General features: G+C 39.4%; 44 protein-coding genes and 9 tRNA genes. 6 read left to right on the forward strand and 47 right to left on the reverse strand.

The features are described 5' to 3' along the window. Positions 1-236 precede the first annotated feature (236 nt). On the forward strand, positions 237-557 hold the full coding sequence (locus tag V7097_RS20210) for a winged helix-turn-helix transcriptional regulator (RefSeq protein WP_335705455.1): 321 nt from the start codon (positions 237-239) through the stop codon (positions 555-557). 115 nt (positions 558-672) lie between these two features. Here the strand turns inward: V7097_RS20210 and V7097_RS20215 are convergent, their stop codons facing one another. The 16 genes from V7097_RS20215 to V7097_RS20290 all read right to left on the reverse strand — a co-directional run bounded on the left by V7097_RS20215 (position 673) and on the right by V7097_RS20290 (position 18,052). After that, the gene (locus V7097_RS20215) at positions 673-2,010 is read right to left on the reverse strand and encodes a glucose-6-phosphate isomerase (protein ID WP_335705456.1); all 1,338 of its coding nucleotides are present in this window, start codon (positions 2,008-2,010) and stop codon (positions 673-675) included. Positions 2,011-2,104: 94 nt separating this feature from the next. Then, positions 2,105-2,767 carry a fructose-6-phosphate aldolase gene (gene fsa / locus V7097_RS20220; protein ID WP_335705457.1) on the reverse strand — a complete coding sequence of 221 codons (663 nt, stop codon included), beginning with the start codon at positions 2,765-2,767 and terminating at the stop codon, positions 2,105-2,107. Between the two features lie 22 nt (positions 2,768-2,789). After that, positions 2,790-3,683: a phosphogluconate dehydrogenase (NAD(+)-dependent, decarboxylating) gene (gene gnd / locus V7097_RS20225; protein WP_335705458.1), complete on the reverse strand. Its 894-nt coding sequence runs from the start codon at positions 3,681-3,683 to the stop codon at positions 2,790-2,792. A gap of 29 nt (positions 3,684-3,712) precedes the next feature. Beyond that, positions 3,713-5,707 (reverse strand): transketolase, encoded by a 1,995-nt coding sequence (gene tkt / locus V7097_RS20230; RefSeq protein WP_335705459.1) that lies wholly within the window; start codon positions 5,705-5,707, stop codon positions 3,713-3,715. Between the two features lie 20 nt (positions 5,708-5,727). Beyond that, positions 5,728-7,242 carry a glucose-6-phosphate dehydrogenase gene (zwf, locus tag V7097_RS20235; protein ID WP_335705460.1) on the reverse strand — a complete coding sequence of 505 codons (1,515 nt, stop codon included), beginning with the start codon at positions 7,240-7,242 and terminating at the stop codon, positions 5,728-5,730. 259 nt (positions 7,243-7,501) lie between these two features. Continuing rightward, the gene (gene rpiA / locus V7097_RS20240) at positions 7,502-8,176 is read right to left on the reverse strand and encodes a ribose-5-phosphate isomerase RpiA (RefSeq protein WP_335705461.1); all 675 of its coding nucleotides are present in this window, start codon (positions 8,174-8,176) and stop codon (positions 7,502-7,504) included. A gap of 46 nt (positions 8,177-8,222) precedes the next feature. Continuing rightward, positions 8,223-8,357, reverse strand: a complete 135-nt coding sequence (locus V7097_RS20245) for a BA3454 family stress response protein (RefSeq protein ID WP_335705462.1) — start codon at positions 8,355-8,357, stop codon at positions 8,223-8,225. 217 nt (positions 8,358-8,574) lie between these two features. Next, the gene (locus V7097_RS20250; RefSeq protein ID WP_335705463.1) at positions 8,575-9,489 is read right to left on the reverse strand and encodes a chemotaxis protein; all 915 of its coding nucleotides are present in this window, start codon (positions 9,487-9,489) and stop codon (positions 8,575-8,577) included. A gap of 51 nt (positions 9,490-9,540) precedes the next feature. Further along, complete coding sequence (locus V7097_RS20255; protein WP_335705464.1) at positions 9,541-11,037, reverse strand: methyl-accepting chemotaxis protein; 1,497 nt, start codon at positions 11,035-11,037, stop codon at positions 9,541-9,543. A 448-nt stretch (positions 11,038-11,485) separates the two neighbouring features. Continuing rightward, on the reverse strand, positions 11,486-12,463 hold the full coding sequence (locus V7097_RS20260; RefSeq protein ID WP_335705465.1) for a ring-cleaving dioxygenase: 978 nt from the start codon (positions 12,461-12,463) through the stop codon (positions 11,486-11,488). A 39-nt stretch (positions 12,464-12,502) separates the two neighbouring features. Next, complete coding sequence (locus tag V7097_RS20265; RefSeq protein ID WP_335705466.1) at positions 12,503-13,069, reverse strand: NADPH-dependent FMN reductase; 567 nt, start codon at positions 13,067-13,069, stop codon at positions 12,503-12,505. Positions 13,070-13,086: 17 nt separating this feature from the next. Then, positions 13,087-14,142, reverse strand: coding sequence for an LLM class flavin-dependent oxidoreductase (locus V7097_RS20270; protein ID WP_335705467.1), 1,056 nt, complete (start codon positions 14,140-14,142; stop codon positions 13,087-13,089). Between the two features lie 2 nt (positions 14,143-14,144). Beyond that, positions 14,145-15,089 (reverse strand): ring-cleaving dioxygenase, encoded by a 945-nt coding sequence (locus tag V7097_RS20275; RefSeq protein ID WP_335705468.1) that lies wholly within the window; start codon positions 15,087-15,089, stop codon positions 14,145-14,147. A gap of 52 nt (positions 15,090-15,141) precedes the next feature. Further along, the gene (locus V7097_RS20280; RefSeq protein WP_335705469.1) at positions 15,142-15,585 is read right to left on the reverse strand and encodes a MarR family winged helix-turn-helix transcriptional regulator; all 444 of its coding nucleotides are present in this window, start codon (positions 15,583-15,585) and stop codon (positions 15,142-15,144) included. A gap of 253 nt (positions 15,586-15,838) precedes the next feature. Next, the gene (locus tag V7097_RS20285) at positions 15,839-16,600 is read right to left on the reverse strand and encodes a 3-hydroxybutyrate dehydrogenase (protein WP_335705470.1); all 762 of its coding nucleotides are present in this window, start codon (positions 16,598-16,600) and stop codon (positions 15,839-15,841) included. 132 nt (positions 16,601-16,732) lie between these two features. Then, positions 16,733-18,052: a GntP family permease gene (locus V7097_RS20290; protein WP_335705471.1), complete on the reverse strand. Its 1,320-nt coding sequence runs from the start codon at positions 18,050-18,052 to the stop codon at positions 16,733-16,735. Positions 18,053-18,387: 335 nt separating this feature from the next. On the opposite strand from V7097_RS20290, the gene V7097_RS20295 reads away from it, so the two are divergent. Continuing rightward, positions 18,388-19,299, forward strand: a complete 912-nt coding sequence (locus V7097_RS20295) for a LysR family transcriptional regulator (RefSeq protein WP_335705472.1) — start codon at positions 18,388-18,390, stop codon at positions 19,297-19,299. Between the two features lie 124 nt (positions 19,300-19,423). On the opposite strand, the gene V7097_RS20300 is transcribed toward V7097_RS20295, so the two are convergent. The 4 genes from V7097_RS20300 to V7097_RS20315 all read right to left on the reverse strand — a co-directional run bounded on the left by V7097_RS20300 (position 19,424) and on the right by V7097_RS20315 (position 23,130). Beyond that, positions 19,424-20,878 carry a GMC family oxidoreductase gene (locus V7097_RS20300; RefSeq protein WP_335705473.1) on the reverse strand — a complete coding sequence of 485 codons (1,455 nt, stop codon included), beginning with the start codon at positions 20,876-20,878 and terminating at the stop codon, positions 19,424-19,426. Positions 20,879-21,279: 401 nt separating this feature from the next. After that, the gene (locus V7097_RS20305) at positions 21,280-21,939 is read right to left on the reverse strand and encodes a hypothetical protein (RefSeq protein ID WP_335705474.1); all 660 of its coding nucleotides are present in this window, start codon (positions 21,937-21,939) and stop codon (positions 21,280-21,282) included. Between the two features lie 142 nt (positions 21,940-22,081). Then, the gene (locus tag V7097_RS20310) at positions 22,082-22,405 is read right to left on the reverse strand and encodes an AzlD domain-containing protein (protein ID WP_335705475.1); all 324 of its coding nucleotides are present in this window, start codon (positions 22,403-22,405) and stop codon (positions 22,082-22,084) included. Then, positions 22,402-23,130, reverse strand: a complete 729-nt coding sequence (locus V7097_RS20315) for an AzlC family ABC transporter permease (protein WP_335705476.1) — start codon at positions 23,128-23,130, stop codon at positions 22,402-22,404. Before V7097_RS20315 ends, V7097_RS20310 begins: the two co-directional genes overlap by 4 nt. 98 nt (positions 23,131-23,228) lie before the next feature. Here V7097_RS20315 and V7097_RS20320 point away from each other — a divergent pair, with 98 nt between their 5' ends. Then, positions 23,229-23,780 carry a helix-turn-helix domain-containing protein gene (locus V7097_RS20320; RefSeq protein ID WP_335705477.1) on the forward strand — a complete coding sequence of 184 codons (552 nt, stop codon included), beginning with the start codon at positions 23,229-23,231 and terminating at the stop codon, positions 23,778-23,780. A gap of 211 nt (positions 23,781-23,991) precedes the next feature. On the opposite strand, the gene arsC is transcribed toward V7097_RS20320, so the two are convergent. The 5 genes from arsC to V7097_RS20345 all read right to left on the reverse strand — a co-directional run bounded on the left by arsC (position 23,992) and on the right by V7097_RS20345 (position 27,411). After that, a complete protein-coding gene (gene arsC, locus V7097_RS20325; protein ID WP_335705478.1) occupies positions 23,992-24,414 on the reverse strand; it encodes an arsenate reductase (thioredoxin) in 423 nt (140 codons plus the stop codon). A 13-nt stretch (positions 24,415-24,427) separates the two neighbouring features. After that, positions 24,428-25,726 carry an arsenic transporter gene (locus V7097_RS20330; protein ID WP_335705479.1) on the reverse strand — a complete coding sequence of 433 codons (1,299 nt, stop codon included), beginning with the start codon at positions 25,724-25,726 and terminating at the stop codon, positions 24,428-24,430. Between the two features lie 143 nt (positions 25,727-25,869). Beyond that, positions 25,870-26,196 carry an ArsR/SmtB family transcription factor gene (locus tag V7097_RS20335; RefSeq protein ID WP_335705480.1) on the reverse strand — a complete coding sequence of 109 codons (327 nt, stop codon included), beginning with the start codon at positions 26,194-26,196 and terminating at the stop codon, positions 25,870-25,872. A 188-nt stretch (positions 26,197-26,384) separates the two neighbouring features. Continuing rightward, positions 26,385-26,543, reverse strand: a complete 159-nt coding sequence (locus V7097_RS20340) for a Fur-regulated basic protein FbpA (RefSeq protein WP_335705497.1) — start codon at positions 26,541-26,543, stop codon at positions 26,385-26,387. A gap of 370 nt (positions 26,544-26,913) precedes the next feature. Beyond that, positions 26,914-27,411 carry a GNAT family N-acetyltransferase gene (locus V7097_RS20345; protein WP_335705481.1) on the reverse strand — a complete coding sequence of 166 codons (498 nt, stop codon included), beginning with the start codon at positions 27,409-27,411 and terminating at the stop codon, positions 26,914-26,916. Between the two features lie 368 nt (positions 27,412-27,779). Between V7097_RS20345 and V7097_RS20350 the strand changes: the two genes are divergently transcribed. From V7097_RS20350 to V7097_RS20355, 3 genes are all read left to right on the forward strand, one after another. Next, on the forward strand, positions 27,780-27,962 hold the full coding sequence (locus V7097_RS20350; RefSeq protein WP_335705482.1) for a hypothetical protein: 183 nt from the start codon (positions 27,780-27,782) through the stop codon (positions 27,960-27,962). Further along, positions 27,940-28,128 carry a YqzL family protein gene (locus V7097_RS26055; protein WP_438824262.1) on the forward strand — a complete coding sequence of 63 codons (189 nt, stop codon included), beginning with the start codon at positions 27,940-27,942 and terminating at the stop codon, positions 28,126-28,128. Before V7097_RS20350 ends, V7097_RS26055 begins: the two co-directional genes overlap by 23 nt. Before the next feature lie 225 nt (positions 28,129-28,353). Continuing rightward, positions 28,354-29,271 (forward strand): NADP-dependent oxidoreductase, encoded by a 918-nt coding sequence (locus V7097_RS20355; protein WP_335705483.1) that lies wholly within the window; start codon positions 28,354-28,356, stop codon positions 29,269-29,271. A 205-nt stretch (positions 29,272-29,476) separates the two neighbouring features. Here the strand turns inward: V7097_RS20355 and V7097_RS20360 are convergent, their stop codons facing one another. The 22 genes from V7097_RS20360 to V7097_RS20465 form a co-directional block, all read right to left on the reverse strand. After that, positions 29,477-31,906, reverse strand: a complete 2,430-nt coding sequence (locus V7097_RS20360) for a beta-glucosidase (protein ID WP_335705484.1) — start codon at positions 31,904-31,906, stop codon at positions 29,477-29,479. Between the two features lie 535 nt (positions 31,907-32,441). Beyond that, complete coding sequence (locus V7097_RS20365) at positions 32,442-33,947, reverse strand: right-handed parallel beta-helix repeat-containing protein (protein ID WP_335705485.1); 1,506 nt, start codon at positions 33,945-33,947, stop codon at positions 32,442-32,444. Positions 33,948-34,156: 209 nt separating this feature from the next. Further along, positions 34,157-36,676: a beta-glucosidase gene (locus V7097_RS20370; protein WP_335705486.1), complete on the reverse strand. Its 2,520-nt coding sequence runs from the start codon at positions 36,674-36,676 to the stop codon at positions 34,157-34,159. 929 nt (positions 36,677-37,605) lie between these two features. Beyond that, positions 37,606-38,406, reverse strand: coding sequence for an alpha/beta fold hydrolase (locus V7097_RS20375; RefSeq protein ID WP_335705487.1), 801 nt, complete (start codon positions 38,404-38,406; stop codon positions 37,606-37,608). Positions 38,407-38,499: 93 nt separating this feature from the next. Then, on the reverse strand, positions 38,500-39,855 hold the full coding sequence (locus tag V7097_RS20380; protein WP_335705488.1) for an MFS transporter: 1,356 nt from the start codon (positions 39,853-39,855) through the stop codon (positions 38,500-38,502). Between the two features lie 67 nt (positions 39,856-39,922). Beyond that, the gene (locus tag V7097_RS20385; protein ID WP_335705489.1) at positions 39,923-40,513 is read right to left on the reverse strand and encodes a TetR/AcrR family transcriptional regulator; all 591 of its coding nucleotides are present in this window, start codon (positions 40,511-40,513) and stop codon (positions 39,923-39,925) included. Between the two features lie 415 nt (positions 40,514-40,928). Further along, the gene (gene glmS / locus V7097_RS20390) at positions 40,929-42,731 is read right to left on the reverse strand and encodes a glutamine--fructose-6-phosphate transaminase (isomerizing) (protein WP_335705490.1); all 1,803 of its coding nucleotides are present in this window, start codon (positions 42,729-42,731) and stop codon (positions 40,929-40,931) included. Between the two features lie 459 nt (positions 42,732-43,190). Then, a complete protein-coding gene (gene glmM, locus V7097_RS20395; protein WP_335705491.1) occupies positions 43,191-44,537 on the reverse strand; it encodes a phosphoglucosamine mutase in 1,347 nt (448 codons plus the stop codon). A 33-nt stretch (positions 44,538-44,570) separates the two neighbouring features. Further along, entirely contained in the window at positions 44,571-45,809 is a 1,239-nt protein-coding gene (locus V7097_RS20400; protein ID WP_335705492.1) for a CdaR family protein, read from the reverse strand. Further along, positions 45,802-46,623 (reverse strand): diadenylate cyclase CdaA, encoded by an 822-nt coding sequence (gene cdaA / locus V7097_RS20405; RefSeq protein WP_335705493.1) that lies wholly within the window; start codon positions 46,621-46,623, stop codon positions 45,802-45,804. Before cdaA ends, V7097_RS20400 begins: the two co-directional genes overlap by 8 nt. Positions 46,624-46,764: 141 nt before the next feature. Then, positions 46,765-47,388: an anti-sigma factor gene (locus tag V7097_RS20410; protein ID WP_335705494.1), complete on the reverse strand. Its 624-nt coding sequence runs from the start codon at positions 47,386-47,388 to the stop codon at positions 46,765-46,767. 13 nt (positions 47,389-47,401) lie between these two features. Continuing rightward, entirely contained in the window at positions 47,402-47,965 is a 564-nt protein-coding gene (gene sigW / locus V7097_RS20415; protein WP_335705495.1) for an RNA polymerase sigma factor SigW, read from the reverse strand. Positions 47,966-48,139: 174 nt separating this feature from the next. Continuing rightward, positions 48,140-49,042, reverse strand: a complete 903-nt coding sequence (gene rocF, locus V7097_RS20420) for an arginase (protein WP_335705496.1) — start codon at positions 49,040-49,042, stop codon at positions 48,140-48,142. Positions 49,043-49,217: 175 nt separating this feature from the next. Further along, positions 49,218-49,293 (reverse strand) — tRNA-Ala (locus V7097_RS20425). Positions 49,294-49,397: 104 nt separating this feature from the next. Beyond that, positions 49,398-49,470 (reverse strand) — tRNA-Lys (locus V7097_RS20430). A 20-nt stretch (positions 49,471-49,490) separates the two neighbouring features. Continuing rightward, positions 49,491-49,565, reverse strand: a tRNA-Gln gene (locus V7097_RS20435). Between the two features lie 321 nt (positions 49,566-49,886). Then, positions 49,887-49,971, reverse strand: a tRNA-Tyr gene (locus tag V7097_RS20440). Positions 49,972-49,988: 17 nt separating this feature from the next. After that, positions 49,989-50,064: transfer RNA gene (locus V7097_RS20445), tRNA-Thr, on the reverse strand. 24 nt (positions 50,065-50,088) lie between these two features. Next, positions 50,089-50,164 (reverse strand) — tRNA-Val (locus V7097_RS20450). Between the two features lie 2 nt (positions 50,165-50,166). Next, positions 50,167-50,241 (reverse strand) — tRNA-Glu (locus tag V7097_RS20455). A gap of 18 nt (positions 50,242-50,259) precedes the next feature. Further along, positions 50,260-50,332 (reverse strand) — tRNA-Thr (locus V7097_RS20460). 2 nt (positions 50,333-50,334) lie between these two features. Beyond that, a tRNA-Asn gene (locus tag V7097_RS20465) sits at positions 50,335-50,409 on the reverse strand. Between the last annotated feature and the right edge of the window lie 23 nt (positions 50,410-50,432).

The raw sequence follows: 50,432 nt of genomic DNA on the forward strand, positions 1-50,432 counted from the left end.
ACATTAAAGGTTACTTTTAGTCAACAAGTAACTATTAATATTTTTGTTTATTAAATAACTAGCAAATTATTATTTTTCTAAAAAAATGTTCATATAACCCTTTAATATTGTCACAATTCCTTCATAATATACCCCTTTTTATACTGGTCTGTTTAGGATATACTTTAATTGTACATTATATTACCTTGTTACTTTTTGTATATATAGATGATTACAACTATAGGAGGTGTTTAATTATGGTGGAAAAAGACATCCAGGAAAGAATATGTTCAAAGGTTGAAGAATCCTATCATATGATCGGTAAAAAGTGGATGGGGTTAATCGTTCATACCTTAATGGAGGAACCAAAACGATTTAGTGAAATTCATGCCTCGATTCCTGATTTAAGTAAAAGAATGCTTAACGAAAGGATAAAAGAACTCGAAGATTGTGGATTAGTCCTTCGAAACGTAATTACCGATCGTCCCGTTCGAACAGAGTATTCACTAACAAAAAAGGGTCATGAATTGGGAAAGGCACTTAGAACCGTTGAGGATTGGGCTAATAAATGGTTATAATGATTTCTAAACTCTACTGCTTGGCTCATGCACTTTGTCATGATCAAGCAGTATTTTGTTTGAAATTAAAAGAGGATACTATCTACTAATAGTATCCTCTTCATATATAGTCATCCTACTTAGAAATACGCTCTAGCAATTCAGCTCTTTCTTCTTCATAGCCAGGTTTTCCTAGTAACGCGAACATATTCTTTTTATATGCTTCTACTCCAGGCTGATCAAATGGATTTACACCCATCAATAAGCCACTAACCCCACATGCCTTTTCGAAAAAGTAAACCATCTCTCCAAACGTAAATTCGTCTAGTCTTTCAAGTTCTACAGATAAGTTTGGAACTCCTCCGTCTACATGTGCTAACACAGTTCCCTGTGCTGCATTCTTATTCACATAGTCCATTGTCTTGCCAGCTAAATAATTTAAGCCATCTAGATTAGACGCTTCCTCACCTAGCGTAATATCAAGCTTAGGTTCTTTTACAGTTACAACTGTTTCAATTAGGTCCCGGCGACCTTCTTGAACATATTGTCCCATTGAATGTAGGTCAGTTGAGAAGTCAACAGAAGCTGGATAAAGTCCTTTTTGGTCTTTTCCTTCGCTCTCCCCAAATAATTGTTTCCACCATTCAGAAACATAATGTAGAGATGGTTCAAAGTTAACCAATAGTTCAATAGATTTCCCTTTTCTATAAAGTGCATTTCGAACTGCTGCATACTGATAGCTCTGGTTTTCTGCCAAGTTGGGATTACTATATTTATCCGCTGCAGCTGCAGCACCAGCCATCATTTTATCAATATCTAGCCCTGCCGTAGCAATTGGCAATAACCCTACCGCTGTTAATACGGAGTATCGTCCACCAACATCATCAGGGATGACAAAGGTTTCATATCCTTCTTCATCTGCAAGAGTTTTTAAAGCACCCTTTGCACGGTCTGTTGTAGCGTAAATACGTTTTTTGGCCTCTTCTTTTCCATATTTTTTCTCCATATAATCTCGGAAGATACGAAAAGCAATTGCAGGCTCTGTTGTTGTACCAGATTTTGAGATAACGTTAACTGAAATATCTTTGTCCTTAAGCACATCAAATAAATGCGTAACATATGTAGCACTGATATTTTGTCCAACATAATAAATCTCTGTTTTGTCATTCATTTGGTTATGGAATGTATGTGACAGGGCATCGATTGCAGCTCTTGCACCAAGGTATGAACCACCAATACCGATTACAACTAAAGCATCTGAATTGCTACGAATTCTTTCAGCGGCTGCTTTGATTCTAGCAAATTCTTCTTTGTCGTAGTTATGCGGCAAGTCAACCCAACCAAGATAGTCAGAACCTGGTCCTCTTTTCTCATGAAGCATATCGTGTGCTACCTTAACAAATTCACTTAAATATTCAACCTCATGCCCCTGCATGAATGATAGCGCATTAGAATAATCAAAAGTAATAGACATATTAAATTTCTCCTATTCTTCCTAAATTATTTGTATAGAAGGACTATCATAATTGAAGTCCTTCTATTCTAGGTGTAATGTTGTTACTTCCTTTTTACAGTGCAGATTTCCAATCAGCAGCAAATTTTTCAAGCCCTTGATCTGTTAAAGGATGTTTTGTTAGTTGTTCAATTACATTGAACGGAATTGTTGCAATATGTGCCCCTGCTAGTGCAACACGAGTTACATGATCCGGGTGGCGAACAGATGCAGCAATGATTTGAGAATCTATATTTTGAACACGGAATAATTCAGCAATTTTTGCGACAAGCTGAACCCCATCCTCACTAATATCATCTAATCGACCTAAGAATGGTGAAACATAAGTAGCTCCTGCACGAGCAGCTAATAGTGCCTGGTTAACAGTAAAAATAAGGGTCACATTCGTTTTAACTCCCTTTTTCGTTAGATAGCGACAAGCTTCTAATCCATCCAGGGTCATTGGAAGTTTAACCGTAATATTCTTATTACCACCATTAATTTTGATAAGTTCGTTTGCTTCCGCAATCATTTGTTCAGCTGTTACAGCATTAGGTGTTACTTCTGCAGAAACAGATTCAACTTCAGGAACGGCATTTAAAATTTCTTCAATACGGTCTTCAAATTTAACGCCTTCTTTTGCAACTAACGAAGGGTTAGTTGTAACGCCTGACAAAACCCCGATCTTATACGCTTTTTTAATATCATCTAGGTTAGCAGTATCTATAAAGAATTTCATTTTTCATTTCCTCCAATTTTAATTATTTTTTTACGACAGCATGTCCACCAAATTCATTTCGTAGTGCAGCTACAACTTTACCGTTAAAGGTATCATTTTCTAATGAGCGATAGCGCATCAATAGCGACATCGCAATAACCGGAGTAGCTGTTTGTAGATCTAAAGCCGTTTCAACGGTCCATTTTCCTTCTCCTGAGGAGTGCATGATACCTTGAATTTCATCCAATTTGGCATCCTTTGAAAATGCGTTTTCTGTTAATTCCATGAGCCATGAACGAATAACTGAACCATTATTCCACACTCTTGCTACTTTTTCATAATCATAATCAAACTCGCTCTTTTCAAGTACTTCAAAGCCTTCTCCTATCGCAGCCATCATTGCGTATTCGATACCATTATGAACCATCTTTAAGAAGTGCCCGCTTCCTGCTTCCCCTGCATATAAGAAACCATTTTCCACGGCTGTATCTTTGAAAATTGGTGCAACTTGTTCCCACGCCTCAGGATCGCCACCAATCATGTAGCAAGCACCATTTCGTGCCCCTTCCATTCCGCCTGAAGTACCAGCATCCATGAATCGTACCCCAATATTCTTTAAATCATTATAGCGTTGGATAGATTCCTTATAGTGAGAATTTCCAGCCTCAATCACAATATCATCTTTATCTAAGAATGGTGCAACTTCATCAATTACAGAATCCACAACAGAATGGGGGACCATAATCCAGATAATTCTTGGCTTCTCTAAAGACTCAACTAGTTCTTTATAGCTTGATACCCCTGATGCTCCGTATGTCTTCATTTCATCAACAGCACTTGGGTTCACATCGTATGCAACTACTTCGTGATTGTTATCGATAAGATTTTGTCCTAAGTTTAAACCCATTTTTCCTAAACCTATTAATCCAACCTTCATGTTGTATTCCTCCAATAATGTTGTATTTTTTAAGAGTGTAATAGACTTTTAGTTATTTGAACTACTTTTTCAGTTGTAAATCCAAACTGTTCCATAACTGCAGGACCTGATCCCGAAGCACCAAATGATTCAATCGATACTATTTTTCCTTCCGTACCAACAAATCGATCCCACCCCATCGAGATCCCAGATTCAATTGCAATCCGTTTTGAAATCGATGATGGTAAAATAGCTTCTTTATAATCAGATGATTGTTTATTAAACAGTTCCCAGCTTGGCATTGCTACTACTCGAACAGATCTGTTTTCTTTTTCAAGTTCTTCTTTTGCACTTACGGCTAATGACACTTCAGAGCCTGTCGCAATTAGAATGACCTCTGGTGCTGAATTAGTTTCAGCTAGAATATAAGCCCCTTTTGAAACATTTTCGATATTTGCTTTTGTTTCGTTATATACCGGTAAGTTTTGACGACTTAAAATTAATGCAACTGGGCCTTCTGTTTGTTGTAGTGCGTATGCCCAAGCACTTGCTGTTTCATTTGCATCAGTTGGTCTTATTACCGTTAGCCCAGGTATTGAACGAAGTGCTGCTAAATGTTCAACTGGCTCATGTGTAGGGCCATCTTCACCCACAGCAATTGAGTCATGTGTAAATACATAGGTGACCGGAAGTTTCGATAGTGCTGCCAGACGGATAGACGGACGAAGATAATCATTAAATACAAAGAATGTACTTACGAAAGGTTTCACACCACCGTGATATGCCATACCGTTTGCAGCCGCACCCATCGCATGCTCTCTTACACCAAAGTACACATTTCGAGCACCATAGGATTCTACCGCAAAAATTTGTTCTCCCTTTATGTCTGTCATCGTAGACCCAGATAAGTCTGCGCTTCCTCCAAAAATGGCAGGAACTGATTTTACATAATGGTTAATCGCTTCGCCGCTTGCGACACGGGTTGAAACGTCCTTCCCTGTGTCAAAAGTTAAAATGTCGTTTGTGTCAATTAGAACTTTTCCTTGTATCGCATTGGTTAGTTGATTTGCTAATTCTGGGTAGTCTCGTTGATAAGATAGGAATAAACTATTCCATTGTTCTTCAACATCCATTCCCTTACTCTTTAATTCCTTGAAGTGAGCCTTCACGTCCTCTGGAACAAAGAAATCTTCTTCATAATCCCAGCCATAAGCTTGCTTCGTTGCCTTTCCTTCCTCAAGTCCTAGTGGAGCGCCATGTGCTTTATTTGTACCCGCTACTTTCGGACTTCCATACCCAATAATCGTTCTGACCTCAATAAGGCTTGGTTGATCTGGATTCTGTTTTGCTAGGTCGATTGCTTTTGAAATCGCTTCTAGATCATTTCCATCTTCCACTCTTACATAGTGCCAATTAGCAGATTCTGTTCTTTTCTCAATATCTTCTGAAAAAGAAACGTTCAAGTCACCATCAAGAGAAATATCATTTGAATCATACAGGACGATTAATTTACCTAGTTTCATATGTCCAGCCATTGACATCGCCTCATAGGATATGCCCTCCATGAGGTCACCGTCTCCTACTAAAGCATATGTGTAATGATCAATAACAGGGTAGTCCTTCTTGTTAAATCTCGCTGCTAGATGGGCTTCTGCCATTGCCATTCCAACAGCATTGGCAATCCCTTGTCCTAATGGCCCTGTTGTCGCCTCTACACCGGAGGTATGGCCAAATTCAGGATGTCCAGGCGTTTTACTGTTTAATTTTCTGAAGTTTTTTAAGTCCTCTATAGTGACGTTATATCCCGCTAGATGAAGCAAGCTGTATAATAAGCTAGATCCGTGTCCAGCTGATAAAACAAATCGGTCGCGATTAAACCATTTTGGATTTCCAGGATTATGGTTCATATGTTTTGACCATAATGCGTATGTCATTGGTGCTGCGCCCATTGGCAATCCTGGATGACCGGAATTTGCTGCATTAATGGCATCAATCGATAAAGTTCGTATTGTTGTAACGGCTAAGTTCTCAATATTTTGTGTCATGATTTTCCCCCTGGATGTTCTTATTTCGTTCCAACTAATTCTTTCGTTTCTTGATTTTGGGTTCTCTTATCTAACCACCATGTAAATCCATTCTCTTCTAACAATAAATCAGAGCCTATCGGACCATTTGAACCTGACTGATATTCATGTAACGGAACAAGGTCTTCTACAAATGCATCAAGAATTGGTTGAACCCACTCCCATGACAGCTCAACTTCCTTCCAATGTGCAAAGAATGTTGAATCACCAATGAAAGCATCATGAATGATTCTTTCGTAAGCTTCCGGCACTCCAATTCCTGTAGCTTCACACGAAAAATTAATTCTAACAGGCTCAATATTCCCATTGTTTATTGGGTTTTTACTATTCAATTGGAGAGAGACATTTTCATTTGGGCTAATTTCTACTATTAATAGATTGGGCTCTATTTCTTGATTCGTATTTTCATAATGTGCATTCAATGTATTTTTAAATTCAATGACGATACGAGTTGATTTTTCCTTCATTCTCTTTCCAGTTCGCAGATAGAAAGGTACGCCTTTCCAGAATGGATTATCGATCCATATACGAGCTGCGATAAATGTGTCTGTATTAGAAGAAGGATTTACTCCTGGTTCGTCTTTATAGGCTAGCACTTGGTTACCATTACTCTCTCCTGATCCATATTGCCCACGAATGATATTCAAATGAACATCTTCTTTAGTCAGTGGACGAACAGCCTCCATTACCTTACGCTTCTCATTACGGATTTCCGATGCATTCATCTTTTTAGGTAAAGACATCGCCGTCATCATCAACAGTTGGAGCATATGATTTTGAACCATATCACGTATGGCTCCAGCATGATCGTAATAGCCTGCTCTTGTCTCTACACCAACTGTTTCACTCGCTGTAATTTGAACATTTGCAATGTGATCCTTGTTCCAAATGGATTGTAAGATTGGATTTGCAAACTCAAGAGCTTCAAGGTTCTGTACCATTGATTTCCCTAAGTAATGATCAATCCGATAGATTTCTTCTTCCTCAAATGCACCACTTAGTTTTTCATTTAATTCACGAGCTGACTCAAGATCATGCCCGAATGGTTTTTCAATCATCAATCGTTTCCAACCAGTAGTAGTTCCAAGCCCGCTATCTTTGATATTTAAAGCAATAACATCGAAAAATTCAGGAGCGACGGAAAGATAAAATACTCGATTTTCCTTTATTTTCAGTTCTGCTTCTCGTTGCTTAACCATCTCGAGTAATGGTTTATACCCCTCTTTATTGGTAACATCAAGGGCCATATACCGAAATGAATCTAGAAAATCCTCCATTTCAGTAACATCATGTTCAAGACGGCGTGAGAAAGAAAAGATAGATTCTTTCACTCTTTCTTGAAAGTCTTTTTGAGAAAGTTCAGCTCGTCCAAGACCAATTATTGATATAGGTTGTGGTAATTTTTTATCAATAAACAGGTTGTACAGAGCAGGGAAAATCTTTCTTTTTGCTAAATCACCTGTTGAGCCAAATAATACAAAAGTCATTGATTCCAATTTAAGTCCTCCTAATCAAATGCGCCTTGGCGTATTTGCGCCCGATTTTTTTGAGCTTGCTCGAAAAGCTACATTTGAAAAATCGAGGCATCCGCCGGAGGCTTTAACTTTATTCAGTCGAGGTTTGAACACCCACTGAATTCTTTACTCAATTTGCAGTTAACCCCCACATAAAAGGTTAAGCGACTACTGCTGAATAAAGTTAAATGTAAGTGAAGGTAATAAGATTCATTCTATTGTTGTAAATCATTTACACATGTTATCTATGTCTAACTACAATAGAGTTATCCTTGTTACGATCCAAGGTAATGTATTTATCAGCCATTCCGAGAAATAACCCATTCTCAATAACGCCAGGGATTAGGTTAAGCTCTCTTTCTATTTCTATAAGATTCGTCATATCCGGTAATCGACAGTCAAGAATATAGTTACCATTATCCGTTTGAAATGGGCTTCCCTGAACTTGTCTTAAATCGGGTACGAGCCCGAGTTCTTGTATCTTTTTCTTTGTCAGTTCAATGCCAAAAGGTAACACTTCAACTGGCAATGGGAAAGATCCTAATTTTGCAACGTTTTTAGCTGAGTCAGCAACTACGATAAAAGTTTTAGCTGCATTTGCGATGATTTTTTCCCGTAATAGAGCACCACCGCCCCCTTTTATGAGATTTAATTCAGGATCTACCTCATCAGCGCCATCAATCGCCACATCGATTTGTTGAACCTCGTTAAACGAGATAAGTGGTATCCCTACTTCCTTAGCTAGGTTTTCAGTTTGTTTCGAGGTAGGAATTCCCTTAATAGAAAGTCCATTTTGAACAAGTTCTCCAAGTTTAGAAATGGTATAAAACACTGTCGATCCAGTCCCTAGGCCCACTATCATTCCATCTTTTATATAATCTAAAGCTTTTTCTCCAACCTCTTTTTTCTCATTCAAAGGATTCTTTCTCCTTTCATAGTTAAACTGGAGATTCCACTTTTTTTTAGCTTTGCCATTGTTTCTTAATTTGCTCCTCCGCAATACGGAATATTTGACTTTGAGGTGTGCCTTTTTCAACAATAACGTTTGTTAAATATTTTTTGCCTTTATATTCAAGATTCAAGGTTACCTCAACCATATGATTCACTCCTATCAGAAAAATATTTATCTAGTATATCTTTTTATAATTAGTCACTATTAGTAACCAAAGTCACTTTATGTAACCAATAATAACCCTCAAATTATTTATAGTCAAGGAAAATATCTCGAATTCAAGATATCCCCTCCAAAAAAAACTCTCACCGTTTAAACAGTGAGAGTTTTACCAGTTTCATTGGACATTGGATTTTCAATATTTATAATATATATTTATCAATTTCTTTCACAAGGTTTACTAAATTTGGTTTACTTACCTGAGAGGTTGCACCAACATTTTCTCCTTTATGAAACAGATCATCTGTAATCAGAGAGGAGAAAATGATGACTGGGATTTCTTTTAATCGAGTATCGGTTTTCACACGATACGTTAAATGGTGCCCATCCATTTGTGGCATTTCAATATCTGTTAAAAGGAGCTGTACACTTTCTTTCGGATCAACGGATTCATCCGCTGAAAGGGCTTCTAGATAATCCCAAGCTTCTTTCCCGTTTTGAAAAAATGTTACGTTCTCGTATCCCGCTTCACTTAACGTGTCCTTCAGTAAAGCACGTAAAACTGCAGAATCTTCTGCGGCTATTATATTTTTCGCAGACCTTTCACGTGGTCCTAAGGTTTTAATGCTATCAACACTTCCACCTAATTTAGGATTAATTTCGACAACAATTTTTTCAATGTCTAATAATATAGATATTGTATTATTATCGAGTTTAATAATTCCAGTAGCAAAGGGCTGATTTCCTGTTGTAATTTCATTTGGCTTTTCAATTTGCTCCCAAGAAATACGGTCAATACGACTAACATCGTGGACACGGAACGCAATCTTAATCTGATTTAACTCAGCAATAATGAATTTATCATTTTGAGGTTGTTCTGATGGAGCAACGTTTATAATGCTAGCCAAATTAACGACAGGGATTGTCTCCCCGCGCAAACTAATAATTCCTTCTACCCATTGGTGGGAATTTGGAATTTTCGTTATAGGCATAGGTGTAATAATTTCCCGCGTCTTTAAGACATTTATGGCGAAACATCCATCCCCTAGTTCGAACAAAATAATTTCAAGTTCATTTGTTCCACTTTTTAATAAAATACCTTTGTTGTCCCCAACCATTATGAATTCCTCCGTGATTGTACTTCTAGTACATTTATGACTCCAATTCCCTTAATCTAATTGTTTGATAAGTGACAACAATCTACCTGACATACCATGGATATTCTCTGTTGTATGGTTAATTTCTTCAGTAACAGCAGCCTGTGATTGAATTTTTCCACTCATATTAGTAATACTGTTGACAATGCTTTCTACCGAAGAATTTATATCGTCTATTATTTTCTCAATTTGCTCCACCGCCTCTGAAGTACTAGAAGAGAGTTTTTGTACTTCTGCAGCAACCACACTGAAGCCTTTTCCATGTTCACCTGCACGAGCTGCTTCAATGGAAGCATTTAATCCAAGTAAGCGAGTTTGGCTTGAGATTTTTTTAATTAACTCCGTAATAGATTTTGTTAATGCAATGCATTCCTTCGCTTGGTCTGCAGCATCTGATGTCACTTCATGCTCATGAGCGATTTCTGTGGCTTGGTTCGTAATATCATTAATATTTCCTGCTAATTCCTTTAGAGAATGTGTAAATTCATTCATCTCGTTTCCGATTTTCTCATCAAATGCTTTTCGTTCAATCTCATGATTAATATCCCGTAATACACCTGAAACAAGAACTGGATTTCCGTTATCATTCCGTACAGTTTTGACTAACATGTTAAACCATCTATCTTCTCCATTTTTTGTCTTCATCTGGAATTTCATATCAAATTCCGCTTGATTCATATTATAAAGATAAGAATTAAAGCTACTTCTTACGTGTTCCCTATTTTCTTTCGATACCAGTAGCAACCATGTTTCCAATTCAGGATTAAATTCATTCTCTTCATATCCAAGTAATTGTCTAAATTGAGGGGAATACCATACTTCTTGGGTATTATTTTGAAAATCCATTCCCCATGCCCCTTCTATTGTTGTTACACTGTATCCAAGTGATTTTTCAATTAGTTCTAGGCGGGTTAATAAATTTTGGATTTTTAATGTATTTAATTTGTTTTCATGAATATTTACGATTGTACCGACATTTCGATAGGGAATTCCTTGTTTGTTTCGTAACGTTTCTGATTTTGCATGGTACCACTCAATTGAACCGTCTTTCTTAATACTCTTAAACTCAATATCATAAGGTCTTCTTGTCTCGCTAGAATAATGTTCTTCAAAAGCCGTTGTAACACTTTCCACTTCATCTGGTGCGATCGTGTTTAACCAGCTTTCAAATACATTTGGGAAATCATTTTCATCCTGATACCCCAGTGAAGTTCTGAAGTTTTGATCATAAACATTTCCTGCTGGAATACCATCATTTATTTCCAAATCCCAAGTTCCAATTCCATTTAGTTCTGTGACGATTTGATGTTTCACAGATAGATTTTCATATTTTGTTTGTAAAACATCTAGATACTCATTCATCGAATCTACCAAACTTTGAAGCTCTTTATCTTCTGTTTGTAATGAAATCTGATAGGAAGAAAAGCTATCTTCCTGAAGAGCTGCCTTCATTCTCTCTATTTCATTTATTACGTTTTGGATATTACTCTTTCTTTTTTGCTTGAACATTTCACTCAAGCCTCCTAATGGTAGAATTCACCTCGTAAAAAAGTGGAAATTATAGGTGCAAAAGATGCCTATTACCAAAAATGTCACCCTTTGATAATTATCTCGAATACTTTTATCTTTAATTTGAGATAATAATAATGCAAAAAAAAACAATGGTCAATAAAAACCGAACATAAAAAATTACAAAATTTCCCCTTTTTAAATGATGAATCTTAAAAAAGGTCTGATGAATAAATCACACCAGACCTTCAGTATATTTAAATTCTTTATTACTGTACGATATAGCTTATATAAAGGTATTTCACCTTCTATTTATTTAAGTATCCAATTATTCTCTTCCAGTACAACAAGTGTCGTGGCAAAGGAAGCAACGTCATTCTTCATGTCGAAATTGCTTAGGTTATGTTTCCGATTATCCTTCGTAATTATCTGTTTACTATTTTTCTTTTTATTCTTTAATAAATTCCTTTGTACTTCTTACTGTATCAATTGGACGAACTAATTTTTCTATTTCTGCACGTTTAGGCTCTAAGAATGGAGGTAAAGATAATTTTTCCCCAAGTGTTTCATAAGGTTCATCTCCCATGAAACCAGGACCATCCGTAGCAAATTCAAATAAAATTTGTGGTGCAACTCTTGCGTATAAAGACTCAAAAAAGTGACGATTTACATAACCAGATGTAGAGAATCCAAAACTACTCAATCGCTCTATCCATTCATCTAAAACTGAGCGATCCTCTACTCGGAATGCAGCATGGTGTACTGTGCCATAACCTTGTCGGGCCTGAGGTAGAATCGTATTATATTCTACAATGACTGAGGCACCATTGCCACCTTCCCCTACTTCAAATAAATGCAATGAGCCTTCTTTTGCAGTCTCTTTAAATAATAGGACTTTTTCCAGCATTTCTTTAAAATAATCAAAGTTTGCAATACGAACAAAGACAGGTCCTAAACCAGTAATTGCATATTCCAGTGGAATTGGACCTTTTTGCCAAGGTGTACCTGATTCCACCCCTTTATTTAATTCATCTGAAATCAATTGATAGTGTTGATCATCAAAATCAACGAAAGAAAGAGTTTTCTTGCCAAATTGCTCTTTAATTCCTGTGTGCTTGACTTCAAGACGATCAAAACGTTTTACCCAATACTCTAATGCTGCATCACTTGGTACACGGAAAGAGGTCTTTGAAATCTCATTTGTACCATGTACTCCTTTCGGAACGCCAGGGAAGTCAAAGAACGTCATGTCTGTGCCTGCACTGCCTTTATCATCAGCAAAGAATAAATGATAGGTTTGAATATCATCTTGATTAACTGTCTTTTTAACTAAACGCATACCTAAAACATAAGTGAAAAATTCATAGTTCTTTTCTGCACTACTTGTAATTGCTGTTACATGGTGTATTCCTTTTAGATTGTTCATTATATATTCCTCCAATATTCATAGTCGATTCTATTAGTATTAAAAACCGTATTCTTCTTCTTTTGCTTTTCTAATCACATCAACGGCGTTAAATGTTTGGACGGTGTCATCCACTAACCGATCTAAGCGGAAAAGAATATCATCGTTAATGATTTCTTTACGCAAGAAATCTTTTTCTTCGATAAATACATACGTCGGAACAATGTGAGCCTTCATATATGCTAAAATCGGTTTTAATTGTTGCTCGACCATTAAAAAGTGCTTAGCTGTGCCAGCTGTGACGACAACACTTACGACCTTATCACGGAAAGCATTAACTGGCAGTAGGTCGAAGATGTTTTTTAATGTTGCAGGTATCGATGCTTGGAAGGTTGGTGTCCCAATAATAATGGCATCTGCTGACATAATCATCTCTGTCACATATTTTGTATCTCCTTCATATTCAAAGTAATTACGTCCATCACTAAATTCCAATTTATAGTCGGCTAAATCAAGAAGTGTGACTTCATGTTCCGGGAATTTTTGCTCAAGTATTTCCACAGTTTTAAGCATCGCAGTTTTTGTTTTCGAACCGACAATTGAGCCTGCTAGCGCTACGATTTTCATAGGTTACTCTCTCCTTATTATTTGGCTGTATATTTTTTGATCGCAGGAATGATGTCGTTCCCAATGATTTCAATGTTTTTCATGATTTTTTCGTAATGTACGCCACCAAAGTCGATTTCTGCCATAAAGCGTTGCATTCCGTAAAGCTCATATTGGTAAAGCATTTTCTCGATAATCTGCTGTTTGCTACCGACCATTAATGCATCACGGGTATCTGGTGCTTGAGCAAATTGTTGCTTTGGATAGCCGCTACCACGAATCGCTTGGAAGCCTCCATTAATATGCGGGTACATTCCTTGTAACGCTTCTTGTGTTGTATCTGCTACGTAAAATAAGCTAGATGTTGCAATTGGTAAAGCTTTGGGATCAAAGCCACTGCGTTGTGCCGCTTCACGATATGCATCAACTGAAGGCTTAAAGTTGATGGCTGGTCCACCTAATGTTGTCAGCACCATCGGAATTCCCATGTAACCCGCTTTAATAGCACTTGCAGGTGGACCACCTACAGCACGCCAAATTGGCAGAGAACCATCTTTTGGCTGCGGCAGAATTTCTGCATTTTGTAGTGGCGGACGGTATTCACCTTGCCATGTAATCCGCTGTTCTTCATTGATTTTTTTCAGCAGTTCTAATTTTTCTTCAAAAATTTCCTCATAATCCTGTAATTCAACGCCAAGTAGGTGATAGGCACCTACACGTGACCCGCGACCAGCAACGATTTCTGCACGACCATTTGAAATTAAATCAATTGTGGCGAAATCCTCATACACACGCACAGGGTCGGAAACACTTAGGACAGTAGCTGAGCTTGCAATTTTAATCTTTTTTGTCGCTTGAGCAATGGCACCCAAAACAACGGTATGTGCTTGTGTGGTGAAATACGTTTGGTGACTTTCACCAACGCCAAATACGTCAATACCTGCTTGTTCTGCTAATTGACTAGCTTCGATAAGCTCATTGATTCGTTGCTGGGCAGAAATTCGCTCACCTGTTAGTGGGTTAGGAATGTGATCCCCCAAAGAATATAGTCCAAATTCCATGCCCTTTGTTGGATCGATGCGGTATTTTTCCATTGTTAATTCTCCTCAATTGGTTTTAGATTTTCTTCAATTTCAGTACGACGATCCTCTAAAAATGGTGGAAGATCTAATGCTTCACCTAGTGTTTCAATATCACCGTCAATTGTGAAACCAGGTCCGTCTGTTGCAATTTCAAATAAAATACCGTTTGATTCGCGGAAGTATAAGCTCTTAAAGTAGAAGCGGTCTACAATGCCAGACGAACGGAATCCACGTGCCCGAACCTGTTCATCCCAGTGGGTAAGCTCTGCCTCATCTTTCACACGAATCGCTAAATGGTGAATACTTCCTCGTCCAGGTCTTTCAGTAGGACCGTCCAAAAACTTCACGACGATTTCTCCAAATACCTCGCCTTGAACGGATTGGAAAATTGCTTCATCTTCTGTACGTGAAACCTCTCTATAGCCAAACATCTCTGTTAGTGTTCTTGCTAATTTATCAAGTCTACGAACTGTGATTTCCACTGAGCCCATGCCTTGAATTTGATGTTCTACGGGCACGTTTGACTTTTCCCAAGTTTCCCAGTGCTCTACCTTTTCACCGTTTGAGACTAGTAAAACCATACGTAAACCTTCTGCATCTTCAAAGTGTAAGGCAGGCTTGTTGGCGTATGATGTGATTTCACTGTGTTGTACACCATATTCTTCAAAACGCGCTTTCCAATAAGTTAAGCTACTTTCAGTTGGTACAAGTAATCCAATACGGGTAATGGCATTTGTACCTCGGTGTGTCCTTCCCGCTGAAGGGATTTCAAAAAATGATAGCTCTGTACCGGGACTTCCAGTTTTATCTCCATAAAATAAGTGATACATCGATGGATCATCCTGGTTCACTGTCATTTTCACGCGTCTTAGTCCGAGTACTTCACGATAAAAATGATTATTTTGTTTTGCATCCTTTGTGATCATTGAAATATGATGATGCCCTGGAATTGTATACATAGGTTAATCTCTCCTTTTATCATTTTACTAGTCAAGTGATAAGGTAAAAAAATTATTTATTTGGCATTTTCTTTTTTTCGCTATTCTTTTGCACACGCGACATGAGCGTATATAGGATTTTTTGTTCTTCTTTAGATAAACATTCATCAAAGAAAGAGGATTGAAACGCCAGCTGTGCTTCAAATGCGTGATTTAGTTTTTCACGGCCCTTCTTAGTTAACGAAATTGTTTTCGTTTTCCAGTCTTGCTTTCGTACAATGAGTCCTTCTTTTTCAAGGCGAGTTAGCATGCGCGAAATACCGCCTTGTGTCACTGTAACTTTCTCGGCAAGCTCACTTTGAGTTAATGGCTCGTATGTTGAAATTTGCATTAATACGTCAAATTGTGCAGTTGTTAGATCAAATTGCTTTAAAAAATCATTTGAAAGCAAGTTACTTTGATGTGTGAATCGAGTAAGTCGCAACCAGATTAATGAACCACGAGTATTCTTTTGCATAACGTTTTATCACTCCCTTTCGTCATTATCACTTTACCACTCAATTGATAACAATGCAATAAAATTATCTTGGATTCGAGATATTATTTTTATACGAATGACAAAACGATAAAAAGCTTTAGGCTGCCCAAGAAAATTTTAATGTGAATATAAAAAAAGGGCTGATGAAAAAATCTCACCAGACCTTAATACCTTGTTACTTACGATATAGCTTATATAAGGTATATCACCTTCTATTAATTTGAGTATCCGATTATTCTCCGCCGGTAACACCTAGTGCTTCGCCAGTAATCGCGGCTGCACCATCTGAAGCTAAGAATAAAGCTGTAGCCGCAATTTCTGAAGGTTCGAGTAAACGTCCTAACCATTGGTTACCAATGATATGTGTTTTCAACGCTTCTTCTACTGAAGTTCCATCTTTTTCTGCAAGTTTTGGTAATTGTTTTTCGATTAATTCTGTACGAGTTGGTCCAGGCAAGATTGAATTAGCTGTAATACCATATTCTGCATTTTCCATTGCTACTACATTTGTAAAACCGATTTGTCCGTATTTTGCAGCAACATATGCAGATTTATACTTATCTGGTCTTCTGCCATGTCCTGAAGAAATCGTAATAATGCGACCATATTTTTGTTCTTTCATAGCAGGAAGAACGTGTTTTGTTGCTAGGAATGTCCCTTTTAGGATAACATCTACTACTAGATCCCATTTTTCTTCTGGGAATTCTTCAACAGGAGAAATAAACTGAAGTCCTGCATTATTTACTAGTACGTCTACTGTTCCACGATCTGCGATAACCTGTTCAACTGCTGTTTTCACACTTTCTTCATTTGCAACGTTTGCTTTGTAGCCTTTTGCATTTCCTAATTTTTCAGCTGCACTTTTTGCTGCTTCTTCATTTAAATCAAAGATAGCAACAAAATCACTGTTTTTTACGAATGTCTCTGCAATGGCATAGCCAATTCCTTGTGCTGCACCTGTTACGATTACTGTACGTTCTTTTTGAGTTGTCATTTTTAATTCCCCCTAAATATTTAAATGTTTTATTAAAAGAAATAATGTAGTAAAAAAGAATAAGTAACTATTTTAGTTTGTATGAGCGCTTCTCTATTGATGCACCTCCCTTAAATGGAAGTTTTACAGATATTAATAAATAATAATAGCTGCGATTATTACTGCGATTAAAGCAAGTAAATTAGCACCCGTTACTGCGACAAATTGATACTTAAAGCCGTTTTGATGAGTAAGTCCTGTTAACGCCAAGAATGTTAATACTGCACCATTATGCGGCATTAGTGTAATTACTGATGATGCAACTGCCGATACCCTATGGATGACATCAGGACTAAGTCCCATCGCAAGGTAACTTTGGCCAAAAGCTTCCATAACGATTCCTAATGCCCCTGAAGCCGACCCTGTAATTCCGCCAAAAAGTGCCGAAGCAACAGATAAACTGATAAGCGGATTACCAGGAATATTTAAAATAAAGTCAGAAATATACTTAAATCCAGGTGCAATGGTGATAACCACACCAAAAGCTACAGCTGATGAAGTGAAAAATACCGGCATAATAGATCCGCTTGCACCTTCATTAATCACTGCTTTTTGGCTAGGAATATATTTTTTAAATAAAATAGCTGAGACAATAACAGCAGCGGCTAATCCGATTACAATAATATTAGGTACTTTTAAAGCACTACCAACGATAATTACAACAATCAAAAGTACAATAGGAATGATACTTAATAAAAAGGAAGGGATTTCCTTTTTTAATTCTTCATTCGAATCTTTCACATTAAAATCAGCAAATGTTTCTCCGTTTGCTAAACTTTTATTTAACGTGAATCTCATATACCATAGACCAAAAGCAATTGCTACAACCGCGCCAATAATCCCTAAAATCGGTGCCGCCGTAAGGGTTGTACCAAGATATGCCGTTGGGACAACATTTTGAATAGATGGTGTAGCAGGTAACATTGTCATCGTAAACGTACCTAAACCGACCTGAATTGGAATCGTTACTAAGTTCCATGCAATATTTAATTGTTTAAATAATGGTTTTGCAAGCGGAATAAGTACAAATATAACTACAAATAAACTAACCCCTCCATACGTTAATATGGCTGTAATCATCAATAGTGCCACTAGTACTGGAAACGGTTTTTCGGTTCCTGTTTTTTCCAAAATCTTTTGCGCAATCGATTGAGCAGCCCCACTCTTATCGATATACTGCGCTAAAATCGCTCCTAATAGAAATACAGCAAAGAAATTAATGATAAATCCTGTAAGACCTGTCATGTAGGAATTCTCTTTACCTATTAAGGAAGAAAAAAGCTCCATTTGATTTGTTACAATTACTATAATGGAAGCAATTGGAGCAACAACTAGAATATTAAAGCCTTTCATTGCTCCATAAATGATTAATATAATTGCGATTACTATACCTATAACTTGAATGATCTCCATAATTATCTTCCCCTTATTTTTCTTACAAGTTAGTGTTTCCTCAACCCTTAACCTGCATTTATCTCTAATTCATATATCTTTAATTCGAGATATATAGTTTAAAAAATAAACTCTGATTAAATTTATCCCTCCAAGAATTCTTTTCTTAAACTAGTCCACTACAGTATGTCACAAATTATTCACATTTAGAAATACTATTTAGGTTATGGTTTTTATACTAGTTTGGTTATAAATTGATAAGAATTGCCTTCATATTTATAATGAAATAACATATCACAATTCATACTATAAAATACGAGTGTGACAATTAGGTTATTTAAGGAGGCAAGAGAAAGATGAAAGATCTTTCTGGAAAGTATTTAAAGTTAATTGCCGAACACGGGAATTTCTCACATGCCGCCAAGGCTTTATATATATCACAGCCATACCTTAGCAAATATATTAAGAATTTGGAGGATGAACTAGGAATTGAGTTAGTAAACCGGAGAGTAAATCCATTGTCGTTAACATATGCAGGGGAACGCTATTTATCTTATATGAATGAAATAGAACAGACGTATATCAAATTGCATCATGAAATTGAGTCTATCTCTAATATGGAAAAAGGTCAGCTAAAGCTAGGCATAAACCCAATATTAGGTTCACATACCCTCTATAATATCTTGCCTGAATTCATTATGAATTACCCTGGGATTGAAATTGAGCTGGTTGAGGAATCTGCAAATGATATGGAATCTCTGCTTTTAGAGGGGAAAATTGATATATGCTTAAATATGCTTCCAATATTTAATCAAGAAATTGTCTATGAAATTCTTTATGAAGAAAAACTATATCTTGTTATTCCCCCTATCCATAAGCATTATAATCCTGATAAGGAACCGGTGGCACACATTCCATTTAATCCTCATCTTCTAGACGGGGAAAAATTCATTTTACTTAAAAAAGGGCTTGGATTAAGACGACTCACAGATGAAATATTCAAAGATTACTCCATTAATCCTAATATAGTAATCGAAACGCAGAATATCGAAAGTGCATTCCGTCTAGCAAATAGAGGCGTTGGTTTAACAATTATTCCAGAGAGTGTGGTCACCCGGGATAATATGATTACGGATTCTAATTTCTACACTTTAGGGAACCCGGTTTATAAAAATCATGTAGTGGTCAGTTATAAAAAAGGGGAATCCTTATCTGCTCCCGCTCTCACATTCCTGAATATTGCAAAAGAAAAGTATATGCAATTTTAATGTATTGGGCCCCTTGGTTTGCAGTACAGAAACCTAAAGGGGCCTTCGTGTTTACTTGATTAGCAAAAAAAATTAAAGGGATTGAGTTTAATTACTCCACCCATTTAAGTCATTTACTCGATTACTATCCTGAATGACGCACAATATGATCCGCTACCCGAATGGCTAAAGCCGTGTTAGAAAGTACTGGTCCTGCTGCGGTTAAGCTTGGAAGTGCGCTATTATCTGCAACATATAGACCTTGAACTCCGTGTATTTGGCCATTCCGATTTGTCGCAGAAGTATTAGGATTACTCCCCATTCTACATGTGCATGCTTCATGCATATCCGCCCCTGGCGGACGTAGGACTAAGCTAGACTCGTCAAGAGTGACTCCCATCGCTTTCGCTGCATCTCTTATTCCTTGTTCTACTTTTCTAGCTGTTTGACGGTCTTTTTCACTTAAAGAGTATTGAACCTGTTGTAATGGAACTCCGTACTCATCCACTTTAGAATCAAGGTATACACGATTTTCGGGTCTGGATTCCACTCTTCCAAAAGATGCATAAACAACCATCAACTGATTTTTCAACTCCTTATCTTCAAATTGCTGGTAAGACCAATATTGGTCTGGACCAAGAATCTGAATTTGATATGGATCATCTTCTGTTTCAAATTTTAAAATCGATAAATTTCCAAGTCGATCAGAAAACTGTCCTCGACTGACTGTTCCAATTCCAATCATTGATACGTGCCCTGTTAAATAACGTCCAATCGCTGGTCCCTGAACACCAGAATTCAATAATATACGTGGAGTTTCTAACGTACTTGCTGATAATACAACATTTTTTGCCCGGATCGTATAATTTGATTTCGTCTTCGTATCGATTACCTGAACACTAGCTGTTCTTTTTCCATTCGGAGTAGTATTCACTTTATGAACAAAAGCATCTACAGCTAGATCATATGGCCGGTCTAACTGACCCATTGCCAATGAATTAATCGAACTATACCACGGATTTGAATGGACCTCCCCTTGTCTCGAGGGTGACAAATCAATGGCAAGTGGCATATTTTGGGCTTCCAAAATACCCGCAGCATGAAGCCTCCTTAACATCCGATCCTGCATTGATGAACCTTTTGCCCAATCTGTTGTGACATGTAATAGTTCTTCAGCCATTCGATAGTAAACATCTAGTTCTCTACGATTAATCGGCCATTGTTTCAGTTCTTCTTCAATCGGTCTCGGTGTTGCCGCATTCCAAAACAACGATCTTCCCCCAAGAGCATAGATCATCGTGGCTCCAGAAAATTGAGGTAAGCGTTGACCGATAGGAGTGGAATTATTAGGAAGAAGTACATCGCGTGATGTGTTTACATTTTGTGTAGCTATATTTTGTGCATGGGAATGGAATAATTTATCTCCCTTTTCAAGAATAGCAATTTTTTTTGCCCCTTGCTGTTTCCACAACTGACAAAGTCTTTGTAAAACAGCACCTCCTCCTGGACCACTTCCAACAATAACCACATCGTATTCTGTTTTTGCTAATTCAGAAATTGGTTTCGTATTAATCCAATTATTCTTGTATCTTATAACCATAGAGACGCCTGCCTTCCCTATAAATTGATTATCATTTTAGGGTATGCTCGACAGCGTGTCTATTATGTTAGGGTATGTAACTGAAACTTAGTGGTATATAACTAAGGAAAACACCCTTATTGGACAGAGGATTTTAGAAATTGTACTAAAAGAATATGGGGAAAAATTGAATTGGTTCAGTTAAATACAATGCAGAGGTATGAAGTGGCAAAAAGTTGTCCAAGACAACAATTCCCCTGCGAATCCGTCTGAAATTGGATCTTCTTCTATGTGAAGGTTACAACCACAGCTATTGCACCAAATCGGATTTGCTCCAACATCCCCTTCAATTTTCAGATCGTCTGTTTCTCCATTTTCACAGCAGCGATTCAACCATTTTCACCTTTACCAATTTAAAAACTTTATAGTTTCCTCGTTTTTTCTCCTGATTTAATGATGATATTGATGTATGATGACCATCCCTGTTCAATGTGGCTTTCCATCTTTGAAACATCTATATTCGATTCTATTTTCACCATTTTTCTCTCATTCCCTTTTAACTCTACCTTATAAGGGGCATTATTGTTCATGAGTGAAACCATTTGTATATCCTCTTCGAAACCGTCTATTTCATAAAATTCAATCGTGTATTGGACATCATCTCTACTGTAATTTTCAAAAGGTAATTCACATTCACCATGTAATATTGTTTCATCAATCATCTCAAATTGACAATTACTCATTTCCCGCTCATAAGAAACAGCATAAACACCTTTAGCAAATGTTTTTTGAAAAGCACTGGCCATCATTGGCGGTGCAAACAAAGCGATAATAATAGCAAGCCAGACAACACGTCTATTATATTTTTTTACCGATTTGCTAAGAAGATATAAGCTTGCAAATAATAGAACTAATGAAGCAATTCCTACATACTCTAATCCATTGACAGATTGAACAGGTATATTCAATACTGATGCGACTGTCTTACTATAAGGTCTCTCGTGTGGAAAAGGGAAATTTAAGACGAGAGATGCGATGAAAAGAATAAGAGCAAGGTATAATATTTTTTTGTTTTTTATCATAACGAACACACCCCTTTATGTAGTATTAGTTAATTTATATCTCACTATCTATCTACGAAACTTAAAGGGGTTTGGTCTCATATTTTTTTCCAATTATTTCGATTATTTTAATTAAGTTACTGACTTAAAAACTGAGGCTCCTTTAAAACAAAAACCTAACGGTAGCCATACTTACTATGCCTACTATAACGGTTATAGACAAACTCTTAGTCCATAAGGCTATGATAAGCGTTGGTATAATAGCGGTAAGAACACTCCAATCAATTGATAGTAATGATTCATCTTGGATGATAAAGCTATCAACGATAAGTGCAGCAAAAATACAAATAGGGATGAATGAAAGCCATTTGATCACAATTTTTGGTAGATTTATATTTCTTATCACTATAAATGGAATGATTCTCGGAATAAAGGTTACAAGTGCACACCCTAAAATGATTAATAAGATGGATAAATTAATACTCATTTGTCTTTTATCACTCCAATAGTAGCCACAATTATTGTTGATAATAGAATCGCAATATAAGAAGGAACAAACATACAGAGAACCAGCATCAAAACAACTACATAAACAATTAGTGATAGATAAAACTTCAATTTACTATGATCCATGCTATGTAATTGTAAAACAAGCAATGCCAAAAACATAGCTGTTAAAGAAAAATCCAATCCAAATACTTCTGGATTTGAAATCCACTTACCAAAGACAGCCCCCAACATACTCGATAAAATCCAAAATAGATAAGCCGTTACGTTCAACCCATTCATCCATTGGGCATTAATCATTTCTCTCTTAGCAATTTTGTTACTGGCAACACCAAACGATTCATCCGTTACAAGTGCACCAATCCCAATATTTTTCATTAAAGAATAGTTTGTAAAGTTGGGAGCTAATGTCATGCTTAATAAAAAATTTCGTAAATTTACAATGAAAGTTGTAAATACAATGACTGAAATAGGACTTCCTGATACCAACAATGCACAAATAATAAATTGAGATGCACCAGCGTAAACTAAGGCCGACATAAGACCAATTTCTAATATACTTAGATTGGATGCAGCTCCAACAATCCCCAAGGCAATTCCAATACTGATGTAGCCAATTAAAGTTGGAACGCAATCTTTTACTCCTTGAGTAAATGTAGGGAGAGTAGTTTCTTCGAAATTTATTTTGTTCGCTAATTCATTCATGGTTGCACCACCTTTTGTATGTTATGTTAAACGAATGTCTGTTATAATATTTATATGTATGTTATTATGAATACAAAAAAGAGTCAAGGAGATTTTTTATGGAATTCATTCAAGAGGCTATAGCGAATAATCTTGCCAAAATTAGAAAGCAGCGAGGATTGAGCTTAGATAACGTGTCAGAACTAACCGGAGTTAGTAAAGCAATGTTAGCCCAAATTGAAAATGGAAAATCAAATCCCACTGTCACTACTCTTTGGAAAATTGCAAATGGACTACAAGTATCTTTTTCAGGATTTTTAAAGGAAAATGATAAGCCACAAATTGAAAAAATAAATATGAATGAACTTAATCCAGTAATAGATGATGATGGAAATTATCTTGTGTATTCGATCTTCCCATTTCATCCTGAAAAAAAGTTTGAAATTTTCACTGTAGACTTAAAGCCTGGTTTTCGTCATATATCCGAAAAGCACACAGGTGAGGAATATGTACTAATTCAACGCGGTACACTGACTCTCGATATTCAAGGGGAGAAATTTGAATTAAATCCTGACGAAACGATTAAATTTAATGCTAAGACGGAACACATTTATATAAACTCTTCAGATGAACTGGTTAGATTCTACACTATTATTTTTTACCCTGATTAATTTCTTTGCTATTTGATATTAAATGCTTAACGATATACGTCTTTTATTCTACTAATAATAGAAAGAACGATTGAATTCTTTTTAGAAAGAGCTTTGATTGTTTGAATGACAAAATCAAAAAAGGACCTCAGTTAGTCCTTTTTTCTTTGACGGATTAAACCAGCCTTTGGTTTAAAAGTGACAGCCATCAATAATAGATAATGAATTAATGTTACTCTCCTGTTTCGGCAAATCGTTTAATTCTTTCACCAATTTCATCACGAACACGCTGGAAAACTGCCCATTTTTCTTCTTCCGTTCCCTCTGCTTTTGCAGGATCATCAAATCCCCAGTGTTCTCGTTTGACTTTAGGAGGGGTAACAGGACATTTATCTTTTGCATCTCCACAAAGAGTAACAGCTAATTCAGCGTTGCTTAGTATTTCTGATTGGATAATATCAGAAGTTTGATTTGATATGTCAATTCCCACCTCTTTCATCGCTTTAACTGCATTAGGATTCAGTCCGTGTGCTTCAATTCCAGCACTTTTAACTTCCCATTCATCATGATTTAAGTGTTTTTTTGCCCATCCTTCTGCCATTTGACTTCGACAAGAATTCCCTGTACATAGGAAGTAGATTGTTTTTTTTGCCATAACTCATTCTCCTTTAGAAAAATAGTAACGAAATATAGAGCCCAATTAACGAAATAAATAGGATAGGTACCGTTAAGACAATACCAGTTTTAAAGTATGTTCCCCACGATATCTTCACCCCTTTTTGTGATAAAACGTGAAGCCATACTAATGTGGCAAGTGAACCAATTGGAGTGATTTTGGGACCTAAATCCGATCCAATGACATTTGCATAAACAAGTCCTTCTCGTATTATTCCTGACGTGTTCGTTTCTGCAATTGCTAAGGCATCAATCATTACTGTTGGCATATTATTCATAACCGCAGATAATATAGCTGCGATAAAGCCCATTGAAACGGTGGCAATAAATAATCCTTCATCAGCTACATTTTGAATCACACTTGCCAAGACAGAAGTGAGTCCCGCATTCCCCAATCCATAAACAACCACATACATTCCAATCGAGAAAAATACAATATTCCAAGGAGCCCCTTTTATCGCTGCTTTCGTATCAACTGCTTCACTCCTTCTAGCCATTAGAATAAAGAGGACCGCTATTATTCCTGCTACAATGGATACAGGAATATTAATGAATTCGCTAATAAAATAACCTATTAGTAATATCGCTAGAACAAACCAAGAAAGGTGGAACAATTTTTGATCTTGAATAGCTTCTTCTGGTCTCCTTAATTTCGATAGATCATATGTTTTAGGTATACTTTTTCTGAAATAAATTAGAAGAACTGCAATTGTTGAAAATAGTGAAAAAATGTTTGGAATTATCATCCTGGAGGCATATTCAAGAAATCCGATTCCAAAGAAATCAGCAGATACAATATTAACCAGGTTGCTTACGATAAATGGTAGTGAAGTTGTATCGGCAATAAAGCCACTAGCCATAATAAACGGAAATATCATTTTATCTTTGAAATTCAAGTTTCGAACCATAGCGAGTACAATTGGTGTTAATATTAATGCAGCTCCATCATTAGCGAATAAAGCAGCAACAATAGCACCTAAAATACTTACATAGATAAACATTTTAATTCCATTTCCCTTTGCAATTCTTGCCATATGTAGTGCAGCCCACTCAAACAAACCAATTTGATCTAATATTAATGAAATAAGGATGATTGCAACAAACGATAATGTTGCGTTCCAAGTAATGTCTATTACTTCTAAGACATCATTAAAACCGACAACTCCTACTAAAAGGGCGATGGTTGCTCCAACACAAGCAGACCAACCGATATTTAAGCCTTTAGGCTGCCAAATCACTAAAATTAATGTTGCAATAAAAATAATAAGTGCAAATACCAATGTTGTAGACAAAAGTTGAACCTCCAATTAACAGCATTCCTTCGATGTAAATTAGTGAACTTGTTTACTTTCACATTATCCTAACGTTTAATGTAAAATTTCTCTGTTCCATTATTGTGTTAAATCAAAAAAAATTGATTTATAAGTTAAAAAAATTAGCAACAGCTGTTATTTGCTGCTTTATTTCCCGTTTTCCTAAAGATACAACAAAGTTCTTCGGAGAGTAAGCTATTTACTTCTGTCTCATTAATATTGTAATAACTCCATGTTCCCTTTGTTTGTTTAACAATTAAATCTGCATCAAGTAATATTTTAAGATGGTAAGATAGTTTTGACTGTGATATACCAAAGGATTCTGTTAAATCACATACACAAGTTTGCCCCCTTTGACATAGCTCATACATGATCTCTAACCTCTTTTGATCAGCAAGGGCTTTAAATTTTTTCCCATATTGTTGAAATGTTGGCTTTAATGCCTCCATTAATATCCTCCTTTCATCAAATTTTTTTGATGTTTAAATCATAATTAAATTTCTAATAAAGCGCAACTATTTAATCAAAAAAAGTTGATTTACTTGAAATCTATTTGTTCGATACGGAAGCCGGGTAGTTCCTGAAAAATTCCCGTAATTTTTAAGCCTATAATCTACCTTTTGAAATAGACACAAGGTCATTTTGTGGCCCTATATAATTTATATTCATTTTCAAGTTCACTCAAAGTCAATTCATAAAGATGCTGATTATTTTTTTTATAAACTCCTTGTTTAATTAGCCTATTAATTAGATCTTTCTTTTTTAACTGAACAGCGTATCGTAGAATATCTCCCATTTTAATTTTTGCTCCTTTCTCATTGACTCTAGTCATTATAGACAAGCCATCCTTTAAAATTTGTCGAGTTATGTGGAATTTATAACTCTTAAACTAATTGTTATCTTTCTTTAATACAAAGAAAAACTTGTAATTTATCCTTAAACCTACATTGTAAAAGAAAAAGGCATTAATTTAATTATTGCCCCGCCCCTATGGATTTAAGGATTTGAAAGAAAATCGAAATCCTTATTGGACAAGGATAAAAACTGCATTGAACAAATGAAAAAAGACTGGATCACAATTGGATCCAGCCCAAATTTGTATTTATTTTACGATTAAAAAAACGTTTGAAATAGATTCCGTCGTTAACCGCTACAAGGTAAAAGAATCAAATGATTTCCTCTCTTAATTTGACCATGTTATACCAGCTTACTCCACCATGTTTTGATTCAGACATGCCATGGTTAACAAACCCCAATTTTTCATAAAACGAAACTAATTCCTGTTTACATGTTAATGTGATGCCTTCTCTTTCAGTTTCTTTTACAAGCTCTTCCATTTTCTTAATTAAAATCTTTGCAATCCCTTGATTTCTTGCCTGTTCGGACACTGCTAATCCTAAAACACTTTGATATCCCCCTGTTTTTGGATTCTCTTTGATTTCAGTAAAAAGAGTATCGGTTATATAAAGTTGATTAATAACAGGTCCATTAATATAACCAAGTATCTCCCCATCCTTTTCTGCCACCATAAAGGTATCAGCTATCAACTGAATCCTCCCTACAAATGCTTCTTTTGTGGCAGCCTCTTCTATCGGAAAGCCTTCATTCTCAATAAGTAATAGCTGTTCTAAATCTGTAGCTTGAACATTTCTTAAAGAAATCATCTTGACTAAAACCCCATTTCTAGCTGGATTTACCTAAATTCATTAGTTTTTTATCTTTAAACACAACAACTCTAATATCTACTTTAGGTGTTGCATAAATTTTCATTGGCAAACAGATCTTTTATTACTTTCATACTAACATCCGTATGTTGTCTTATGCCAAAAATGAATAGAATAATTAACTTATTACTAGAGTGAAATTATATTGATATTTTTTTAATTTTGTATGACCAATAATAAGATTTGGTTACATGATTTGTAATAACCTATAATTCGACATTTATTTTGTAAATGTTTCTTTAATATATTGTCAGAAGGTTTTAAGGGAAAAAGGATTTTTAAAAACCTTTATCGGGAGGATATATATTATGGATTTTTATGAAAAGTTACCGACTGATTTATTCGTTTATTATTATTGTGAAATAATGAAAAACATCAAAAAAGGAATATTAACAAAAAATATGTACTATGAACTAGGCTTAATGATTTCGGTTGCGCATCAAAGAAGGATAACGTTAATCGAACCAGATGATTTTATTCAAACTGCGTAAATCCTCTGTTAATTTAGGTGAATTCATAAATAACAAGGACGCGGAAGGTAATAACCGAGAAAGGAGGAAATTAGTGAATAATTATTTTTGGAATACTTTCATAAAAACCGGAAGTATATACATGTACTTGCTTCTAAAGGAATTTGAGAGAATGGATTCTACATGATTTTCCTGTACTATGTTCAACAAGTAACAATGAAATGAGAATAATGGTAAGGAAAAGCATTCAACTTGTTTCAGTTGAATGCCTTTTGTCTACAATCTGAGACGGACACTATAAGATACCCGTACAAAAAGGAATTAGGGTCATATTTCTATAGGTTTCCGTGTAAAGATTCATTATTAGTATGAAAGTAATACCATTATTTCACATCATAAAGGAGCGATGTCAATGAAAGCAGTTGCCTTTACTTCATTCGGCAAGCCAGAGGTGTTACGGATCATGGAGTTGGATGAACCTCAAGCAGGTCCAACCGAAGTGCGTGTACGAGTCAAGACAGCAGGCGTGATGCCTTACGATTGTGGTGTTAGAAACGGAGAAATCTTATTAAGAAAGACCATTACTTTTCCGTTGATTCCGGGGAACGAATTTGCAGGGATTATCGATCAAATCGGTGAAGGAATAGATGGATTCGCTATTGGCGATGAGGTACTTGGCTTTTCGTTACTGAATAGTTACGCAGAATATGTGGTTGTCAGCTCCGACCAGATTGTAAAAAAGCCTCAAAATATGCCATGGGAAGTAGCCGGCGGATTTTCAGGGAACGGGCAGGGAGCACACATGGCTTTGAAGGAACTGGATATTAAACATGGAGACACTGTTCTCATTCATGCCGCTGCTGGAGGACTTGGTACATTCGCTGTACAACTGGCGAAAGCATGGGGTGCCGAGACCATAATCGGGACAGCAAGTGAGGCGAATCACGATTATCTCCGTTCGCTTGGAGCAATCCCTGTAGCTTATGGAGAAGGACTTGTCGAAAGCTTGCGAACCCTATCTCCGGGTGGAATAGACGCAGCATTAGATGGAGCAGGTCCGGAGGCTCTAAGAGCTTCAATTGAAGTTGTGAAGGACAGAAGCCGGATTCGGACCATGCTGGCTGATGATGTGGCACGTGAACTTGGGATCCCCATACTATCTGGAACCCGTACTAACGAGCGACTGTCTGAGCTTGTAGATTTGTATGCCACTGGAAATATACAAATCCATTTCCGCAAAATTCTTCCATTGGACTTTGCCGCTGAAGCCCACCGATTAGTAGGAAGCGGACATGGACGAGGAAAGGTTGTTCTAACGGTCAACTCATAGAGCAAGATTTATAAATATTCTATCGATTATTCTAACAATACCAAAAAGTTCTTCTCATAATGGAAAAAAGGGTCAGGAGAAAAGCGATGAGCCCGCGGACCTCGGCTTGATTCGCCGAGCCCGCGGGCTCACCATCTTCGGGATGCCTGACGCCCCCTACCGGGTCGCCGACATCATTCCATGAACAAGTGCCTACTTATAAGTGTTACCCTTTACCTTTACCCTTGCCTTTCCCCTTACCCTTGCTGAGTTTGAAGTTCAACGGGACGTCCTTTTCTAAAGGAGTGTTTGCCGAGGAACCACCGACATGCACGCGGTACTTTCCGTCAGCGGTAGCCCACTCGCCATCAGCCCAGTTCACCAGGTTGTCCGGTTCTTTCGGAATAAAATAGGAGAACGGGTGGTTAGAGTCAGCCTGGTTACTCCGTAGAGTCACTCGCTTGCTCTCACCAGGCTTAAGATCAACCTTCTCGAAGTTGACGAGTCGCTTAGCCGGCTGCCCCGCCTCGGCTGGCAGGGTCAGATAGACCTGTGCCGCTTCTTTACCGGCAACTTTACCGGTATTTGTGACGGTGAAGGATACGTCAATACCAGACAACGAGCCTTTGTCGCCGCGGACCCTCTTCACCTTGAGGTCGCCATACGTAAAGGTCGTGTACGACAGGCCGTACCCGAATGGGAAGACAGGCTTCACTTTGTTGGCCTCGTACCAGCGGTAGCCCATCTCAAGGCCCTCTGTGTACTGGGCAATTAGCTGGTCGGAACCGTCACCGTACGGGCCAGGGCCTCCTGGCTTGCCGGTGTCTTGACGGGTTCCAGGGAACTGTTTTTCGGTCGCGAAGGCGGCCTCACGCTCAGTGGCACCGAACGTCATAGGCAGCTTGCCGGACGGATTGACCTTACCGTAAAGCAGATTGGCGACGGCATTGCCATCCTCCATGCCCGGATACCATGCTTCGAGGACTGCAGGGACCTTATCCAGCCACGGCATGAGCACCGTACCAGAAGTTTTCAGTACCACAACCGTGTTCTTTGCATTGGCTTTCAGAACCGCGTCGATCACCGGCTCCTGCTCCACCCAGTCCACTCGATCCGGGTTCTTGTCGAGGTCGATACGCGGGAAGCCGAGTGTCTCGCGGTCCTTTGTCTCATGCGGGTTGTCGCCGATCATGAGAAGCACGACATCGGACTCAGCAGCAAGCTTTGCAGCAGCCTTCGGGTCACGGCCATCATTGTACGTCACTTTTGTACCATAGCCCAGCTCCTTGATGACATTCTCTAGACCCTGTTTTGGTGTGACCGTATAAGAGGTCACGACGTTCTCGTTAGTGTCCCGAACGGAGCGCGGGGACATCTTGGCAATACCGGCGAACCACTCGACACCGATCAGCGCGATTGACTTCGGCTTGCCGTCCAGTGGAAGGAAGCCGTCATTGTTCTTCAATAGCACGGAACCTTCCTCGGCCATCTTCCGTGCGCTAGCGCCATTGGCCTTCAGATCAACAATCTCCGGTAGAAACTTGTCGAAAGGTTTGTCCATTTGGCCGTACTCAATCATTTTGATATACCGCGGACGGAGTAGATTGTCAATGTCGCCCTCGGTCACCTGACCCGAGTCGATAGCCTTCTTGATCTTATCTTGAGTGTAGTACTGTGGCGCCCAGTCGAGCTCAACATCCGTGCCCGCCTTGATGGCAGCGACCGTGTTGTGAATCGCGCGACGGTCACTCATGACCCAACCGTCGAAGCCCCAGTTGCGCCGCAGGGCATCCTGGAGTAGTTCAGAGCTGTCACAGGCATAGGTGCCGTTGACATCCGGGAACGAGCACATCACAGAGGCTGGGTCAGCATTCTTGACTGCCATCTCGAAAGGCAGCATGTACAGCTCGTTCATGGCTCGAGAGGGAACCTGAACACCCATCGTCCACCGCTCGGTTTCCTGCTCGTTGCCGGCAAGGTGCTTGAGCTGGGACTGGATGCTCTGGTCCTGGATGCCCTTGACCTGCTCGGTCGCTAGGATACCCGTCAGGTACGGGTCCTCACTGAAGTACTCATAGTTCCTGCCACCGTAAGGGTGTCGCACGAGGTTCATACCCGGTCCGAGCATCACTTGATGCGCGAAGGCACGTGTCTCCACTCCGAGGATTCGACCGGCCTCATAGTTCATCCCACGGTCGAAGGTTGCTGCCATAGCCACGGTGGACGGCAGGCCCGTTGCCACTGGATCATTGCCACACGACCCGCCCTTCACACCCGTACCACCGTTGGTCATACGGACTGTGGGGATACCTAGTTCCTCGATTCCACGGATCTGACGGCCGGTGTCCTGCCATTCACACCCGGGCAGGGTACCCTGAGGCGGGAATACGCCACTCTGGTACTTGCTAGTACCGCTCCTATTGATGACTACCGTCTCACCTTTGTCGTTCTCATTGAAGCGCGAGATGGCGATTTGCTGGATCTTCTGTTCCAACGTCATCGCACCGATAAGCAGCTCGGTACGCTCCTCAGCAGAGAGCTTGGTGTTCATCCAGGGTTTGGTCCCTTCTGTTCCACCTTTCTCCGCATTAGCAGGAATTACTAACGTAGACATGAAGATTATTGCTGTCAAAAAAATTGCAGTCATTCTTTTCATCTTAAAATCTCCCTTATATCTAGTTGTCTATTCGAATTGAAATAATTCAGTTCATCGTTAATATCTCCCTTTCATCTAGTTCTTTATTCGTATTGAAATAGGTCTTTTTTTATATAAATCTCTACTTTACTATCTAGTAAGTCTATTATTTTTAGAGATATACTATTACGCTAGGATGACCGGTTAATTACAGAACACTAACAAAAGTTGTGACATATAATAGAAAAAAGAATAAAGAAATAAGTAAATTCTCTATATAAATATAAAAAGAAAAGCATTCAACTTATTTCAGTTGAATGCCTTTTGTTTACAATCTGAGACGGACACTATAAGATGTCCAAGAATCTTTTTCAGATTTTGAACTTTCCAGCTTATTTATTAATTCTTTCTATCAATTCGACCTATTCTCACGATCGATTGTTTACTTTATATTTTTTATAGGCTAATGGTGTCATGTTAGCCTCTACCTATACAATTTTTGTATAGCGATAAAAAAATTACATACTAGCTACTTCTTTAGCAAAGTCTTTTTCAACTACTGGGCCGACTGGCTCACCTCGATCCCGTCGGCCACCCTCAATTCGGCTCCGTCAATGCGGTCGATGGCGTTTTCGACCATGCTAAGGTCCTTCCCGGCATCGATCCTGATGCCGTTAGCGGCCTGTCGAATAATGTTGCTCTCGATCTTGATGCCTGAAGGGATTCCTTTGCCCCTTCCGTCAGTACCTTTGTCCTCACTGAGCCGGATAGCCCAGAACCCGTCAGTCCCTCCAGTGATGTGGTTACCGTGCAACTCCGTGCCCGGCGCATTGCGAACCTCAATGCCGGCCTTCGAATCCTCCCCGGCTGTGATCCTGTTGTCCTCGATGAGGGTATCAGGAGTTCCCAGAATGACGAGTATTCCCTGACGGTTTCCAATCAAGTCGTTGGAGTGTACCCAGTTTCCAAGTCCTGAGGCGTCATGCTTATTCTTGGACCCGCCGGGATTGCCCAGCGCGATGCCCGCCCGTTTCCCGTCGATGACCGTGTTGTCCCGGACCTCGTTCAAGTATTCACCCTCGCCGTGCAGGTCGATGGCGTCGAGGAGGCTGCCGACGATGGTGTTCTCCGCCACGAGATTGTTGTGCGTAGGGAACTGCAGCAGAATGGCGTGCCGCAAATGCCTACCATCGAAGGTATTGCCGGTGACGACGTTGTGCCGGGAATCGTTGGTGGCATCCGGATCGTGCTGATCCCTTAATCCCTCGATAGCAATGCCGTAGCCCTGTCCTCCTGGGCCGACGGCAGTTGCCCCACTAATGTAGTTCCCAGAGAGGGTCACCTCACGGCTAGCCTTGATGGAGATCCCGTGGCGCTCGAATCTACTGATGCCCAGGTTCTCCACTAGGACACGGGAGCTAGCTTGACCTTCGTGGGTACCGATGTGGATTCCATACATCGGGCCTCCACTCGCATCACCGTCGTCGGGATCATCGCCGAGTGGACCCTCATGACGGGAGGTGATGGTGAAGTCAGCGACGATGACGTCGTGGATGCCGGAGCCGCGGATCACCCGGCTATCATCCTCGCCGTCGAAGGAGGTCAGTAGCACGGTGCGCTCCTGGCCCTCGCCGCGCAGGTCCACGCCGCTACGCAACACGATGTTCGCCGACTCGTCGTCCGGGTCAGTGGAGCGCAGGTCATACGTGCCGGCTGGCAGCATGACCTCGTCGCCCGGTTCAGCTGCGTCTAGGGCTTTCCTAATCGCTGCTGCGTCGTCGTGTGAGTCTGGATTAGGATCTGCCCCGAAGTCCGTGACGTCCAGGGTCCTGCCCGTGACCGGACCCGGCGTAGGCACCTCGATCGGCGCGCCAGATCGGTCCACCAAGCCAGGCACCCGCCAGTCGCCGTGCCCAGACGGGGCGGATCCAACGGCGTCATCGCTTCCGACCGGCCCGCCGGGTTCCTCGACGGTACATGCAGTCAAGAGAACCACCAGGACAAGGGTCACCCACCACAAAAGCGCAGGACTTCGCTGGCTGTTCCGAATATATTCCTTCATCAGACTTCTCACGTCCTTCCTTGACTCTTTCCGTCTCCTCTAATCGCCCATGGAGGCGACGAGAGAAGCGGAAAGCCCGCGTGCATCGGCTTGATTCTCCGAGTACGCGGGCTCTACCTTCGGATGCCTGACGACCCCTACTGGGTCGCCGACGTCATCCCATGGCTAGGGCCTCCTAATTTTAGAGTTCCCCATGCCATTGCTGTTTATCATTGGCTGTTGCCATCATTGTTGCCTTGGCCATTGCCTTTGTTGCCATTGTTGTTACCTTTGTTACCATTGTTGTTGCCTTGGCCATTGCCTTTGTTACCATTGTTGTTGTCTTTGTTGTTGCCTTTGCCGTTGTCCTTGTCAAGTTTGAAGTTCAACGGAATATCCTTTTCTAACGGAGTGTCTGCAGAGGAACCACCGACATGCACGCGGTATTTTCCGTCAACAGTAGCCCACTTTCCGTCAGCCCAGTTCGCCAAGTTATCCGGTTCTTCTGGGATAAAGTAAGAGAACGGGTGGTTAGAGTCTGCATGGTTAATACGTACTGTCACACGCTCGCTCTCACCAGGCTCAAGGTCAACCTTCTCGAAGTTAACAAGTCGCTTAGTCGGCTGCCCTGCCTCGTCTGGTAGAGTCAGATAGACTTGTGCAGCTTCTTTACCGGCAACGTCACCTGTGTTCGTGATCGTGAAGGACACGTCAATACCAGACACTGAGCCTTTATCTTGGACCTTCTTCACTTTAAGTTTGTCATATTCGAAAGTCGTGTACGACAAGCCAAACCCGAATGGGAAGACTGGCTTCACGTTGTTTGCTTCGTACCAGCGGTAACCCATCTCAAGACCTTCAGTGTATTGAGCGATTAGCTGATCGGACTTACCATCACCGTAAGGGCCTGGGCCACCTACCTTACCTGTATCTTGACGAGTTCCAGGGTACTGTTCTTCAGTTGCGAATGCTGCTTCACGCTCAGCAGCTCCAAACGTCATTGGCAGCTTACCAGATGGATTAACCTTACCGTAGAGTAGGTTAGCAACGGCATTGCCATCCTCCATACCTGGGTACCATGCTTGAAGAACTGCAGGTACCTTATCCAACCACGGCATAATTGACGTACCGGAAGTCTTCAATACCACCACTGTGTTCTCAGGGTTAGCTTCCATAACTGCCTCGATCACCGGCTCCTGCTCAGCCACGCCCGTTTCGAGGTTCAAGGCTGGGAAGCCGAGTGTTTCTCGGTCCACTGTCTCATGTGGGTTGTCGCCGACCATGAGAAGCACGACATCAGATTCAGCAGCTAACTTAGCAGCAGCTTTTGGGTCACTGCCATTGTTGTACGTCACTTTCGTGTTGTAGCCCAACTCTTTAATAACATTCTCTAAGCCTTCTTGTGGTGTGACCGTATATGGAGTCACTACATAATCATTGTCGTCACGAACAGAACGTGGGGACATCTTTGCCGCACCAGCGAACGTCTCAATGCCGATCAACGCGATCGACTTTGGCTCACCGTCTAATGGCAGGAAGCCGTTGTCGTTCTTCAACAGCACGGAGCCTTCCTCGGCCATCTTCCGTGCGGTAGCGCCGTTAGCCATCGGATCGACGATTTCCGGCATAAATTTGTCAAAAGGCTCATCCATATGGCCAAACTCGATCATCTTGATGTAACGTGGACGAAGTAGATTGTCGATGTCGTCCTCAGTTACCGCTCCTGAGTCGAGAGCCTCTTGGATCTTCTCTTGTGTGTAATACTGTGGTGCCCAGTCAAGCTCGACATTCATACCCGCTTTGATAGCAGCCACTGTGTCGTGAATCGCACGACGGTCACTCATGACGTATCCGTCAAAGCCCCAGTTTTTCCGTAGGGCATCTTGTAGAAGTTCAGAACTGTCACATGCATAAGTACCGTTAACATCCGGGAATGAACACATCACGGAAGCTGGGTCAGCATCTCTGACGGTCATTTCGAATGGCAACATGTACAATTCGTTCATAGCTTGTGAAGGAACTTGGACACCCATTGTCCAACGCTCAGTTTCCTGTTCGTTTCCAGCCATGTGCTTGAGTTGTACCTGGACTCCCTGATCCTGGATACCCTTTGTTTGCTCGATTGCAAGGGTACCTGTCAAATAAGGGTCCTCACTAAAGTATTCATAGTTACGGCCACCGTACGGGTGACGGATGAGGTTCATACCTGGTCCGAGGAACACGTGATGCGCGAAAGCTCGTGTCTCCTCACCAAGGATTCGGCCAGCCTCATAGTTTAGCTCGCGGTCGAATGTCGCAGCCAAACCTGGGGTAGACGGAAGGCCAGTCGCCAATGGGTCATTGTGACACGATCCGCCCTTAACGCCCGTACCACCGTTGGTCATACGTACTGTAGGGATACCGAGTTCCTCGATCCCTTTGATTTGCCGGCCTGTGTCTTGAAACTCACACCCAGGAAGGGTACCTTGTGGTGCGAATTCGCCATTCTGGTACTTGCTAGTACCGCCCTTGTTGATGACGACCGTCTCACCGGTGTCATTCTCATTGAAACGTGAGATAGCAATCTGCTGCATCTTCTGTTCCATCGTCATCGCATCGAGAAGTAGCTCGGTGCGCTCCTCAGCAGAGATCTCTGTATTCATCCAGGGTTTGGTCCCGTTTGTTCCAGCGTTCTCCGCATTAGCAGGAATGACTAAAGAAGACATGTAGACCATTGCTGTCATAAAAACTAATGTAATGCGTTTTATCATCTTTTTTCTCCCTTACTATTTATTTTTCTATTAGTAGTTAAATAATTCGTTCTATCATTTTTTCTTTCCCTTACTAACCACTAGGTATATTAGTATAGTGAAAAACTATTACGCTAGTGTGTATGGTAAATTACAATTCAGCTACAAAAACTACGATATTGGTAATGCTCCTAAAGTCCTGCTTACGCTTTAAAGCACTGTAAAATCAAGGTTTCTCCATACAAACGATCAAAACAAATAAAATTAATTGAGTATTTTACTTCATTATTCTAAATATACCGAAACAGGATGGAAGAACATTTATTTATTAAATAAACTATTTTACTATAATATTTAGAAGTCGATTGGAAGGTGGCTTGTAATGAAATAAATAAGTATTGATCCCTATTTTCATTTTCGTAAGATAGAAGGCTCTTTATTCCCCTACCAAAAATTTCTTCCATAACAGAGAGAAAAAATTGGAGAACGGACAGGAATTTGATTAGAAAACCCACGAATCTTAATTGAAAATCTATGGATTTAAACAGTGAAGAAAACAACATAATAGAAGAAAAAAAGAATGCGAAAAGGTAATTGCCTTATTGAACAAAGAATTGGAGGATTATTTAACAAAAAGAAAAAGGACGTAATCCGATAGAATCCGCCCCGAATTGATATTTATTTTTGATTTAAGGTTTAATAAAACTTCTCTTTTCTTCCCCATTATAAAAAATTGGCTTATCGAGACTTGATATACCATTTGTTAGACAACCTGCGTGGTTCAATAAAAACTTTTTAAGCTAATCCTTCTTCTACTTAGCAGCTGACGATCAGATCGATTTAATAAGAAGAAGAAAGTAAAATCCCTGATTAAAGCAAACGGCTGGATACAAGATATTGTCTGATACACCTCAATGTTATTTCCTGTTGTCTGTTTATAAATGTGCCATCTAATAAATTGATTGAATAAAAGACATGAGTAGTTCATTAAATTCCTCATAGTTATCATAATTTGCGTTATGAGAGGCACTAGAAATAATGATCAATGGATATCCAGTCTTTTTTGCCCAACTATTACTATATTTTTTCACATAACCTGTATTGTCATATTCTCCATAGGTAATTAAAACTGGACAATTAAATTGAACTTCATCTTCTATCTTCAAAAACTCACCATAAACCGCACTAGCTGCCTTCAACATGTCTTTTTTACCCAAACTAACTAATGATTTATACATACTTTCCCTTGCTTCATCAGTTACCGTAATAGCTTTTGCAACTGCTTTACAGTAGTAATTAAAAGGGTACAGTTTAGCAATGGTAGAAAAATGTTTAATCCAAAATAATTCCGACTTTTTATAATAACTTTTACCAAAAGGAGTTGTGCCTATTCCTACAAACCCTATCACTTTGTCCCCATATTCTTGAATAAAGGACTGAGCAATATAACCTCCTGCCGACTGTCCCACTAAGACTATTTTTTCTATATTCTCCTGTTCGAGTATAGTTAACAGCTCTTGATTGACATTTGCGAAAGAGAAATCTTCATAAGGCCTTGATTTTCCATGCAAAGGAAAATCCCAAGTTATCAACTTATATTCAGCAGATAGATGCTCAACTTGTTTATCGAAAAGGGCGTGGTCTGCTGTTAATCCATGACAAAAAACAATAGCAAAGTCCTGTGGAGAAGCTATTTCATTCGTCCAGTAATAGACGTTTCCTTTTGATGATTGTATCTTTTTTTCAATCATTTGCTGTCCCCCCTATAATTTGTATTATAAATTTTCCAAATAAAAGTTTAAACTGGATTTATAATATTAAATCAAAAGGATTTCCCACTGAAATTAATCATTAAGGGATTTATGAATCTTAAACTTGTAAACAATCAAAATAACAACATGTAACATAGCCAATACAAGGAAAATGTTACTGTAAATAGTACCAATCGATGACTGAAAAAATGGATTCCATGGACTAATTGCTACCATATCAACGGATTTCCCGTATATTCCGATTGCAATAGAGCCTGAAATAAAATTTTGCATCATTAGCATGCCCATTCCAACACCTGCATGCTCCTTAGGTAATGTTGTTGAGATCGATTTAGACATGACAATCATCATAAATGATTGGCCAACATTGCCCAAGATTAGAAATAGCGAAATGACCAAAGCATTCGAATTGAGTAATGTGGAAAGCAGGATGAAACATACTATTAATAAACTTGATGCAAGAAAGAATAAATAGGATGTTCCCTTCGAATCTGAAAGCTTTCCACCATGTCTATTCAATATGGCCGATGCAGCAGCAGCGGGTACCATCGCAAATCCAATCATGCTTGCAGGGAGTTTTTGTACATCTGCTAGAAATAAAGGAGTGAGAAAAAATAGTGAATAACCAATTCCTGTTATTAAAAACGCGAGCACTAAATTAGATGAATATTTTTTGTTCTTAAATAGCTCGGGCTGTATAAAAGGATGTTTCGCAGAATGAATACGAATGATGAATAAAATTGAAGCAACAATCCCACCGATAAACCAAACTGTGTCGTTTGTAACTCCTAATAAAACTTGGGCAACCGTTAAGGCCAATAATCCTCCACCTAACCAATCAAGATCGATATCGGTTCCGTGCTCATCTCCTAAATATTTCAAGTAATATGGCAACGTCAAAAGAAGGAATAGAGGGATACAAAAAAGCCAACGCCAATCCACAACACTGACTACTAATGCAGAAATAACAGGTCCGAGTGCACCACCTAAAGCTGTTCCTATAAACACCGTTCCCATCGCTGTACCTCTTCTTTCAATAGGAAAGTATCGTATCGGAATTAGAATCGCTGTTGCAGGAATCGTCGCCGCACCAGCTGCTTGTAAACACCTCGCAACGAGCAAAAGCCAATAGGATGTAGAAAAGAAACCGAGTAATGACGCGAAACTAAAAAGAATTAAACCAAAGGTTAATAAATTTTTCAATTTATACCGATCTGCTAATTTCCCATAAATCGCTGTTCCAATCCCATATATAAGGGTATAGGACGAAGTAACCCAGCTTACTTGAGAATTTGTGAGTTGAAATTCTTCGCTTATGAGGGGAAGAACAAAGTTGAAGAGTAATATACTCATAGACGAAAAAGTGACCGTAAGCATCATAATAATTAATAACTTTTCACTCGCTTGCTTTTTTATCATGTTTTCCATGATTTATTCCTCCTTTTCGAAATAAAAGAAAGTCTGTACTGACTGACATTTCAAAGTAAAAAACATACTAGGGAGTTAATCCCCTAGTAAATAATGCAACACTTTCTTCTATTAATTTCGCGAACCTTTCATCAGTAAAAGCAGGGTCTTCGTTCATTCTTCCATGTGCTAATCCATAATTCATATAAAGAAAGGTAATCGCAATTCTCTCCGCATCATAGAGAACTATTTTTTCCCTATTTTTCATTTCTGCAAAATAGTTCGTTAAAAATTCTTTTAATGCCTGAGGGTGTCTGTGTGAATACTGGTGCAAGCCAGGAACATTTTCCCCTACTTTCATAATGATTCGGAGCATTTTTCGGTTCCGATGCATGATTCTATGGTAATTCTGGCTAATTAACAGTAAATCTTCCTCAAGATTCCAGGTGAGCTTACTATCAAAAATTGCACGCATTTCCTCAGCATAATGATATCGATCAATTGCTTGCTCTAATAAGTTTTGCTTACTTTGAAAATGTCTAAATAGCGTCTTTTCACTAAAGCCAGCTTCCTTTGCAATTTCCTCCGTTGTAACCCCGTTATATCCATTTTTAGAAAAAAGGTCGATTGCGGCAGTAATGATTTTTTCTGTTGTATTCTGTTTTCGAGTTAAAGTCATGACTCCTAGTTCAATCCCTTCCGAGAATGTCAGTACTGACTAACATTAGTATATTCAACACACCAAAATATGTCAAACGTTAATTTCTTATATTATTTTCTTTCTCCATTTTAGTATGGATTAAAGACTAGGGAGCACACAAGGATTTGACGAAACTAGATATTAATTATGTAGACACCGTTCTCATACATGCCGCTGAGGTGGAACAAAAAAGACTGGATCACATTGGACCCAGCCTCGAATTTTGATTGATTTTACAATTGAATAAACGTTAGATACATATCATAACTTTTCGCTAGTCTTCCCGCTTCCTTTACCGTTTGGATACCAACTATTTAACAGTAGGTACCGACTTTTTAGCATGGGGAAGAGGAAAGTAACAGCTATATACATTTTATTCTAATCCGATATTTCCTTACTCAACCGTCACACTCTTCGCTAAATTCCGCGGCTTATCAACGTCACAGTCACGGTGAAGTGCTGCATAATAAGAGATAAGCTGTAATGGGATAACGGAGATCAGCGGTGTTAACATTTCGTTAACAGCCGGGAGCACATAACGGTCTTCGTCTGTTTCTAAGCCCTTCATTGAAATGATACATGGATGTGCACCACGTGCAACAACCTCTTTTACATTTCCACGAATGCTTAGGTTAACATGCTCTTGCGTTGCTAGAGCGATAACCGGTGTTCCTTCTTCGATTAAGGCAATTGTTCCGTGCTTTAATTCTCCTCCAGCAAATCCTTCTGCCTGGATATAGGAGATTTCTTTTAGCTTTAAGGCACCCTCTAAGCCAACAAAGAAGTCCATCGCACGACCGATGAAGAAGCAGTTGCGAGTGGTTGTGAAATACTCCCAAGCGATAGCTTCCATCACTTCTTTATCATCACAAAGAGCTTCCATGCTGTTCGCAATGATACCAAGCTCTTTTACAAGGTCCATCCCAACCTTTATACCTTTCGATTCAGCTGTTACATAGGCAAGAATTGCAAGTACTGCTAACTGGGCTGTGTAAGCCTTTGTTGATGCCACTGCAATTTCAGGACCTGCATGTAGCAGCAATGTGTAATCAGCTTCACGAGAAAGTGTTGAACCAGGTACATTTGTAATCGTAATGGACTTGTGGTCCATTTCTCTTACATGTACTAACACAGCGCGACTATCTGCTGTTTCTCCACTTTGTGAAATAAAGATGAATAATGGTTTCTCCGATAATAACGGCATATTGTATGAGAATTCACTAGAAATATGGACCTCTACAGGAATGTGCGCCATTTTTTCAATGAATTGTTTCCCGACAAGACCAGCATGATAACTAGTACCAGCAGCGATGATGTAGATGCGGTCAGATTCCTTCATTGCTTCCAGAATGCAAGGATCAATAGCTAATTTTCCGCTTTCCGCTTGATATTCTTGAATGATTTTTCTCATCACTAAAGGCTGCTCGTCAATTTCCTTAAGCATATAGTGTGGGTAGGTTCCCTTTTCAATATCACTAGCATCTAGCTCTGCTGTATATGGGTCACGGTTGATTGTTTCACCCGCTAAATTTTTAATTGTGACAGACTCTTTTTTAACAATGACAATTTCTTTATCCATTAACTCGATGTATTGATCGGTTACTTGAAGCATGGCCATTGCATCACTTGCTACAACATTAAAGTCGTTGCCAAGACCAACAAGTAGTGGACTTTTGTTTTTCGCAACATAGATTGTTTCGTTGTTAAGTTCATCAAGCATTGCAATTGCATAGGATCCTTTTAGAAGGCTTAACGTCTTACGAAATGCCTCTTCTACTTCAAGTCCCTGTACTACGAATTGCTCAAGTACTTGAACAACAACCTCTGTATCTGTATCACTTTTTAATTCAACGTTTTGTAAATACTCATCCTTAAGCTGAGTGTAGTTTTCAATTACACCATTATGAACAAGAGTGAATCGTCCAGTTGTTGCCTGATGGGGGTGTGCATTGACTTTACTTGGCACTCCATGTGTTGCCCAACGCGTATGGCCAATCCCTGCTGTAGCAAATAAACTTTGGTCTACAGCTTCCCGAAGAATTGCAATACGACCTTTTTCTTTAAAAACATGAACACCTTCATCATTCATCACTGCAATTCCAGCTGAATCATATCCACGATACTCGAGCTTTTCTAGTCCCTTTAACAAAATTTCCTTAGAGTCTTGCTGTCCAATAAAACCTACAATTCCGCACATAAATAAAGTTTCCTCCCTAAAAAGGGAACAAGAAAGCACGGGGCTAACTTGCCCCTTTTTTTTCGAATTTATCTAGTTTTTCTCAATCATATCCTTTCGTTTGTGCAGAGAGTCACCCCTCTGTTTTACCTAAAAAGATTTGCGGTCGTGATTGATAACAACCGGGAGGCATCCGCCGAAATTTCGATAAACCTCCTCCTCGTCAACTAAACCTGTAACAACAGCCTATTGCTTTGTCACTTTTTCCGTTCATGGTTTAGTTCTGGCGCTTTAAAAATGATATTGAATGACCTGTCCTAACCCCCTCTCTCAAAATAAAAAAGAACAAAAATAATAATACAACAGAAAATCCAACCTCGTCAATCAAAACATGGAATAAATCTTCCATGTATACTAAAAAAATATGCAAACTTGGAACAAGGTGTGCCAAGTTTGCATATTTTTAATCAAAATGTATAATTACTCCGCACCCATTTCTGTTTTTACAACAGCTACGATACGGTCTACATATTCCTTACATTGTTCTTCTGTTGGAGCTTCTGCCATTACCCTTACTAAAGGCTCGGTTCCGGATGGACGTACTAAAATACGACCATTTCCATTCATTTCAGTTTCAACCGTTTCGATAACCTCTTTAATCACTGGGTTATCTGTAACATGGTATTTATCGGTAACCTTCACGTTCACTAATAGCTGCGGGAATTTTATCATTTCGTTAGCAAGCTGTGATAAAGGTTTCTTCGTACTCTTCATGATATTCACTAATTGTAAACCTGTTAAGAGTCCGTCGCCAGTTGTATTGTAATCAAGGAAAATGATATGACCAGATTGTTCTCCACCAAGGATATATCCGCTCTTCTTCATTTCCTCTACCACATAGCGGTCGCCAACAGCGGTCTGCACACTCGCAATGTCGTTTGCTTCTAATGCCTTATAGAAACCTAAATTACTCATTACCGTAGAAACAATCGTTTGTTGCTTTAATCGACCTTGTTCCTTCATATACTTTGCACAAATGTACATAATTTGGTCACCATCAACGATATCCCCATTTTCATCGATCGCAATTAGACGGTCGCCATCGCCATCAAAGGCTAGTCCAACATCTGCACCCTTTTCCTTTAAAAAGGCAGCAAGTGCCTCAGGATGTGTAGAACCTACGCCTTCATTAATATTAAGACCATTTGGAGAAGTTCCCATTGTTGAAATATCTGCATCAAGGTCAGCGAACAAATGCGTAGCTAGAGAAGATGTTGCTCCGTGAGCGCAATCTAATGCTACATGGATATCCGTGAAATCCTCGTCCACTGTTTGCTTTAGGAATTGGAGGTATTTTTGACCACCCTCGAAATAGTCGTTTACCTGTCCTAAATTAGCTCCAATTGGACGTGGAAGCTGATCCTCAGGTAGGTCTAAAAGTCCTTCGATTTCATTTTCCTGTTCATCTGAAAGCTTAAAGCCATCTGGACCAAAGAACTTAATTCCATTATCTTGGACTGGGTTATGTGAAGCAGAAATCATCACTCCCGCTTCAGCTCCTAGAGCCTTTGTTAAATAAGCTACACCTGGAGTGGAGATAACACCTAAACGCATAACCTCTGCTCCAATGGATAATAGCCCTGCTACAAGTGCCCCTTCTAGCATATGACCTGAAACACGAGTATCGCGGCCAATAATAACCTTTGGTCTTTCTTTATCCTTTGTTAACACATAACCTCCAAATCTTCCAACCTTGAACGCAAGCTCTGGAGTTAATTCGCTATTTGCAACACCACGTACACCATCTGTACCAAAATATTTTCCCATTTTAAATGATCTCTCCTTTTGCAGATACTTCCTTTACCCTTCAATTGCGGTGATTCGTATCTTTGCCTTTTCTTGAGGTAATACCCATCTCACATTATCTGGGCCGTTCACTTCTATATCCACATCGTGTTCACCAATCCCTAGATCGGTCACATCAATAAATACATCAAGATTAGTAGAACTTGTCCCTTGTAATACACTTGTTGCACCTTGAACTTCTAAATCAAGGGTCCCTGCTTCAGGGTTTACAAAGGTAAGTGCTAATTGGGCTCCTAATCCTAGATTTCTAATCGATAAATCCGAGAAGGTTTCCGATATCTCTTCTTCGACATCGACTTTTACTTCAATCTCCTGTGGGGATACCTGGATAACCCCTTTGGGTATCGGAACCTTCACCTTAATCGTAGAATCTTCCTTTATTTTATCAAGGTCAATTTCACCCTCAATAGAAGAAATTGCATCAATGACCTCTTTTGGACCAAATATTGTAACCTGATTTGGCGTTGGCGTGATATTAACTAAACTTAACCCATCCGCTAGCTTTCCTTTTTGCTTAAGCGTAAATGATACGGATTTATTCGGACTAACAATTGGAACCGTAATTCCAACAACATTTGGCTCAACGGATACCGACAATACATTTTGATTTTTATCATACACAGCTACTCGTGATTCCTGTGTAAAAGTTTCTGTAACCCCCTTAAGGTCGACAACTGCTTTTACTAACGCAATTCTTTCGATTTCCTCTAAGGCTCCGGTTATTTTGACAACACGCGGTTCTACTACTGGCTGTTCGATTGTATATCCTTCTGCTACCTGATCACGGTTAACAAAGTCAACTTCAACTGGGAATTCCTTTGTCACCTTTTCCTGAATGACGACGGTAATTTCAGCAGGATCAATATTTACTTTTATTTTATCAGATATATTTCGAAACTGTAGCTTTACCTTATGAGTGCCTACTGATAACTGAGTGAGGTCTGCATACACTTCAATTTCCTTTTGTAGACCTTCTCTTTTTGTAACGCCAGATGGACCTTCTATCGTGACGTTTACATATTGAGGAACTCCCGATACCACTAGATTTTGATCATCATAGTATGTATTTACCGGAATCTCCGTTAATGTTTCCGAGTAATTTGAAAATAACGGCAGCCCTGCAGGACTCTTGGACGTAGGTTGATTTTCAAAGCTGACTGTTGCAAATAAAAGCATAGCAATTAACAATGCAATAATTCGTGTAACCCAACGGTTATCGATAAATTTATCCATTCTTTTTCCCCCTCCATTGCCAGAGTGGATGAGAGGTAATGCTTTCGTTCGTGATTAGTTCTTGTTTTAGTAATTCTCGAAATGCATCAGGTTTCAAATCACGGTGTAATTCCCCGTTCTTTGTCAATGACACAGCCCCGGTTTCCTCTGATACAATAATGGTTATGCTGTCGGTTACCTCACTAATCCCAAGAGCAGCTCGGTGCCGAGTTCCTAATTCCTTTGAAATAAATGGACTCTCCGAAAGTGGTAAATAACAAGCGGCCGCAGCTACTTGATTCCTTTGAATAATGACAGCTCCATCATGAAGAGGAGTATTTGGAATAAAGATGTTGATTAGCAACTCAGATGAGATAGTTGAATTTAGTGGAATCCCTGTTTCCACATAATCCCCCATTCCAGTCTGCCGTTCAACCGAGATAAGTGCACCTATGCGGCGCTTTGCCATATAATCTGTAGCTTTTGTTATGGCTTCAATTAATTTTACCTGCTGATCATCTTCTTCAGAACCACTTCTGGAGAAGATTTTCCCACGACCAAGCTGTTCCAATGCCCTTCGCAATTCAGGCTGAAAAATAACGATAATCGCCAAGAATCCCCAATCCATCACCTGATCCACTAACCAAAACAATGTATGTAATTCTAACAGGCTACTTAATAAGCGGATAAAAACGATCACAATAATACCCTTCAATAACTGAACAGCTTTTGTTCCGCGTATGAGGGAGAGTATTTTATATATCACATACCAGACAAGGAGAACATCTAAAAAAATGCCGAGGTAACCTAGTAATGGGAGTTCATTAAATGACATTCTCACACTTCCTCTATGAAATAATCCAAAAAACATAGTTAGCTATAATATTATATCATATAACTTTCGTGTACCAATTACAAATTGGTAGGGGGATGAGCACAAATTCGAACCGAAAAAAAGACCATCGTGTCCGATGGCCTATTCTTCATGATCAAAAATATGGATTGCATCTGTTCCTACCTTTTTTATATGGTACCAAAGCCACTCGAACATCTGGTTGACTTCTTTAATTTCACCAGTAACATTCCCAGCTGCGGCCATATAATTCTCCCCATTAATCACAGTGACGTCTCCCTCAACGTCTCCCTCAATTACGATCTTTCCGTTCTTAACAACGACATCGCCTTTTACTGTTTCACCTTCAGGAACAATCACAGTATTGTTTTCAACAACTAAATTGGGTTGCTTTGAAACAGAAAATTGCTCATTTTCATTCCAGACTGAAAAAAGACTCCCTGCCATTAATAATAGAAAAAGTGAGGCAGCTGTGAGCATTGGATGCTCTCTAAACCAGCGTCTAAAACTCACGGTACGTTTTTCCTTCGGTAGATTTTGCATGATCTTTAATGTGAAATCGTTAGGTGCGGAAATGTGAGAAGTACTTTGTACCAGCGCAATGGTTTTCTTTAGCTCATGAAAATGTTGATGGCATGATTCGCATGCATGCAAATGCTCACGTAGTAGCTTCTCTTCCTCTTCAGAAATGTCTTCATCTAGGTAATTGTGCATTAGTTCAAACATGTTGTTTTCTGAACAGTTCATTTTTTTCTCACCCCTATACATGTCGAAGCTGTTTACGTAAAGCTTCTCGGCCTCTGTGAATTCTTGTTTTTACCGTGCCCACCGGCAGGTCAAGAATTTCACTAATTTCCTTTAATGAAAACTCCTCGATGTATTTTAATACAATGACCGAACGATACTTATCCGGAAGCTTCAGTATTTCCGCTTGGATTAATTCTTGAAGCTCCATCGTTTCTAGCTCGTCCTCCGGTAGTGCAGCATCTGCGGCAATCTGAGAATACATAGTTAGTCCATCTGAGCCTGCAATCTCAGCATCTAAATAGTAGTCAGGCTTTTTCTTACGAATGCGGTCAATTGACAGGTTCGTTGCTATACGATATAGCCATGTTGAAAACTTTTTATTCAAGTCATAGCTGTGAATATTCACATATGCCCGAATAAAGGCTTCCTGTGCAATATCCTCTGCCTCATGTCGGTTTCCAAGCATACGATAGCATATTTGAAAAACCTTGTCTTTGTAAAATTCTACTATCTCCGCAAATGCATTCTGATCTCCATTTTTTATCTGTCTAATTCTGTTTTTGATTATTGTCTCCATTTTGGTATACCTCCGCCACTGCGGGTATCATTATTTACGATTGACCTTAAAAAAGGTTTCATTTTCTCCATAAGTTTCATTTTAACAAATTTTGGCTAGTTTATGTGGCTGGAAATCAAATCTTTAAAATAAAAAAACACAGTACCTCTTTTTACCCGAGATACTGCGACATCCTTATAACAGTTTTTCACCAAATAATGAACCCATTAATGCAACAGCCACAGAAGCTGTTTTATTTTTATCATCTAAAATTGGATTAACTTCTACGAATTCAGCTGAAGAAATTAATTTGGATTCCTCTAACATCTCCATCGCTAAATGGCTTTCACGGTAACTAATACCACCAAGTACAGGTGTTCCCACACCTGGTGCATCATGTGGATCAAGACCATCTAAATCTAACGATAAGTGTACACCATCTGTTCTTTCTCTTAGATAGTCAATCGTATCTTCCATAACCTTTGTCATACCTAAACGATCAATTTCATGCATGGTATACACTTTTACCCCAAGCTGTTTAATTAACTTTTTCTCACCTTCATCAAGTGACCTCGCACCGATGATGACAACATTTTCAGGTCTGACCTTAGGACTATAGCCAGCGATATCTGTAAGACGCTTATGACCAAGGCCAAGGCTTGCGGCAAGTGGCATTCCGTGAATATTGCCAGATGGCGAAGTATCTGCAGTGTTTAGATCACCGTGGGCATCATACCAAATGACGCCTAAATTATTATAATGTTTGGAAACACCTGCAAGTGTTCCGATTGCAATACTGTGATCACCTCCTAATACAAGAGGAAATCTTCCATTTAGTATGACCTCATCCACCTTAGCAGCAAGCTTCTCATTTGCTTCAGATACTTTCTCAAGATTTTTCAAATTTTCATCGTTACTAACTTCCCCACGAGTTGGACGTGAAATTTCAATATCACCTAAATCATCTATTTCATAATCGAGTCTTTCTAATCGTTCAACAACACCAGCATAACGAATGGCACTTGGCCCCATATCAACCCCTCTTCGCATCTGGCCAAGGTCCATTGGTACCCCAATGATCGAAATATCCTTCTTCATGATAGAAAGCCCCCCTTTCCCCATATACTCTATTGTAACTGCTTACATCAAAATGACTCAACTGGACAAAATCGTGTATATCTATACACTACACAAGAGAGGAGAGAAGGGATATTTCTGGATTTATGCAAAAAAAAATAAACCTCATAGGTTTAGTGGGTGTACATCATGAAATTGGTGGAGCCTAGCGGGATCGAACCGCTGACCTCCTGCGTGCAAAGCAGGCGCTCTCCCAGCTGAGCTAAGGCCCCAAATATGAAAAAGGAAGTAGTTCATGAAGTAGAAGACAGGATCGACACCCGATACCCCCACCTTGGCGGGGTACTTCTCTACCGCAAACTACTTCCAAAAGAGATGAGCCATGAAGGACTCGAACCTTCGACCCTCTGATTAAAAGTCAGATGCTCTACCAACTGAGCTAATGGCTCGTACAACTATAAAATAAAAATGGCTGGGCTAGCAGGATTCGAACCTACGAATGACGGAGTCAAAGTCCGTTGCCTTACCGCTTGGCTATAGCCCAATGAATAATCTTCGTGAATCTCCTTCTTCGAATACGCTTCCTGAAGCTTCTCCGCAAGAGGATATTTTGGGATATTTCAGCAGGAAATATCACGAAATGTCGTCGACATTACCAAGTATTATTAAAATCTCAGTAATAATGTCATCAAGTTTCAAGTGTTTTTCGGAAATTTGTTATATTCAATTACCTTATTATCTTGCACAACTGACCGCAAAATATGAGTAATTTTACTAATATAATGTACAATTTCCATAAAAATAGCCTACTTCATCCTTTTGAACTTGTCCAAAGAAAGAATAAAGGCTTTTCGAAAATGATAAATGGTGGAGGGGGACGGATTCGAACCGCCGAACCCGGAGGGAGCGGATTTACAGTCCGCCGCGTTTAGCCACTTCGCTACCCCTCCACTATTAAAATAAAAAATGGTGCCGGCGATAGGAGTCGAACCCACGACCTACTGATTACAAGTCAGTTGCTCTACCAACTGAGCTACACCGGCATTATTAAAACCTCAAAACTAAAATGGTGGAGGATGACGGGATCGAACCGCCGACCCCCTGCTTGTAAGGCAGGTGCTCTCCCAGCTGAGCTAATCCTCCAATGGTGACCCGTACGGGATTCGAACCCGTGTTACCGCCGTGAAAGGGCGGTGTCTTAACCGCTTGACCAACGGGCCAATTTTACTTTTTTCTTAAGCTTCCAAGCGGGCTCGAACCGCTGACCTCTTCCTTACCATGGAAGTGCTCTACCAGCTGAGCTATGGAAGCATTGGCTCCGCAGGTAGGATTCGAACCTACGACCGATCGGTTAACAGCCGATAGCTCTACCACTGAGCTACTGCGGAATAATTGCCTAGCGACGTCCTAC

The organism is Bacillus sp. JJ1562 (genome assembly GCF_036962705.1).
Lineage (GTDB): Bacteria > Bacillota > Bacilli > Bacillales > Bacillaceae_L > Ferdinandcohnia.

What these genes read in the sequence shown, in the direction of transcription:
- V7097_RS20210 (WP_335705455.1), top strand. Translation starts at nt 237, where the DNA reads ATGGTGGAAAAAGACATCCAGGAAAGAATATGTTCAAAGGTTGAAGAA.
- V7097_RS20215 (WP_335705456.1), bottom strand. Translation starts at nt 2,010, where the DNA reads ATGTCTATTACTTTTGATTATTCTAATGCGCTATCATTCATGCAGGGG.
- fsa (WP_335705457.1), bottom strand. Translation starts at nt 2,767, where the DNA reads ATGAAATTCTTTATAGATACTGCTAACCTAGATGATATTAAAAAAGCG.
- gnd (WP_335705458.1), bottom strand. Translation starts at nt 3,683, where the DNA reads ATGAAGGTTGGATTAATAGGTTTAGGAAAAATGGGTTTAAACTTAGGA.
- tkt (WP_335705459.1), bottom strand. Translation starts at nt 5,707, where the DNA reads ATGACACAAAATATTGAGAACTTAGCCGTTACAACAATACGAACTTTA.
- V7097_RS20245 (WP_335705462.1), bottom strand. Translation starts at nt 8,357, where the DNA reads ATGGTTGAGGTAACCTTGAATCTTGAATATAAAGGCAAAAAATATTTA.
- V7097_RS20250 (WP_335705463.1), bottom strand. Translation starts at nt 9,489, where the DNA reads ATGGTTGGGGACAACAAAGGTATTTTATTAAAAAGTGGAACAAATGAA.
- V7097_RS20255 (WP_335705464.1), bottom strand. Translation starts at nt 11,037, where the DNA reads ATGTTCAAGCAAAAAAGAAAGAGTAATATCCAAAACGTAATAAATGAA.
- V7097_RS20260 (WP_335705465.1), bottom strand. Translation starts at nt 12,463, where the DNA reads ATGAACAATCTAAAAGGAATACACCATGTAACAGCAATTACAAGTAGT.
- V7097_RS20265 (WP_335705466.1), bottom strand. Translation starts at nt 13,069, where the DNA reads ATGAAAATCGTAGCGCTAGCAGGCTCAATTGTCGGTTCGAAAACAAAA.
- V7097_RS20270 (WP_335705467.1), bottom strand. Translation starts at nt 14,142, where the DNA reads ATGGAAAAATACCGCATCGATCCAACAAAGGGCATGGAATTTGGACTA.
- V7097_RS20275 (WP_335705468.1), bottom strand. Translation starts at nt 15,089, where the DNA reads ATGTATACAATTCCAGGGCATCATCATATTTCAATGATCACAAAGGAT.
- V7097_RS20280 (WP_335705469.1), bottom strand. Translation starts at nt 15,585, where the DNA reads ATGCAAAAGAATACTCGTGGTTCATTAATCTGGTTGCGACTTACTCGA.
- V7097_RS20285 (WP_335705470.1), bottom strand. Translation starts at nt 16,600, where the DNA reads ATGACAACTCAAAAAGAACGTACAGTAATCGTAACAGGTGCAGCACAA.
- V7097_RS20290 (WP_335705471.1), bottom strand. Translation starts at nt 18,052, where the DNA reads ATGGAGATCATTCAAGTTATAGGTATAGTAATCGCAATTATATTAATC.
- V7097_RS20295 (WP_335705472.1), top strand. Translation starts at nt 18,388, where the DNA reads ATGAAAGATCTTTCTGGAAAGTATTTAAAGTTAATTGCCGAACACGGG.
- V7097_RS20300 (WP_335705473.1), bottom strand. Translation starts at nt 20,878, where the DNA reads ATGGTTATAAGATACAAGAATAATTGGATTAATACGAAACCAATTTCT.
- V7097_RS20305 (WP_335705474.1), bottom strand. Translation starts at nt 21,939, where the DNA reads ATGATAAAAAACAAAAAAATATTATACCTTGCTCTTATTCTTTTCATC.
- V7097_RS20310 (WP_335705475.1), bottom strand. Translation starts at nt 22,405, where the DNA reads ATGAGTATTAATTTATCCATCTTATTAATCATTTTAGGGTGTGCACTT.
- V7097_RS20315 (WP_335705476.1), bottom strand. Translation starts at nt 23,130, where the DNA reads ATGAATGAATTAGCGAACAAAATAAATTTCGAAGAAACTACTCTCCCT.
- V7097_RS20320 (WP_335705477.1), top strand. Translation starts at nt 23,229, where the DNA reads ATGGAATTCATTCAAGAGGCTATAGCGAATAATCTTGCCAAAATTAGA.
- arsC (WP_335705478.1), bottom strand. Translation starts at nt 24,414, where the DNA reads ATGGCAAAAAAAACAATCTACTTCCTATGTACAGGGAATTCTTGTCGA.
- V7097_RS20335 (WP_335705480.1), bottom strand. Translation starts at nt 26,196, where the DNA reads ATGGAGGCATTAAAGCCAACATTTCAACAATATGGGAAAAAATTTAAA.
- V7097_RS20340 (WP_335705497.1), bottom strand. Translation starts at nt 26,543, where the DNA reads ATGGGAGATATTCTACGATACGCTGTTCAGTTAAAAAAGAAAGATCTA.
- V7097_RS20345 (WP_335705481.1), bottom strand. Translation starts at nt 27,411, where the DNA reads ATGATTTCTTTAAGAAATGTTCAAGCTACAGATTTAGAACAGCTATTA.
- V7097_RS20350 (WP_335705482.1), top strand. Translation starts at nt 27,780, where the DNA reads ATGGATTTTTATGAAAAGTTACCGACTGATTTATTCGTTTATTATTAT.
- V7097_RS26055 (WP_438824262.1), top strand. Translation starts at nt 27,940, where the DNA reads ATGATTTTATTCAAACTGCGTAAATCCTCTGTTAATTTAGGTGAATTC.
- V7097_RS20355 (WP_335705483.1), top strand. Translation starts at nt 28,354, where the DNA reads ATGAAAGCAGTTGCCTTTACTTCATTCGGCAAGCCAGAGGTGTTACGG.
- V7097_RS20360 (WP_335705484.1), bottom strand. Translation starts at nt 31,906, where the DNA reads ATGAAAAGAATGACTGCAATTTTTTTGACAGCAATAATCTTCATGTCT.
- V7097_RS20365 (WP_335705485.1), bottom strand. Translation starts at nt 33,947, where the DNA reads ATGAAGGAATATATTCGGAACAGCCAGCGAAGTCCTGCGCTTTTGTGG.
- V7097_RS20370 (WP_335705486.1), bottom strand. Translation starts at nt 36,676, where the DNA reads ATGATAAAACGCATTACATTAGTTTTTATGACAGCAATGGTCTACATG.
- V7097_RS20375 (WP_335705487.1), bottom strand. Translation starts at nt 38,406, where the DNA reads ATGATTGAAAAAAAGATACAATCATCAAAAGGAAACGTCTATTACTGG.
- V7097_RS20380 (WP_335705488.1), bottom strand. Translation starts at nt 39,855, where the DNA reads ATGGAAAACATGATAAAAAAGCAAGCGAGTGAAAAGTTATTAATTATT.
- V7097_RS20385 (WP_335705489.1), bottom strand. Translation starts at nt 40,513, where the DNA reads ATGACTTTAACTCGAAAACAGAATACAACAGAAAAAATCATTACTGCC.
- glmS (WP_335705490.1), bottom strand. Translation starts at nt 42,731, where the DNA reads ATGTGCGGAATTGTAGGTTTTATTGGACAGCAAGACTCTAAGGAAATT.
- glmM (WP_335705491.1), bottom strand. Translation starts at nt 44,537, where the DNA reads ATGGGAAAATATTTTGGTACAGATGGTGTACGTGGTGTTGCAAATAGC.
- V7097_RS20400 (WP_335705492.1), bottom strand. Translation starts at nt 45,809, where the DNA reads ATGGATAAATTTATCGATAACCGTTGGGTTACACGAATTATTGCATTG.
- cdaA (WP_335705493.1), bottom strand. Translation starts at nt 46,623, where the DNA reads ATGTCATTTAATGAACTCCCATTACTAGGTTACCTCGGCATTTTTTTA.
- V7097_RS20410 (WP_335705494.1), bottom strand. Translation starts at nt 47,388, where the DNA reads ATGAACTGTTCAGAAAACAACATGTTTGAACTAATGCACAATTACCTA.
- sigW (WP_335705495.1), bottom strand. Translation starts at nt 47,965, where the DNA reads ATGGAGACAATAATCAAAAACAGAATTAGACAGATAAAAAATGGAGAT.
- rocF (WP_335705496.1), bottom strand. Translation starts at nt 49,042, where the DNA reads ATGAAGAAGGATATTTCGATCATTGGGGTACCAATGGACCTTGGCCAG.